This is a genomic window from Phreatobacter sp., assembly GCF_051860605.1.
Lineage (GTDB): Bacteria > Pseudomonadota > Alphaproteobacteria > Rhizobiales > Phreatobacteraceae > Phreatobacter.
In genome coordinates this window covers 112596-165927 of record NZ_JBHYDR010000011.1, presented here as the reverse complement: position 1 = coordinate 165927, position 53332 = coordinate 112596, and the positions used below count along the sequence as shown (strand labels likewise).

The window sequence follows — 53332 nt, the reverse complement described above, 5'->3', positions numbered from 1 at the left end:
GACAAGTTCCTGCGCTCCGGCAGCCACCGGCGCGCGCTGGTCATCGGCGCGGAAACCTTCTCGCGCATCCTCGACTGGACCGATCGCACCACCTGCGTGCTGTTCGGCGACGGGGCGGGCGCCATGGTGCTGGAGGCCGTTGAACAGGCCGACGACGCGGTGCCGCGCGGCGTGCTGACCACGCATCTGCGCTCCGACGGGCGCCACACGCCCAAGCTCTATGTCGATGGAGGCCCTTCGCTGACCGGCACGGTCGGGCATCTGCGCATGGAGGGGCGCGAGGTGTTCAAGCACGCGGTCGGCATGATCACCGACGTGATCACTGATGCCTATGCCGCCACCGGAACGACGTCTGCCGACCTCGACTGGTTCGTCCCGCACCAGGCCAACAGGCGGATCATCGACGCCTCCGCCGACAAGCTGAAAATCCCCGCCGACAAGGTGGTCATCACGGTCGATCGGCACGGCAACACCTCGGCGGCCTCCATTCCGCTCGCGCTCGACGTGGCGGTGAGGGACGGCCGCATCCGGCCCGGACATCTGGTCATGCTGGAGGCCATGGGCGGCGGGTTCACCTGGGGCTCGGCGCTGGTGCGCTGGTGACAAATCCCGGTCGCCGGATGGGTTGACCGATCCCTTCGCAGGCCATAGTGATAATGAAATCAGAGTGATAAGAAGCGGCCGCGGTGCTCGGAGCGCCGGCAGAAACGTCGCTGGCGGGGCCAATTTGGGGGTCGACATGGCGGGCAGGACGGTCACGCGCGCGGATCTGTGCGAGGCGGTGTACCAGAAGGTCGGGCTGTCCCGGTCTGAATCGGCCCAGTTGGTCGAGCAGGTGCTGAAGGAAATTACCGATTGCCTGGCGGACGGGGAGACGGTGAAGCTCTCCTCCTTCGGCTCCTTCGTGGTCAGGTCCAAGGGCGAGCGCATCGGCCGCAATCCCAAGACCGGGCAGGAAGTGCCCATCGCGCCCCGGCGCGTGATGGTGTTCAAGCCCTCGAACATCCTGAAGGCCCGGATCAACGGGCGCGACGCCAGCGGCCTGAAGGACTGAACGATCAGGCAGATGCCTCTCATTTGACGTTGAGGAAGGCGTGCGAATCCGTCACGGTTTCGCCTTCCGGCGCGGCTAGAGCGTCAAACCTCCTCAATTGCGGGACTGGTTAGTGGACAAGGCCCCCGACGCCTATCGGACGATCAGCGAAGTCGCGGATGAACTGGACCTGCCGCAGCATGTTTTGCGGTTCTGGGAGACGCGCTTTGCCCAGATCCGCCCGCTGAAGCGGGGCGGAGGCCGCCGCTACTACCGCCCCGACGACATCGACCTTTTGCGCGGCATCCGGCACCTGCTCTACGGGCAGGGCTACACGATCCGCGGCGTGCAGCGCATCATCAAGGAAAGCGGCGTCAAGGCCATCCAGGCGCTCGGGCGCGGGGAGGGCCTTGCCGCTCCCGCCAAGCCCGGTGGCCCGGATGTCGTCACCATCGAGGAAGAGGCACGCGCCCGCCACCATGAGTCGCCGCGCGCCGGGCTCACGGCGGGACTGCGCGGCCTGTTCGCCGGCCCGTCCCCGATGCCGGCCCGTGCGGAACCGCCCCTTTCCGAACAGATGCGCTCCGAGCCGGTCCATTCGGATCCGGTCCGTTCGGAACCGGTTCTTGGCTGGCCGCAGGACGAGGCCGCCGAAGCGCCGCTGGCGGCAGAGCCCGCCGCCGCCGGCTTTGACGACCGCTTCGAGCCGGAGGAAGACACCCGCCAGACGTTCGGGGCGGGGGCTGAAGAGGAGCCTCAACGCGCGGCCCCGACCGTCGTTGCCAGGCCAGCGGCTCCAGCCGCTGTAGCGAGCGCCGCCCCCGACCGCGGCCTGCCATATGGCGGTGCCGGGCGGCCGGGCAATGGCAATGGCAATGGCAGTGCCGCCGCGCCGGCTTTCCCGGCGGAGCCCGCGTCAGCAGGTCCGGACACGGGGGGACTGGCCCGCGGCCAGACTTTGAGGTTTGCCCCGGCCGTCCTTGCACCCGAGGACGTTCGGCGGCTGCAGGCCGCGCTCTATGAACTCACCGAATGCCGCCGCCGCCTCGACGCGGTGCTCGACGGCGCCTGACGCCGCCTCACCGGAATCGCGACGTTGGAGGTTCCGGCGGCGACTCGATCCGCCGCTTCATGTGCTCGGCCAGTTCGCGCACGGACGAGAACCCGGCATCGAGTGCCGCCGCCTGGTCGTTGGCGGTCTCCAACGCATAGAGCATGCGCTCCAGCTTGGACTGAATCTCGATATCGGCCCGCGTTTCCAGTTCGCAGCCGAACAGGATGAGCAGCGGGCCGATGGGCAGTGCGAGCGCGAGCGCGATGGTGAGCTGCCAGTAGAGCGTGCGCTCCTCCGGGCTCGTGGCGTTGAAGCCGAGGATATAGCTCGCCCCCAGCGCTGCCGGCAGGATCATCAGCAGCGCGATGCCGACCAGCCCGGGGAGCCGCGGGCGTACACGCGTTCGGAAGGTCATGGATGCCCCTTGACGCTGCGGGATGCCGTCGGGCCAGTGTTGGGGGAGGCGGCGCGCTTGTGCAAGGGGGCGGGTCCATTCAGAAGCCCGGCACGGTTCCCTCCGGCAGGGCGGCGACATGGGCTGCGATGGCGCCGGCGCTGGTGATCCAGACCGCCTCGCGACGGGCCGCGATATGGGCGAGCGCCCGCCTCAACTGCCTCAGCCTGAAGGGTTGGCCGACGATATAGGGGTGCAGGGCGATCCCCATGACCAGCGGCATGGCCGCGGACTGTTCCAGCATCTCGTCGAACTGGTCGATGATCATGTCGGCGAACTGGCTGGCCGAATCCTTGCGCGCGACAATGGCCGGTATGTCGTTCAACTCCTGCGGGTAGGGCACGGAGAGGATGCGTCCGCCGCCGCGCGTGGCAAACCAGACCGGCTGGTCGTCCTGGCACCAGTCGAGCAGATAGGTGTAGCCGGCCTCGGCCAGCAGGTCCGGCGTCACCCGGCTCTGCGAAATCCAGGGGCCGAGCCAGCCCCGCGGCGTCCGGCCCTCGGCGGCATTGATGACGGCGCTGGTGTCTGCAATGAGCCGGGCTTCCGCCGCCTCGTCCAGCACGCCCTGCCGTTCGGAATTGGTGCGACCGTGGCCGAGCACCTCGTCTCCGCGCGCGCGGAACGCATCCATCACTTCGGGGCAGTAGCCGTAGATCGCGGAATTGACCAGCACCGAGGCGGGCAGGGCCAATTGGTCGAACATCTCGATCATCCGCCAGACGCCGACGCGGTTGCCGTAGTCGCGCCAGGCGAAATTGAGCACGTCCGGCTGCGGCCCGCCGGGGGCAAGCTCGGCGCCGAGCCCCTCGCCGAAGGCGAAATGTTCGAGGTTGAGGCCGAGATAGACGGCGAGGCGCCGGCCACCGGGCCAGTCATAGACCGGCCGGTGCGTGATGGCGCTGTAGCCGTAGCGGCCATGCGTGGGGAGGGACGGGGGAGAGGGCAGGTCGGGCATCGCGCAGGTCCTGAAGGGCCGGCGGACCGGCATCCCGCCCATGCTGCGCGAGGGCATACCCCTCTGTCACCTCTGCTGCGCTGCAACAGGGCGATGCGGGACCGGTCGGAGCGGCTTTCATCGGCAGGGTATGCCGGTCATGTCCCCCGACCCTGGACGGGTCGGGAAGGGTCGCGGGGGGACGCAAGACATCGCATCCCGCAGAGAGAACGGGCCGGCCTCAGCCGCCCGTGTGCTTGCGGGTCCGGGCCGGCGCGACCTTGGCCGGCGCGGCGCGTGCGGCATGACGGGCGCGGGTATCCCGCTCCATGCGCAACTGCCTCAGCTTGTGCATGTTGTCGTCGCGTGCGTCTGCGGCCACCTGGATGTCGGTCAGGATGCGGTCACGCGTCAGGTTCTTGGACTGGATGTTCAGGAAGGCGGCGTTGGCCACCATGCGGGCCTTGGTTTCATTGGTCATACGATCGTCCTTGCTGGCACGAGAGTGTGCTGGTGTGAAAAAAGGCCGAGCATGCGCCCGGCCTTCCTTCGACGTCTGCTTCGATCCATGGTCCCAGTACATCCGTGGAAACCGGTTCTCAGCAGCGGCAATCACGCCGCCTGGAGCTGTTCGGCCGCAACCTTGCCGGACCGGTTGTCCCGCATGGCTTCGTAGCCGAGCTTCTGGCCCTCATGAATGTTGCTCATGCCGGCCCGCTCGACGGCGGAGATGTGCACGAAGACGTCAGCGCCGCCGTCATCCGGCTGAATGAAGCCGAAACCCTTGGTGGCGTTGAACCATTTTACTGTGCCGGTGGTCATGATGATCCTCCCTTTTGGCAATAAATGTCCGCCCGCGCGGATGCGCGGCGGTGTAGAACGATTTTCGAAGGGGAGGTTTCGTCAGGAGCACGCCGAAGCGGCAAAAAACAAAGGGCCGACCGAGCAAATATCGATGAGTTCTTATAGGCGTGATCATCCGGAAAGGCAAGACATTTCTTGATGGAACGATTTTCAAAGAACAATCGGCCCGTCACCAGAAGCCGGAATGAAATGCTTCCGACAGCCGGAAAGCCTCTTTGCAAATCTGTCTGGCTTAGCTGGAAAACCCGGCAGCGGGGTGGCACGCCGGCCCCACAGGTCAATCAGGGTTGGCGCATCACGGCGGGAGCAGGGAGCGCGGCAGCGCATGAACCCTGTCGGGATTGATCGCCGGCCAGGCAGCATCCACGGCGTCTGCCGTCGCCTGCAATCATCCCAAAATGTCAGGGGAAGTTTGGTCGGAGTGCCGAGATTCGAACTCGGGACCCCTTGCACCCCATGCAAGTGCGCTACCGGGCTGCGCTACACTCCGACCGTTCGCGGGATGTAAGCCGTTTCGCTTCTGACCGCAACCCGGTTGGCGAGCGCAAGACCCCAGATCAGCCCGCCCAGCACCCAGAAGTGGCGCCAGTGGTCGGTGTCGATGATCTGGCCCTCGAAGGCGAGGCCCGCAAAGGTCGCGAACACCGCGATGGTCACGGGCTGCCAGGGCGTGCGCGTGAAGCTTGCGGCAAGGCCGAGGAACAGCGTCACGCCGACGAGGACAAGATAGAGGATGCCGGCCAGCCAGCCGCCCGCCATGAACGAGTTGAGATAGACATTGTGCGGATCCTCCGGGAAGAACCGGTGGAACTGCAGCGGGCCGATGCCGAGCGGGCGATCGAGCGCCATCTGCCAGCCATAGGCGTGGCGGCCGAACCGGCCCATGGGTCCCGAATCATAGCTCTGGTTGAAGCTGGCGCGCTCGCGCATCAGGTCCGCGATCGCGTCGACGGACAGCGCAAGGCCGATGAGCACGGTCAGCACGGCAAGGCCGGCCATCACGACCAGAACGATGCGGGCCCGCGCGGCCGCCGACCGCGCGGTGAGGAACAGCAGGCCGGTCATGATCGCCGCCGACATGCCGAAATGGATCCAGGCCCCGCGCGAGAAGGAGAGCAGGAGCCCGAGCATCAGCACGGCCAGCACGGCGGCCGCGGGAATCGCCTGCCTCAGCGTGCCGCGATAGAAGGCCTGCACGGCCATCAGCATGGGCAGGACAAGGAAGGGGCCGAAGACGTTCGGGTCGTTGAACGTGCCCTTGGCGCGGCCATAGAGGGTGAACAGGTCGAAGGCGCCGGGCAGCAGCCGGAAATAGCCGGCAAGCCCGGCAGCCGTGGCGATCAGCGCGGCGAGGGTCCAGCCGCGGACGATGACGGCCATGCGCTGCTCGGTGTTCTCCGCCGCGATCATGGCGAAGAACAGCATGGTGACGGCGAGATACCAGGACACCGCCACCCATGGCACCACCTTGGTCGCCCCGAACACCGGGATGGCCGAGATGGTCAGCCCCAGACAGTAGAGGATCAGGATGAAGACCAGCGGCAGATGCGCCGGCCGGAGCGTCAGGGCGCCGGTGGCCGCAAAGCCCGCCACCGCCAGCAGCGCACCGACCTCGTAGGGCGAGGGCTCGGCGAAGACGAACGCACCGCCCACCATCATCAGGAAGAGCAGGGCGAGGCGCAGCCGCTCTTTGCCGATGCGAAGGCCGGTTGTCGGCGCGGGCGCCCCGGCGGCCAGCGTCAAAACGCGTTCTCGCGATGGCTGGCGAGCGACAGCGGTGTCTTCGCGAGGATGTAGAGATCGAACAGGATCGACCAGTTCTCGATGTAGTAGAGGTCGTGCTCGACGCGCCGCTGGATCTTCTCCGGCGTGTCGGTCTCGCCGCGCCAGCCGTTTATCTGCGCCCAGCCGGTGATGCCGGGCTTGACCTTGTGACGGGCGAAATAGCCGTCCACCACCTCGTCATAGAGCCGGTCGGCGGCCTTGGCCTGCGCGGCATGCGGGCGCGGGCCGACCAGCGACAGGTTGCCGCTGAACACCACGTTGAAGAGCTGCGGCAGCTCGTCCAGCGAGGTCTTGCGGATGAAGCGGCCGACGCGGGTGACCCGCGGATCGCCCCTGGTCACCAGCTTGGCCGCCGAGGCATCGCTCATGTCGGTGTACATGGAGCGGAACTTGAACACCTCGATCATCTCGTTGTTGAAGCCGTAGCGCTTCTGGCGGAACAGGACCGGGCCCTTCGAATCGAGCTTCACCGCGATCGCCGTGGCGAGCATGAGGGGCGACAGCGCGATCAGGGCGGCGGTGCCGACCACCTTGTCGAACACCCATTTCAGCACGACGTCCCAGTCCTGGATCGGCTTGTCGAACACGTCGAGCACCGGCACGTTGCCGATATAGGAATAGGCGCGCGGCCGGAACCGCAGCTTGGCGGTGTGGGCGGCGAGCCGGATGTCCACCGGCAGTACCCACAGTTTCTGCAGCATGGTGAGCACACGCGTCTCGGCGGTCATCGGCAGGGTGACGACGACGAGGTCGACGCGGGTCCGGCGGGCAAACTCGACCAGGTCATCGACGTTGCCAAGCTTCGGCACATGGGCCGCATGGGCCGGCGAGCGCTCGTCGGTGCGGTCGTCGAACGTGCCGCAGACGGTGACGTCGCTGTCGGTCTGCGCCTGGATGGCGGCGATCAGCTCCTCCGCCGGCTTGCCGCCGCCGACGATCACAGCGCGGCGCTGCAGGCGGCCCGCCCGGGACCAGGAGCGCACGAACTGCGCCAGCACCGAGCGCAGCACGACCATGGCGGCAAGGCCGGTCAGGTACCAGGAACCGAGCCAGAAGCGCGACAGCTCCTCGCCGGACTTCAGGAAGAAGGCGGCTGCAAGGGCGACGAGAAACACGAGGGTCCAGCCAACCAGCAGCCGGCCGAACTGGGCGACCTGCGTGCGGAAGACCTGAATGTCGTAGAGGCCGGCACCCTGGAACACCAGAATGGACAGGAAGGCGACGCCGAACAGGCCAAGTGTCGACACCCACTGGATGCCGTCTGACGGATAGACCCAGCCGAGATAGAGCGTGGCGCCGACGAACAGGATGACGACGAACTCGACCAGGCGAACCACGCCGCCGATCACCACCGGCGAATAGGCTGGCGCGACCGCCTCGCCGGCGATCCGCGCGGCAAGATCGGGCAGTTCGCGCGGCGGCATGGCCGGCGCTCGCTCGGTGCCGGCGGCCGCTTTGACGATGTCCCGCCCTGTGAATCCCAGCATGTCCGTCCTCTGGCCAACGCCTGTCAGGTCCGGCCATCCGGCCGGGCGCTTCCCCTGCGCGAAGGCTAGGCGACAAAGGTTGCTTTTCGCTTGATCCTGCGGCGTCAGGTGGCGAGGCGGCGTGACATCGCCTCGGCATAGCCGGCCAGCACCCCGTCGGTCATTGCCGAGACCGAAAAGGCCGAGGCGATGCGCTGCTTCAGCCGCCCGGCCTGCTCGGCGGTCTGCGAGTGTCCGTCCAGCCTCGAGGCGATGGCTGCGGCAAGGGCCCCGGCATCGTCCGGCGGGATCAGGAGGTCCGCGTCGTCCCCGAGGATCTCGGCCATGCCACCCACTCTGGTGGCGATCAGCGGCAGGCCCGCAGCCCCGGCCTCCAGCACGATATAGGGCAGGGATTCGGCGCGCGAGGGCACGGCCATCAACCGGCCAAGCGTGAAGGCGTGACGGGCCGGCATCGCGCCGGGAAAGCGCGTCGCCTCGCCGAGGCCAAGCTCCCCGGCCATGGCGTGGAACTGTGCCGCATCCGGTCCTGCGCCGACCAGCGTGGCGGTCAGCGGTCGCCCTCCGGCCCTCAGCTGGGCGAGGGATCGCAGCAGCACGTCCACGCCCTTGAGCAGACGCAATTCGCCGACAAAGAGCAGATCGGTCGCGTCGGTCGCCGGTTCCACGGGTTCGAACTCGGCGGGTGCGACGCCGTTGTGGACGATGCGCACCAGGCCGGCCGGTCGGCCGACCTTGGCAGCGAAGGTCGTCTCGCCATAGCCGCTTTCGAACAGGAACAGGTCGGTGCGCCGCGCGAGAATCTGCTCCAGCGTCAGATAGGCGAAGCCGACCGGCGAGGAGCGGGCATAGTGTAGCGAGCCGCCATGCGGCGTGTAGACCCGCACGCGTCCGGCGCCGGCAAGTCGCGCATAGGCGCCGCCCTTTGCGCCGTGACCGTGAACGACATCGACGGCCAGGTCCGCGATCAGCCGGCGCGCCGCACGGAACGCCGTCCAGTCCGACAGGCCGAGGTCGCGGCTCATCGGCACGCGGGTGACCCCCAGCGCAAGCTCACGGGCAAGGTCGGCAAGCACGGCATCGGCCCGGTCTCCGCCTGTGGCGGCATCGGCCAGAATGCCGACGCGGTGCCCGCGCGCCGTCTGCTCGCGGGCAAGGTCGCAGACATGGCGGAACAGGCCGCCCACCGGCGCGCGCATCACGTGCAGGACGGAAAGGCTGCTGGCTGTCACGGGCTCAGAACCAGCGCTCGCGGATCACCACCGTGTCGCCGGGCACCAGCGGATGGGTCATCGGCACATCGGCCCGGTAGAGCTGGCCATTGATGCGCCGGGTGACCTCGACATTGCCGCGATTGGCGCGCGGCGTGAAACCGCCGGCTATGGCGACCGCGTGCTGAACGGTCATGCCGCTGACATAGGGAAACTGGCCGCCAGCGGTCACCTCGCCCATGATGAAGAAGGGCCGGTAGGTCTCGACCTCGACCGAGACCGATGGGTCGCGGATGAAGCCGCCGCGCAGCTTGCCGGCAATCTCGCGGCTCAGCATGTCGGTGGAGCGCCCGGCGGCGGGCACAGTGCCGATCAGCGGCATGGCGATGTTGCCTGCCGGATCGACCGCATAGGCATTGGTCAGGCTCTCCTGGCCGAACACCACGACGCGCAGCCGGTCGCCGGTATCCAGCAGATAGGGGCCGCGCGGCAGGATGGCCTCCTGCGAGACGGCGGTGCCGGGGCCGTCCACGGGACCGGCCGTGCCGCGGGTGGTGTCCACCAGCGTTCCAGGTCCTGGCCCCGGACGGCCGGCACAGCCAGCCAACATCAGGGCACAGAGGGTCAGGGCAAGCATTCGACGCATCACGGTCCGTCCGGGACGAGCAATCAGGACTTGCGCGTGATCATGGTCGGACGTGGTTAAGAAAGCCTTTGACTGCCGTGCGGGGTGCACGCGCCATTAACGCGATGGCAACCGTGATGGGTTTCAGTTGGACCCATGAACCGGACCGCATCCAGCAACGAACTCGACGCGCGTGGCGCCCAGGGTGGAGAACTCGACCTCGGGGCGCTCGGCCGCGCCATCTGGGACCGTCGCCACTGGATCGTGCTGCCAACCCTGCTCGCGCTCGGCCTGTCGGCGATCGCCGTCAATCTCGTCCAGCCGACCTATCGCTCGGAGGCGCGCATCCTCGTGGAGAGCGGCGAGACCTCCTACACAAGGCCCGAATCGGAGCGGGGTGCGGCCCCCGACCGGTCGGCCATCGACCAGGAAGCCGTGCTCAGCCAGGTGCAGGTCGTCCTCTCGCGCGATGTGGCGAAGGCGGTGGTCGAGCAGCTGGATCTCGCCCGCAATCCCGAATTTGATCCGGCCCTGCGCCGGTTCAATCCGGTCCGGCAGGCGCTGGTCATGCTCGGCCTTGCCGACGATCCCCTGCGCATGACCGCCGAGGAGCGCGTGCTGCGCAGCTACCAGTCGCGCCTGACCGCCTATCAGGTGGACCGCTCGCGCGTCATCGCCATCCAGTTCGAATCGGGCAATCCGGAGCTGGCCGCCCGCGCCGCCAACGCCATCGCCGACCGGCTGATCGAGGCACAGCGCACCAACAAGCGCGACCAGACCCGCTCGGCCGGCCAGTGGCTCGGCACAGAGGTCGAGCAGCTGCGCCGCAAGGTCGTCGAAGCCGAAGGCCGCGTGGAGAGCTTTCGCGCCCGCGCGGACCTGTTCACCGGCGCCAACAATATCAGCCTGACCGCCCAGCAGCTTGCCGACGTCAACGGCCAGATCGCGGCGGCTCGCGCCCAGCAGACCGATGCCCAGACCCGCTCGCGCCTTCTGCGCGACTTCCTGCGCACCCGCCGGCCGATCGAGGCGGGCGACGTGGTCAATTCGGAGATCATCCGCCGCCTGAACGAGCAGCGGGCCGCGGTCACCGCCCAGCTTGCCGAGCAGTCCTCGACGCTTGGCCCGCGCCATCCGCGCATCGCCGAACTGCGCGCCCAGCTTGCCAATCTGGAGACGCAGGTCCGCCTGGAGGCCGAGAAGCTGGTGCGCGTTCTGGAGAACGACGCCCGCATCGCCGGGGCGCGGGTGGAATCGCTGCAGCAGGACCTCGACCAGGTGAAGCAGCAGGCAAGCCGGGCCAACGAGCAGGAGATCCAGCTGCGCGTGCTGGAGCGCGAGGCCAAGTCGCTGCGCGACCAGCTCGAGGCGCTGCTGTCGCGTTACCGCGACGCCTCGGCCCGCGAATCGGCCGGCGCCATTCCCGCTGATGCCCGGGTGGTCTCGCAGGCTGTCGTCTCCAATCTGCCGGCCTTCCCGCGCAAGATTCCAACCATTCTGATCGCAACGCTCGGTACGCTGCTCCTGACGCTCGGCTGCGTGACCACACTGGCGCTCCTGTCGGGCCCGCCGGCCGCCGCCGCCCCCCGGATGCAGGCCGCCGAGCCGGCCCGGTTCGCTGACGTCCCCGAAGCGACAGGCCCGGAGCCTGCCGCTCCCGAATATCCCGACAGCATTGCCGCCCTTGCCGGCATGCTGGTCGCCGACGGCCGTGAGGCCCGGCGCACTCTGGTCGTGCCGACCGCCGCCGGACTGGTCGCGACCGGTGTCGCGATCGCGCTCGGACGCGAACTGAGCCGCACCGGGCGGGCCGTGGTCATGGTCGATCTCGACCCATCGACCGCCGCGCTCTCGGCGCTGGCCGGTCCGCGCGCGGACGGCCTTGCCGACTATGCCGCCGGCGCCATTCCGCTGGCAGCAGCCATTCACGCCGATCCCCAGTCGCGCGCCCATATCGTGCCGCTCGGCCGAAGCGGCGAGGCCCGCGCGCCCGAGCCGGACATCGTCGCCTTTGCCATCGACGCCCTGTCCTCGACCTATGATTCGGTCATCGTTCTCTCTGGCGAGTTATCCGGGGAGGCGGCGGACCTTGCCGCGCTGGCCGACGAGGCCGTGGTGGTCGCCGAGACGGAGGCCCATGATCCGGCCGTCATCGCCGCCTTCGAGCGTCTGACGGACGCAGGCCTTGAGCCGGTAGTGGTCATGCTGGCGGCTGCCGAGCCCGCAACTGTCGCAGCCGCTGCCTGATTGCTCGGTCGTCGCGTCAGAGCGGCACGGTCGGTCCGAACCGGGCCTCGAATCGCGCCCGCAGAACCGCATCCACCTCCGGCAGGGTCACCGGCAGGCCGAGATCGACGAGGCTGGTGACGCCATAGCGCGGGTCGGCGATGCCGCAGGGCACGATGCCGGCAAAATGCGACAGATCCGGCTCCACATTGAGCGAGATGCCGTGAAGCGTGATCCAGCGCCGCACGCGGATGCCGATGGCGGCGATCTTGTCCTCGTGGCCTGGCCCCTTGTCGGGCCTGCGGACCCAGACGCCGACCCGGTCCTCGCGCCGCTCGCCGCGGATGTTGAAGGCATCGAGCGTTGCGATGATCCAGTCTTCCAGCGCCGCAACGAAGGCCCTGAGGTCGCGCCGGCGCCGGTTCAGGTCGAGCATCGTATAGGCCACGCGCTGGCCCGGCCCGTGATAGGTCATCTGGCCGCCGCGTCCCGCCTCGAAGACCGGAAAGCGGGCATCGAGCACGCCGCCGGGCTCCGCAGACGTGCCGGATGTGTAGAGCGGCGGGTGTTCCAGAAGCCAGACGAGTTCGCGTGCCAGGCCATCCGCCATGGCCGCAACCCGCTGCTCCATTGCCGAGAGTGCTTCGGGATAGGCAATCTCGCCCTCGCTTACCGCCCATTGCACCGGCGGGGCGCTCTCCTGCGCCATCAGCGAGAGACCCAGATCGGCACGCGCGTTTACCACTCGTTCACCATGATCGATCAGGCTGTGCCCGTCCTTCGCAAGTGCATCCTCATCAAGGGCCGACATGGCGCAACTGCAAACCGTTCCTCTCGACGTATCGGTCGTCCTCGGGACGACCAAGATGCCGATTCATCAGATGCTGCGTATGGCCCGCGGCGCCATTATCGAACTCGATGCCACGGAGGACGACGAGGTGCAAATCCTCGCCAACGGCATGCCGATCGCCCGTGGACAAGTGGTCATCAATGGCAACCGGATCGGCGTGCAGATCACCGAGATGCTGCCGCGGCCGCTCGATCTTCGCTGAATGGTTGACTCCGTCAACTGATCGGTCCAGCCTTTCCCAAGGGGGAGGCGGTCATGGCCGATATCGAGGTGGATGCGGAACAGGTCGCCAGCGTCAGGGCCTTCAACCGCTTCTACACGCGGGCTGCGGGCCTGCTCGGCCGCTATCTCGGCAGTCCCTGGTCGCTCACCGAGGCGCGCGTCCTCTACGAGCTTTTCGCCCGCGACGGGCTGTCCGCCAGCCAGCTCTGCGAGGAACTCGGGCTCGATCCCGGTTATCTCTCCCGGCTGCTGCGGCGCTTCGAGGCGGCCGGGCAGATCGAACGCCGGCCCGATCCCGACGACCGCCGGCGCAGCCTCATCGCACTGACCGGGGCGGGCAGGGCCGGCTTTGCCCCCTATGATGCAGCCTCCCGCCAGGAGGTCGGCGCGCTGCTGGCAAGGCTCAGGCCGGGCGGCCGTACCCGGCTGGTACGGGCGATGGCGGAAGTCGAGGATCTGCTCTCGGGCCGCACTGGGGAGGTCGAAATCCGGCGCCACCGGCCGGGTGACATCAGCTTGATCGTTGCCGCGCAGGCGCGCATCTACCACCAGGAATATGGCTGGAACCACGAATACGAGCCGCTCGCGGCCCGCATTGCCGCCGATTTCATCGAGGCACACGACCCCTTGCGCGAACGCGCCTTCGTCGCCGAGAGGGGCGGGGAGGTGGTGGGCGCCGTGTTCTGCGTCGATGCCGGCAAGGGCGTCGCCAAACTGCGGCTGCTGCATGTCGAGGCCTCCGAACGCGGCTCCGGCCTCGGCCGCAGGCTGGTGCGCGACTGCATCGCCTTCGCGCGCGAGGCCAGCTACCGGCGCATGACCCTGTGGACAAACGACGTGCTCTCAGCGGCCCGCGCGATCTACCAGGCCGAGGGTTTCGTGATGACCGCCAGCCAGCCGCACCATTCCTTCGGTGCGGATCTCGTGGGCGAGACGTGGGAACTCGACCTTACCGCTCGCTGAACTCGCCATAGCCGAGCCGGTCGAGCGCGCCCTGCAGGATGTAGGCCGCGGCCATCTTGTCGACCAGTTCGGCACGCCGCGCCCGCGAGGCGTCAGCCTCCAGAAGCGTGCGCGTCACGGCAGCGGTCGACAGCCGCTCGTCCCAGAAGGCAATCGGCAGATCCGTCTTCGGGACCAGATTGCGCACGAAGGCGCGGGTGGACTGGGCGCGCGGTCCCTCGGTTCCGTCGAGGTTCTTCGGCAGGCCGATGACGAGCGCGCCGACGCCGTGCCGTTCGGCAAGTGCCATGAGGGCCGCGACGTCCGGCGTGAACTTGACCCTCCGGATGGTCTCGAGCGGCGTGGCAATTGTCCAGTTCACGTCGGACAGCGCCGTGCCGATGGTCTTGGTGCCGAGATCGAGGCCCATGATGCGCTGTCCCGCCGCCACAAGGGCCCGCATCGCGGCAAGCTCGGTCAGCGCCATGACGGGCAATCCATGACGGGCGATCCTTCGGGGCCGTTGAGACGACGGGAAGCCGACCTATACTCCGCTCTCGCGCAAAGTCCCATGCGAGGAGACGCATCCCATGAAGATCACCTGGTTCGGCCATTCTGCCTTCCGCCTCGACTTCGGCTCCTCGGTGGTGCTTGTCGATCCGTTCCTGACCGGCAACCCGTCCTTCACCGGCGACCGCGCGGAGGCAATCGCGGGGGCGACCCATGTGCTGCTGACCCATGGCCATGGCGACCATGTCGGCGACGCCGTGGCGATCTCGCAGGAGACCGGCGCGAAGGTCGTCACCAATTACGACCTGTGCATGTATCTGGCGGCCAAGGGGCTCAAGAACTTCGACCCGATGAACACCGGCGGCAGCACCGACCAGGGCGGCTTCACCGTCACCCTGACCAATGCGCTGCATTCATCCGCCGACTTCCACGACGGCGTGAGCCACGCGCTCGGCAACCCGAACGGCATCATCATCAAGCCAGCCGGCGGCCCGGTCATCTATGCCATGGGCGACACGGACATGATGCCGGACATGGGCCTGATCGCGGAGTATCACAAGCCGACCGTCGGCCTCGTGCCCGTCGGAGACCGCTTCACCATGGGCGGCGATGCGGCGGCCTTCGCCTGCCGCAAGTTCTTCACCTTCGACACCGCCATTCCCTGCCATTACGGCACGTTCCCGATCATCGACGCGACGGCCGACCGGTTCGTATCCGGCATGGCGGGAACAAGCACGAAGGTGGCCGTTCCGAAGCCGGGGGAGACCGTGTCGGTCTGACCGTCAAATGGGCTGATCGGAGAAACGGTTCATGGTCTCGTCCGTCTGACCCTTCCTCATGTTCGAGGGCGCCGCCGAAGCGGCCATGACCTTCTACGTGTCGGTGTTTCCGGACGCCGCACTCGTCGCTGTCGACCGCTACGGGCCCGCCGAGGCGGGCCCCGAAGGCTCCGTGAAGACTGCGCGCTTCACCATCGCCGGGCGCGAGATCATGTGCATCGACAGCCCGGCGAAACATGCCTTCGGCTTCACGCCGTCGATGTCGCTCTTCGTCGATTGCGAGGCGCAGGACGAGATCGAACGCCTTGCCGCCGCCCTTGGCGAAGGCGGCTCTGTCATGATGCCGCTCGGAAACTACGGATTCAGCCGGCAGTTTGCCTGGGTTCAGGATCGGTTCGGCGTGTCATGGCAGCTCAACCTGCCATGAGGCCACAGGACGATTAGCGGAAGCCGCGGATCATGGTCATGAACCGGGCCTGTTCGGCGGGATCGTCGCGGTACAGGCCGGTGAAGCCCGTGGTCACCGTCGAGACACCCTGCTTCTGCACGCCGCGCATCGACATGCACATGTGCTCGGCCTCGACCAGCAGGGCGGCGCCGCGCGGCTGCAGGTGCTCCTCGATCGAGCCGATGATCTCGGCCGTCATGTTCTCCTGCGTCTGCAGGCGGCGGGCGAAGATGTCCACGACCTTGGCGAGCTTGGACAGGCCCACCACGCCCTCGCGCGGATAATAGGCGATATGGGCGCGGCCGGAGATCGGCACGATATGGTGTTCGCAATGGGAGAAGAACGGGATGTCGCGAACGAGCACCATATCGCCGTAGCCGCCAACCTCCTCGAAGACCGTTCCCAGTTCCTTGCCCGGTGACAGGTGGTAGCCGCGGAACAGATCTTCCCAGGCCTTGACCATGCGGCGCGGCGTGTCGAGCAGCCCCTCCCGGCGCGGGTCATCGCCGATCCATTCGATCAGGGTCCTGACGGCCGCTTCCGCCTCGTCGCGCGACGGCCTCCGCCGCATATGCGGTTCGGCGGCCTTCGCCAGGGGAAGGGTCGTTACGACGGCATCCATGGCACGCTACTCCGCTCTGGCACTCATACGACTACGCTTGAGGGTGGGTTTTGGTTGCAGCGGGCGCGCGAAAAAAGACCCTGTCGGCCCGCCTGCCCGTCGCCTCTCCCTCGCGCCCCGATCTTCTGCCGGGGTTACATTGCCTCTTGGTCAGGCATATATCTGTTTTGCATCTGAACGCTCCATGAACAGATGTTCATCTCCTGTGACACGGATGTGAAAGTGATCGACGACGTCTACAACAAGCGAATCCTGGCACTGGCGGCGGATATCCCGCGGCTCGGCCGGCTGGAGCATCCGCAGGCGAGCGCGACCGCCCATTCCAGGCTGTGCGGCTCGACCGTCACGGTGGACCTGGTGCTGGACGGCGACACGGTGGCGGATTTCGCCCAGGACGTGAAGGCCTGTGCCCTGGGCCAGGCCTCGTCCTCGATCATGGGGCGCACCATCGTCGGCTCGACGACCGCAGAGCTTCGCGACGTGCGCGAGATCATGCGCCGCATGCTGAAGGAGGGTGGGCCGGCTCCGTCCGGTCGCTGGGCGGACCTGGCCGTGCTCGAGCCGGTGCGTGACTACAAGGCCCGCCATGCCTCGACACTCCTGACCTTCGACGCCGTGGTCGATGCCATCGGCCGGATCGAGGCGGGGCGCCCGGCCGCCGCGGCGGAATGAGCGCGTGTCCGACCTTCATGAGCTGTTCGCCGACCGGCGCCCGTCGCGCTGGCCGCGCCTCGGAGCCCATGTCCTGATCCGCGGCTACCAGCTGTCGATTTCCATGCTCGTCGGCCGCTGGTGCCGGCACATGCCCACCTGCTCGGCCTATATGGACGAGGCGGTGCTGCGCCATGGCCTGTGGGCCGGCGGCTGGATGGGGCTGGCGCGTCTGTGCCGCTGCCACGGCTGGGGCACGTCGGGCATTGACAATCCGCCGCTGCACCGGCCCCCGGCCGCCCGCTGGTATCGGCCCTGGCGCTACGGGTCCTGGCGCTGGCGCGGCGGCGGACCGGTCTGCGAGGCGGTCGGGCCGAACCCGAAAGGCTGATCGCGGGTGATCAGACCGGTCAACTCCAGAAGACCCCGGTCCGGGTAGAAGGGCTCGTAGCGGTCGCCGTCGAGATAGTCGGCCAGCTGTGTGTCGATCCCCATTTCTGACAGGTAGGCGCGCACCCGCATCAGGCCCGCCGCGATCAGGCGCGAGCGCATCGCAGGAGGGAAGGGTGCGTCGGCGGGGCCGGGAAAGTCGAGCGGCGTGATCGTCACGATGGCGCCGGGCGCCACCGCCCGTTCGGTACCGGCCGCCAGCAGGTAGAGGCACGCGCCATGACACTCCCCGTCGAGGGCGGGAGCGGGCAGGGCTCCTGACCTCTCGGTGCGCGCCACGATGACCACCAGGCCGGCCCGGCGCACCAGCCGGCCCATGGCCATGGCGGCTTCCACCGTGCCGCCGGGCGACTGCACGAGCACGGGCGGGCGGGTCTCGCCGAGCCGCGCCAGAAGGGCCGCGAAATCCGTCGGGGTTGCGGCCAGAACGCTGCCCTCGGCCGCGATCCATTCCGAGCAGCCCGTGCCGCAGGCATCGGGTGCGCCGCGCTCCAGGGTGAAGGCCATGGCCGCCATCGGCCTTGTCGGCTCGGCGGTGGCGGCCGCAAGGGTTGCGCATAGCGCCAGCGCCAGGGCCAGCGCGGGACACGTTCGGGACCAATGCAGCGGCAGGACCATGCGGAGCGCCATCGTCCCGCACCCTAGCCCAGCCGGTTGCATGACCCAAGCCGCAGCCGGCGAGCCGCCCTGTGACGGCGCCGCCACGGTGCAACCCAATCGCCGTCCCTTCTCTGTTTGGAGAGTTCCTTTCGATCCCGGCCCACCCGATCCTCGTCCGGTGGATTGGAGCGAGTCGCCTGCGGCGGGGCAGGCAGCGGCGTGCTCCGGACAGCGACGAGGCCCGGCGCGATGGGACCGCGCCCGACGGAGGGAGATGCGACGTGAGGAAAGTGCTTCTGGCTGGCGCGTTGCTGGCGCTCATGACACCGTCGGCGAAGGCAGCCGATCCGGCCTACGAGACAGTGGGTCCGGCATCGTTCTCGTGGCAGGGCCTTTATGCCGGCGTCCATGTCGCTTTCGGGACCGGACAGCAGACGTTCCCGGGAGACCCCGATTCGACCCATCGCTTTAACGGCCTGCTCGGCGGCGTGCAGTTCGGCTTCAATCATCAGCTGTCCAACCGGGTCGTGATCGGCCTTGAGGCGACGCTTGGCTTCGGCGGCCTTGCCGGCTCGACCATTGCCGACGTCGCGCCGCCGCCCTTCGGCATCCAGCGGATCGGATCGCGCGTCGACTTCCTGACCACGATCGGTCCGCGTATCGGCTATGCCTTCGACCGGTCGCTGATCTACGCCAAGGGCGGCTTCGCGGCGGCCAGTTTCATCGGCTGGTTCGCCGATGATGCCGGCCCCCCGACGCAGGCGCGCAACTGGCGCGGCGGCTGGTTCCTCGGCGCCGGCATCGAGCATGCGTTTGCCCCGAACTGGACGGCCAAGATCGAGTACAACTATGTCAATCTGGGCAATGGCCGGTTCTTCTTCGCGCAGGGGCTGAGCAATCCCACCAGAATGGACATCCACACCGTCACGATCGGCGTGAACTACCGCTTCATCACCGGCGGGGGAGCGGTCGTCGCCCGCTACTGATCCGCGACAGCCGGCAAGGTTGCAGCGCCGTCCTCCGGGGCGGCGTTTTGCATTTCGGCCGTGGCTTCGCTATCTCCACGCTCGTCCTGCGACCGGATGCCGCTTCGTGCCGGCAAGTCCGGTTTCGGGCCAATTGTCCACGCCAACCCCTTACCTGCTTCGTCGGCAGGAGTGAGAGGAACCCGACATGCCGAACCTGACCTTCCCCGATGGCGCCGAGCGCTCCTACGACGCCGGCATGACCGGCCTCGATGTTGCCAAGGCCATCGCCCCCTCGCTCGCCAAACGCTCCATCGCCGTCAAGCTCGACGGGGTCCTGACGGACCTGTCGGAGACGATCGCGCGCGACGCCCGCATCGAATTCGTCACCCGCGACAGTCCCGAGGCCCTCGAACTGATCCGCCACGACGCGGCCCATGTCATGGCCGAAGCCGTGCAGAAGCTGTGGCCGGGCACGCAGGTGACCATCGGCCCGGTCATCGAGAACGGCTTCTACTACGATTTCTTCCGCAACGAGCCCTTCACGCCTGAGGACTTCGCGGCCATCGAGGCCGAGATGCGCAAGATCGTCGCCGCGAACAGGCCCTTCACCAGGCGGGTCGTCTCGCGCGACGAGGCCATGCAGATCTTCCGCGACAAGGGCGAGGCCTTCAAGGTCGAGCTGGTGGAGGCCATCCCCGCCGACCAGCAGATCAGGCTCTACGACCAGGGCGGCTGGTTCGACCTCTGCCGCGGCCCGCACATGGCCGCAACCGGCCAGATCGGCACGTCCTTCAAGCTGATGAAGGTGGCCGGCGCCTATTGGCGCGGCGATTCGAACAATCCGATGCTGACCCGCATCTATGGCACCGCCTGGCGCACCGACGAGGAGCTGAAGGCCTATCTCCACATGTTGGAAGAGGCCGAGAAGCGCGACCATCGCCGCCTCGGCCGCGAGATGGACCTGTTCCATTTCCAGGAGGAGGGGCCGGGCGTCGTCTTCTGGCATCCCAAGGGCTGGTCGATGTTCCAGACCCTCGTCGCCTATATGCGCCGGCGGCTGGCCGAACATGGCTATGACGAGGTCAACGCACCCCAGCTTCTCGACAAGTCGCTGTGGGAGACGTCCGGCCACTGGGGCTGGTATCGGGAGAACATGTTTGCGGCCCAGTCGGCCGGCGACGAGGCCGAGGACAAGCGCTGGTTCGCCATCAAGCCGATGAACTGCCCCGGCCACGTGCAGATCTTCAAGCATGGTCTCAAGAGCTACCGCGACCTGCCGATGAAGCTCGCCGAGTTCGGCGTGGTCCACCGCTACGAACCGTCCGGCGCGCTGCACGGGCTGATGCGCGTGCGCGGCTTCACCCAGGACGATGCGCATGTCTTCTGCACCGACGAGCAGCTGGAAGCCGAGTGCATCCGCATCAACGACCTGATCCTGACGACCTATGCCGATTTCGGCTTCGACGAGATCGTGGTGAAGCTCTCGACCCGGCCGGAGAAGCGGGTCGGCGCGGATGCGCTGTGGGATCGCGCGGAAGACGTGATGGGCCGGGTGCTGGAGACGATCGCCGCGCAGTCCGGCGGCAGGATCAAGACCGCCATCAATCCGGGCGAGGGGGCCTTTTATGGTCCGAAGTTCGAATATGTGCTGCGCGACGCGATCGGCCGCGACTGGCAATGCGGCACCACGCAGGTCGATTTCAACCTCCCCGAACGGTTCGGCGCCTTCTACATCGGCTCGGATGGCGAGAAAACCACGCCCGTCATGGTTCACCGGGCCATCTGCGGCTCGATGGAGCGGTTCATCGGCATCCTGATCGAGAACTTCGCCGGAAACTTCCCGTTCTGGTTCGCGCCGAAGCAGGTGGTGGTCTGTCCGATCACCTCCGAGGCCGACGATTATGCGACGGAGGTGCTGGCGGCCTGCCGCAGGGCCGGCCTCAAGGCCGATGCCGACCTGCGCAACGAGAAGATCTCCTACAAGGTGCGCGAGCATTCGCTCCAGAAGATCCCGGTCATCCTGGCCGTCGGCAAGAAGGAGGCGGCCGAACGCACCGTCTCGGTCCGCCGCTTCGGTAGCCAGGCGCAGGAAACGATGACGCTCGACGCGGTGGTCGCGAAGCTGGTGGAGGAGGCGGTCCCGCCGGATGTGAGGCGGGCACAGGCGGCGGGGTAGGGGCTCCAGCCCGGGCCCCGTCCCGCCCGGGCGTGCTACTGGGCCACCACCTCGATCGCGACGTCCTTGCCGGCCTCGACCTGGAACCGCTTGTTGAACACGCGTCCCTCGTGGCGGGCGATGGCGAGATACTCGCCCTCCTGCAGCACCATGTCGGGGAAGGCGCCGATCGATTCCTTGATGACGTCGCCGCCGGGGGTCAGCACCGTCCAGGCGGCCGTGTCGATCCGCTCGCCGCCCTCCTGGCCGCGCACCAGACGCAGGCGGATATTGGCCGCCCGGTGGTGGATGGTCGCATCGGTGACCTGGCCTGCGCGGATGCGGATGTCGGCGCGGATGGTGGCATTGGCGTCCCCATAGGTGGAGACGACATGGTAGGTGCCTTCCTGCAGCGCGATCAGATCGCCGGCCGGAACCTGGCGCATGACGAGGCGCGGCTCGCCACCGTCGAAAAGGCCGCCGGCATAGATGTCAAACGAGAGGCTCTGCAGGCGGATGGTCCGCTCGCCGACCTTGCCGGCGAGGCGCACCGCGCCGGCATTCAGCACCATCGTCTCGCGATGGGGAACATTGGAGATCTGGATGCGCTTGACCCGGTAGAACGTGCCGAAGGCGACGTGGAGGATGTAGCCGCCGGGCCTGAGGGCGAAGACCCCCTGCGCGTCGCGCGATTCCTCGACAAGGGCAAAGGCGCCGCTCGCCTCCGGCTGGTCGCTGAAGATGCGCCAGTGCAGGCCCTGCCGGACATATTGGCCTCCCGGCCTGAACTGCGCGTCGATCACGACGGGGGTGCGGTCGGCGAATTGCGGCGGCAGGTTCGGCTGCGGTGCGATGCCCGGCAGCAGGGACGGGCCCGTGCCCGTCTGCGGCACGAAGGGCATGGCGCCGTCGGGGAGGGTGAAGAAGGGCGCTGCGGCCCCGCCGGGGCTGAGCCGGCGCCGCCTTTGAAGGTCGGTGCCGAGCGGCGAGGCGGGTGGCGCGGGGATGACCAGCGACGGCTGGTCGGGACGGGTCGGCAGCCCCTGCGCCACGGCCTCGGTCCCCGGCTGCGGCGCTAGGGCGAGGAGGGACAGGGCCAAGAGGGCGGTCGGAAGCAGCCGTCGGATCATGGGTCCATGCTGTCGGTTCGGAATATGGCCCTTTTTGGTGCGGATCAGCCGTGCGCGCAACCCGGCAGGCTGCCCCTTGGCGGATGGCGGCCGTTCCCCTAGTTGAGCGTCAGGGCTCGGACCGGGGCCGCCACGAGGCAGCGATGACGCATTCCCCCCTGATCGACCATCTGACCACCCGCCGGTCCGTGCCCTTCGCGCTGATGGGCGGACCGGGGCCGGATGCCGCAATCCTTGAGGCCATGCTCGCCATTGCCGCCCGCGTGCCGGATCACGGCAAGTTGGCGCCCTGGCGCTTCATCGTCATCGGGCCCGAGGCCGGCGCAAGCCTTGGCCGGTTCCTGGAAGGTCTCGTCGCGGCGGATGACCCGGCCGTCGAGGACCGGCGGCGGGAGATCGAGCGCGCTCGCTTCACGCGCGCGCCCGTGTGCGTGGCGGTGGTGTCGCGCGCCGCCCCCCATCCAAAAATTCCGGAATGGGAGCAGGTCCTCTCGTGCGGAGCCGTCTGCCTCAACCTGCTTCACGCGGCCACGGCATATGGTTTCGGCGGAACCTGGATCACCGAATGGCCGGCCTTCGACCGGCGCGTGCTCGACCGGCTCGGTCTTGAAGCCCATGAGACGATTGCTGGCTTCGTTCATCTCGGCACGCCGACCGCGAAGGCCGACGACCGTATCCGGCCTGACATGACAACCATCATCAGCCACCTGGAGCCCTGACCCGTGCACTATAGCGTCGCCGCCGCCGACCATGGCCTTCCGCATGATCCGTTCAAGTCCCTGGTCGCTCCGCGCCCGATCGGCTGGATCACGGCGCTCGATCGCGAAGGGCGGGTCAACTGCTCGCCCTATTCGTTCTTCAATGCCATATCGGACCGGCCGCACATGGTGGCCTTCTCCTCCGACGGGCTGAAGGACGCGCGTGCCTTCATCGAGGAGACCGGCGAGTTCACCTGCTCCTTTTCCAACTGGGACCTGCGCGACGCCATGAACGCCACCTCCGCGCCGCTGCCGCGCGGCGAGAGCGAACTGGCCTTTGCCGGCCTTGAGCCGGCACCGTCGCGGTTCGTGAAGCCGCCGCGGGTCAAGGCGGCCCCCGCGGCCCTCGAATGCAAGTGGCTTCAGACGGTGCCGCTCACCTCGCTCGAAGGCAAGACGCGCTACTTCCTCGTCATCGGCGAGGTGGTCGGCGTCTATATCGACGACACCTTCGTCAAGGACGGCTTCGTCGACACCGCCGCCATGCGGCCGATCATGCGCGGCGGCTACGACCAGTATTTTGCGGTCGGTCCGGAGCAGATGTTCCGCATGACCCGGCCGGCCGGCGGCGGCAATTTCAACGAGCGCAAAGGCTGAAGCCTGGCCTCAGCCCGCGGCGAACGCGGCCGCGCGGGCGAGCAGGCGCTCGGCCCGTTTCAGATGCGGCCGGTCGAACATCTCGCCCCCGATGTTGACGACGCCGGCAGCGGGCTGCGCTGCAAAGGCTGCCACCACCCGCCGGGCCTCCTCGATGGAGGCCGCGTCCGGCGAGAACACGGCGTTGATTACCGGAACCTGCGCCGGGTGGATGGCCATCTTGCCGGTATAGCCGTCGCGGCGGGCCTCCTCGCATTCGAGCCTGAGGCCCGCCTCGTCGCGGAACGCCGGGAAAACGGTGTCGATCGGCTGGACGCCGGCAGCCACCGCGCCGAACAGGCAGAGTGACCGGACCAGCCGGAATGGCTCCGTGTGGCGCCCGTCAGGGGCCCGGTTGGTTTCCGCGGAAATGTCTGCGGACAGGTCCTCCGCGCCCCAGGTGAGGCCGGCAAGGCGCGCGCTGGCTCCGGCATAGGTGCCGAGCTGGAAGACGGCCGCCGCCGTCTCGGTGGCGACCGGCAGGATGCCGGTCACGCCGTCCTCGATGCCGTTGAGGGCCTCATGGACCGCGATCCGCCCATCCAGGAGGGCGACGTCAGCGCCGCCGCCGGCCTTCGGCAGCATGATGAGGTCGGGCCGGCCGGGCATGACGGCCGCGAGATCATCATCGGTCAGTCCGGTGTCGAGCGCGTTGACGCGCACCATCAGGCGTGGGCGCCCGGCAAGAGCCCGGTGAGCCACCAGGAAGGCGCAGGTGGCTTCGCGCGCCGCCGGCTTCATCTCCGCGGCGACCGAGTCCTCCAGGTCGATGATCAGCGCATCAGCCCCCGAGGCCATGGCCCTGGACAGCTTCTTCTCCGAGTCGCCGGGCACGAACAGAAGCGAGCGCATGGCTCAGGCTCCCCGCTTGAGCACGAGCGACTGGCGCACGCATTCGGCCACCAGCTTGTCATGCTGGTTGTAGGCCCGGTGATGAAACTCGACGACGCCCATGGTCGGTCGCGATTTCGACTCCCGCTTGGCCACGACCGTCGTCTCGCAATGGACCGTGTCGTTCTCGAACAGCGGATGTGGGAACTTCACGTCGGTCATGCCGAGATTGGCGAACAGCGTGCCATTGGTGGTGTCGCCGACCGAAATGCCGATCAGCAGGCCGAGCGTGAACAGCGAGTTCATCAACGGCTGGCCCCACTCGCTCGATTCGGCGAAGTGCCGGTCGATGTGCAGCGGCTGCGGGTTGAGCGTCAGCGTGGAGAACAGCATGTTGTCCATCTGGGTGACCGATCGGGTCAGCCGGTGACGAATGACCTGTCCGGGCTCGAAATCGTCGAAATAGATGCCGCCACGGGGATGACGGCGGTCTTCGGTGATGCCGGTCGTGGTCATGTCATGCCTCTTCGGGATGCGATGTTACCGTTTCGTTTACCATAATGGACCACGATCACCTGCGGTGGGTCAGCCTTCCGGGGGTCACAGCCATGTTTCTCTTCCGTTCCTCGGCCGAAACGCCGACGCGCCCGACATCGGCCGCCGAAGCGGGGGCCAACCGGGTGATGTCGGCGATCCGGTCGGCCGCCGACCGGACGGGGGCAGGGTTCGACTATCTGCTGCGCACCGCACGGCGCGAATCGAGCCTCCAGCCTGAAGCGCAGGCACCCACATCGAGCGCGCGCGGCCTGTTCCAGTTCATCGATTCCACCTGGCTCACGATGGTGCGCGACGAAGGCCGCAATCTCGGTCTGCAACGCTACGCCGAACAGATCGGATCGAGCGATGCCGGGCGGCCTGTCGTCAGTGATCCGGCCATGCGCCGGCAGATCCTTGCTCTGCGCGACGACCCGGCCGTCTCGGCGCTGGTTGCCGGCGCCTTCACCAATCGCAACGCGACGGAGCTCCGCTCGGCGATCGGCCGCAATCCGACCGAGGGCGAACTCTACATGGCCCATTTTCTCGGTTCGGGCGGGGCCGGCCGGCTGATCGGCCTCAACCAGTCCAGTCCCCAGATCAGTGCTGCCACGCAGTTTCCCGACGCGGCCGGCGCCAACCGCCGGATCTTCTTCGATCGGGGTCGGCCACGCACCGTCGCCGAGGTCTATGGCCTGCTCGCCGGCAGCCAGTCCAGGACTGTCGCGGCAACGACGGCAACGACCGCGGGGACAGCGCCGGCGACACGGGCAGGGGCTCCCGCCGCCGGCACGGCCGAGGCGGAGGACCCGGGCCGCGGCTCCTGGTCGTCGGTCGCCCAGGTGCGCGCCGATCCGAACCGTCCATTCCATTCCATGTTTTCGACGAACGGCGCGGGCCCCATCAACGCTTTCGTGGCGGCCACCTGGGCAGCCCTCGGCCGGCCAGTTGCGGAAACATCGCCGACCGTCACGACGCCGGCCTCCATCACCCCGGCTTCCATCACCCCGGCTTCCATGGCGTCATCGCCAAATTCCGATCCGCGCGCGATCACCGCAGATGTCGGCGGGCCGTTCTACCCGGTCCAGATCGAGCGGATGCGCCGCGGCCAGCCGCTCGATCTCGGCCAGTTCCTGGTGGCTCCGGCGCGGCGCTGATGTCCATGCCGCCTCGGCGCCCGTCCCATCATGGTGAAGCCTTTGTTAACGGTCGGGCGCTAGCCTCAAAGCCGTCCCGCCCGGGCATCCGGGCCAGCGAATCGTGGCGTCCGGACTAGACTGATGATCGTGCGGCAGTTTCTCAGGTGGATTCAGACCGCCCCGGCCGGCGACAGGGCTGACGCGACCGCGGCGCTTGCCCGCGCCTATCTCCATTCGGACCTTTCGGTCGACGACCTTGCAGCCGCGGAGGCCGCCATGGTCATGCTGCTGGACGATCCCTCGCCGCTGGTCCGCCGCGCCCTCGCCGACGCTCTCGCAACCTCCGAGGCGGCCCCCCACACGGTCATTGCCGGCCTGCTGCAGGACCAGGCCGAGATCGCCGCCGTGGTCGCCGGCCACTCGCCCCTGCTGCTTGATGCCGAGCTTGTGGACCTCGTGGGCAGCGGCGAGCCGCTCGTCCAGTATGCCATCGCCTGCCGTGAGGACGTCCCGGCACCGGTCGCGGCGGCCCTCGCCGAGGTCGGGTGCCTGGAAGCCTGCCTCGCGGTCGTCACCCTCGATGGCGTGTCGCTGCCAGCCTTTTCCATCGACCGGATCATCGAGCGCTTCGGCGACGTGCCGGACGTTCGCGAAGCGCTCTTCGCCCGTGCCGACCTGTCGCCGGGCGCGCGGCAGGCTCTTGTCGTTCGTCTCTCCCAGGCGCTTTCACGCTTCGTCACCGAGCGGGCCTGGCTCGCCGAGGACCGAGCCGAGCGGATCGTCCGCGACGCTGCCGAGAAGGCGACTGTGGTCATCGCCGCAGACACCGAGACGACGCGGCTCGGCCCGCTGGTGCGCCATTTGCGGGCCTCCGGCCAACTGACCACCGGTCTCGTCCTCAGGGCGCTGCTGTCCGGACATATCCACCTGTTCGAACAGGCGCTTTCGGAGCTGTCCGGCTTCGATGGCCGGCGTGTCGCGGGCATGGTCCATGATCGCCGCGGTGCCGGGTTCCGGGCACTCTACGAACGTGCCGGGCTGCCGCTGGCGGCGTTCCCCGCTTTTCGCGCGGCCCTCGCCGTGTGGGCGGAGGAGGGGGGCTGGACGCAGCGCAAGGGCGGCGATGCGGGATTGCGCCGCCGCATGGTCGAGCGCGTCCTGACCGCCTACGTGCCGTTGGCCGATGGCGAACTCGATCAGCTTCTGGCACTGCTGCGTCGCTTCGCGGCGGAAGCGGCCCGCGAGGAAGCCCGCGCCTTCGCCCGCGACCTGATCGCCGGCAACGATGCGCTGGACGATTCCGAACTGGAATTTCCGCTGGTTGCGGCCTGAACGGCGGCTGCAGGCCGCTCTGTGCCGAGCCTTCTAGGGCTCTGTCAGGGGGCGATAGAGGGTGAGCCCTCGATCTGCACGAGGAGGTCGTTGACGACCGAGGCGAGGCGCTCGCTGAGGGTCAGCGCGGTGCGGTTGTCAGCCCCGGTTGCCTGCTCGCGCACGATGGCGCCAATGGCATCCACATGCTGGGACACCAGGCCGACCGGCACCCTGCGATCATCGGCGATGCCGTCAAGGAGGCGGCAGAGACTGTCGGCCACGCTGGCAGCCAGCGGATAGCCGAACGTCGCGGCCTGGCCGCGAATGTCATGGGCCGCGCGGTAGAGAACAGGGCGCGTCTCAGGGCCGAGGCCGCCGCGCTTCACCACGTCGCGGGCATCGCCGAGGCGCACCACTTCCTTGCGCATCCAGTCGTCGAACTCGGTGGAGAGTTCGGCCAGCGCCGCTTCCGCCCGCTCGAGTGCGTCGAGGTCGAAGCCGTGCTCGTCGTATCGGGCCTTCACCTTGCGGGAGAAGCCCTTGAGATTGTGCTTGGGCGTGATGATGTCGTGGTCGGCAAAGCCTGCGATCGAGGCCTCATCCAGTTTGGCTTTGCTCTGGGCAGACATGGGCTGTCCCGTCAGATCGGATTCTTCGTCTTGTCCAGCAGGGGCTGGACCTTGATGATTTCAGACTTCTCGCCCTTGCGCCGCTCGGGCCCCACATAGCTGCTGGCGTGGTTGCGGCGGCGGTCTGGGCCGAAGAAGGTCTTGGTCTTGATAAACGGGCGGGGGTTAACGACCACATTCAGAATGCGCTGGTAGAGCGCCTTGGCTGAAATGGGCTTGGCAAGAAACTCGGTGACGCCGGCATCACGCGATTCCAGGACGCGCTTCTTCTCGGAATGGCCGGTGAGCATGATGATCGCCACATAGGGATTGGCGTTGGCACCCGGCTGGCGGATCATGCTGGTCAGTTCCAGCCCGTCGAAGATGGGCATGGCCCAGTCGGTGATCACGATGTCGGGCATGTAGTGAGTGAAGGCCTCAAGGCCCGCGGCCCCGTCCTCCGCCTCATAGACCTCGCGGGCGCCGAACCCGTGCAGCAGCGTCCGGACGATCCGGCGCATGTGCGCGTTGTCGTCGATAACCAGGAATCGCAGCCGGTTGAAGTCGATGCGGATCATCGTCATCAGATTACCGGACCCGCCATTAGCGGACCGTTAAGGCTGCTGGTCACAATCCGGTCAGGGGCCGAACTGCTCGCGCAAAATTCGCTCATCGAGCGAATGGCCCGGATCGTGGAGGAGGATCATCGACCGGTTCCGGTCCGTTGCGATGTCGACGGTTGCCACCTCGCGGACCTCGAGATGGTCGGCCGTCGCGCTGACAGGCCGCTTGGCGGCCTCCAGCACCTCGATGCGGATCCGGACGTGGTCGGGCAGCAGGGCGCCGCGCCACCGCCGGGGCCGGAATGGCGAGATGGGGGTGAGGGCCAGCAGCGGTGTGTTCAGCGGCAGGATCGGCCCATTCACCGAGAGGTTGTAGGCGGTGGACCCTGCCGGCGTCGCCACCAGCACGCCGTCGGAAACGAGCTCGCCCATGCGCTCGTTGCCATCGACCAGGATTCTCAGCTTTGCGACCTGCGAGGTCTGGCGCAGCAGCGAGACCTCGTTGATGGCCACCGCATCGCGCCGCTCGCCATGGACGTCGATGGCGGTCATGGCCAGCGGATGGATGACCGAACGCTCGGCCGTCCAGATGCGCTCGACCAGCCCGTCCTCGGCATATTCGTTCATCAGGAAGCCGACCGAGCCGCGGTTCATGCCATAGATCGGCTTGCCGCTGTCGATGAAGCGATGGAGCGTCTGCAGCATCACGCCGTCGCCGCCGAGAGCGATGATGACCTCGGCCTCGTCGGCCGGCACGTTGCCGTAGCGCGCCACCAGCCGGGCGAGCGCCTCCTGCGCATCCGGCGCCGGGGAGGCGACGAAGGAAATGCTCTTCGGATCAGGCCTGAAGTCCGGCATGGGCAGCGTCCTCGGGCGGACGGGCAGGGGATCGACGTGGCGCGAGACGACCAGCCGGATGGGGTCGTTCTGGTCTATACGACCGCCGCAAACCTTGTCGAGGCCGGGACCCGATGACCGCGCGGCTTGCCCGCCGCGCGGTGCAGTCTCTTGGCGCAGTGGCCGGTGTTCCGGCCTTGCCGCGAGATATCAGCCGCGGCCGACGAAGGGCATGTCGTTGGCCATGATGGTCATGGTCAGCATGTTCACGTCGAGCGGCAGGTTGGCGACATGGACCACCGCGTCCGCGACGTGCCGGACATCCATGCGCGGCTCCACCTTCACCGTGAAATCGGCCTGCAGCACGCCGGCGGTCATCCGCTCGGTCATCTCGGTGGCGGCATTGCCGATGTCGATCTGGGAGCAGACGATGCGGTCCGACCGTCCGTCGAGCGAGATCGACTTGGTCAGGCCGAGCACGGCGTGCTTGGTCGATGTGTAGGGCGCCGAATAGGGCCGCGGCGCATAGGCCGAGATCGAGCCGTTGTTGATGATGCGGCCGCCCTTGGGGTCCTGCGCACGCATCATCCTCATGGCTTCCCGCGCGCAGAGGAACGAGCCGGTGAGATTGACATCCACCACCTGGCGCCACTTCTCGATCGGCAGTTCGTCGAGCGGCACGGCGGGTGCGCCCATGCCGGCATTGTTGAACAGAACGTCGAGCCGGCCGAAGCGGTCCTTGACCAGTTTGAACAGGGCCGACACCGAGGCCTCGTCGGTGACATCGGTCGGGCAGGCGACGACGGTGCCGCCGCCGGCCATCGTAACGGTCTTCTCCAGTTCGTCGGCGCGGCGCCCCGCGACAACGACCGCATAGCCGGCCTTGGCAAGGCCGAGCGCGGAGGCCCGCCCGATTCCCGATCCCGCGCCGGTCACGACGGCAATGCGCTGTCCCATGATGTCCTCCCGATGGCGACGGGTCCGTCCCGTTCGTCCTTTGGCGGCGGAGACTGGCCGAAACGGCTGGTGCTGTCGACCCGTGGGCCGCAGGGGTGCGTTGCGAACCGATTAGATATCCCGCGCTAACGCGTCGCCGCAAAAGCAAGAGGCCCGGCCGGAGCCGGGCCTCGCAGCCTCGATCGTCGCCGGGGCCGGGCGCCTCAGACGGCCGGCGACCACTGGGCCGGCACGAACTGGAACCCGTTCCCGTCCTTCGCCACATAGCCGTTCGAGGGGAACGGTGCGTGATAGAAGTGCAGGCGGGTCTTCTCGCTGGCAGCCATGTCGAGCATGCGCCGGCGCGTCGCACGGGCCATGTCGGCATCCATGTCGAACACCGCCGACCAGTCGGGATTGCGAACGAAGAAGGCCGGATGGTTCGACGTGTCGGCCATGTAGAGCAGCTTGGCATTTCCCGAGGACACCACGAAGGCCGTATGGCCTGGGGAGTGCCCGTAGGCCGCCACCGACGTGATGCCGGAGCCGACCTCGGCGCCTGGTTCGAAGCGCTTCACCTGCGCGGCCAGCGGGCTGAACACGCGCCGGCAGTTCTGGAACGCGCCGCGGGCGGCCTCAGGCGCCTGCGCCATGCGCTCGTCCGACATCCAGAAAGCCCATTCAGGGGCCGGGACCTGGATCTCGGCATTGGGGAACACCGCCGTGCCGTCGCGCAGGCGGATGCCGCTGATATGGTCGCCGTGGAAATGGCTGATCACGATGCTGTCCACCCGCGCCGGGTCAAAGCCTGCCGCGCGGAAATTGGCCAGCCAGTTGCCGGTGGTGGGAGCGCCGACATTGCCGATGCCGGTGTCCAGCAGCACGAGTTTTCCGCCGGTCTCGACAACCAGCGTCGTGATCGGAATCGGCACGGCGGTGGTCGGCAGGAACGCCGCGCTCGCCGCAGCCTGCACGGCCGGCAGTTCGGCATTGCGAATGAACCCTTCGAGCGGCCGGTTGAAGAAGCCGTCATGGATGGCCGTGACAGTGATGTCGCCGACCTTGTAGCGGTAGAAACCGGGCGCCTGGCCGGGGCCGGCAGCCGGTGCCGGCGCGGCAGTCTGGGCTTGGACGGCCGTGGCGGTTGCGATCGCGGGGGCGGCAATGGCGGCTGCGCCTGCAGCCAGGGCGTGACGGCGGTTGATCGTCGGCATCATTCTTCTCCTGTGGCTGGACGGGCGGCGAACCGCCGCGCGCGCAGACTGCGACGAACTTCGGGCGCTGTCGCCTGACGTCGAGTCCGGTCACGGGCTTGTGACCTGGATAAGACAAGCGCGATGCCGTGTTGCGGTCCGCAGAGACGCTTGCGCCGGAGGGGCAGGCTTTGCTACCGCGTGTCGGTGGCGCCGGCATAGCTCAGTTGGTAGAGCAACCGCCTTGTAAGCGGTAGGTCGCGGGTTCGATTCCTGCTGCCGGCACCAGTCCTGCCTCAGCGCCGCGCGCAGGCGCCGCGAAGCATGGCCGCCAGCGAGGGGCCGGCTCCCGCCACATCGTCGATGCGCCAGCCTGCCGGGGTCATCTCCATGCGGAAGCGGACGGTGGACGGCGCGCCGAAATTGCGGAAGCGCACCGTGATTTCCTGCCGACCATCACGAACGGGTCCCTCCTGGAACTGCACGTTGCGGATCTCGTGGTCCTGGCCCTGAACCCACGGATCGGCATCGACGGCCGGATTGCCGGACCGCTGCTCGCAGCGTTCCGCCGCGCGCCAGAGATTGACCACGCGCGGCGTGTAGAAGCGCTGGCGAATGCTGGCTTCGCGGCTCATGGGTGTCGGTTGCGGCTCCTGATCGCGGGCAAGCGACTGATAGACCGGGCGGATGAGGTCGATGGCCGCTGGGCCGGATTGCGCCGCGGCCCCCGAAAGGCCGGTCGCCAGGATGGCGGCAGTAAGGATGAACCGGTGCATGGCGAACTCCGAAACCGATGAAGGTCGTCGAGCATCGCCGCAGGACCGGCCTGCGGGCAAGGGGCCGGTTTTGATGGGCAGTTGCGCAAAGGAAAAGGCCGGGGCTGAGCCCCGGCCTTTCTGCCTATCGTCGATGGAAGGCACCTGTTCAGTAGGGCAGCGTACCAACCGAGGAGGGAATGGCGTTGCGGTCGGTCCGGGTCTGATCCGGGCGCTCGGCGCGGAAGGCGGCACGATCCAGCAGGACATTGCGCTGGGTGAACTCGCGCGGGGCCTCGGTGGCCGCGGGGGCCGGCGACGGCACGTAGGGGTTCTGGATCTCCTGGGCGAGAACCGGCGTGATCGCCATCGGGGCGAGGAGGGCGGCGGCAAGAATGAGCTTCTTCATGGTCTTTCTCCATCATGTCCGGGTCGGGAGGGACACACATGACCCGGGTCTTTGACTTCGCTGTCGGCGGGTGGTGTCCGCCGTCGACAAGGCTGAGATGGAGGTCCCGGCGATCACATGCCAATCACGAGAATGAGAAAATGCATAAACAGATGGAATGAAATCATTTCGTTTTTGCATTCTCGCAATCGTGAGAATGAATCGCGGGACTGTGAGCCGGCTCGTCTTGCGCCTTGGGGCGAGAGAGCAGGGTGGCGATTCACGACGGTTCGGGAAAGTCGCCGCCCGGCGAAGGAGACGCCTTCCTGTGGCGTGCCCGGGCCGCTAGTCTGATCCTGATGCGGCCTGAAACAGGGAGAACCGACCATGCGTGTCGGAACCACGACCTTTTGCGCGGCCGCCATCATGCTCCTCGCCAATGCCGGTCCCGCTTACGCCCAGCAGCGTGTGGTGATGATCGGCGATCAGGTGGTCGACGGACGCATCGTCGTCCGCCACGTCTATCGCTGCGATGGCTGCGGGCCGCGCCGTCAGGAGCGCGCCGGCCACTGGCGCCGCCGTGCCACCGTTGATTATGGCCAGGCCCTGCCGGTCTATCAGCCGCCGCTGTTCACCCATCCCGGCCATGTCGTTCCGGCGGTTCCCGTCCGGCCGCGCTCGGGTTCATACGCGGTGACCGGCGGGCCGGTGCCACGCGACGCCCAGCGGCGCGAGGGCTACGGGGCCACCGGTTCGATGCCGCGGATCATCACGATCCCGCCTCGCGCGTCCCGGCGGAACTGATCAGCGTCGCAGCCCGAGGCGCGTCGTCACCGCATAGAGCGCCAGGGCGGTTGCGTTAGAGACGTTCAGGCTGCGGATGGCGCCGGGCATGTCGATGCGCGCCAGCACGTCGCAATTCTCGCGCGTCAACTGGCGCAATCCCTTGCCCTCGGCCCCCAGCACCAGCGCAACCGGCTCGGTGACGGCCACCTGGTCGAGATCGGCCTCGCCCTCGCTGTCCAGGCCGACGATCAGGAAGGCGCGCGCCTTCAGGTCGGCCATGGCGCGGGCAAGGTTCTGCACCGTCACGAAGGGCACATGCTCCAGGCCGCCCGAAGCGCTCTTTGCGAGCACGCCGGTTGCTTCCGGCGAGTGACGGTTGGTGGTGACGATGGCCTTGACGCCGAAGGCGGCGGCCGAGCGGACGATGGCGCCGACATTGTGCGGGTCGGTGATCTGGTCGAGCAGCAGCACGACGCCCTTGGCCGGAAGCCGGTCGAGGGATGGTGCGTCCAGCGCGTCGGCCTCGGCGAACAGGCCCTGATGGACCGCGTCGGGCGTCGCGGCGAGGCGCCTGTCGATATCCCGCACCGGCACGATCTCGGCGGAATGGGCGATGCCCTCCTCGTCGAGCCGCTTGGCCGCATTCTCGGTGGCCAGCAGCGTCCGGATGCGGCGTTTCGGATTGTTCAGCGCCTCCGCCACCGTATGCCAGCCGTAGAGCAGCACCGTTCCGGTCTCATAGTCGGGCGCGGCCTCGCGTAGCACGCGCCCGCCACGGCCCTTGAACGGCCGGCCCGGCTTGGAGAAAGGTCGGAACGGCTTGCGCGGGCCTGAAGGGGGCCTGCCGGGCGGAGGGCTGGTCATGTCGGAAGCCTCGTCATGGCGTCCTCATGTCACGCCGGCCGGCCGGGCGCAATTCGCCATGGCCCACGACAGCCGGGAGCCGCGTTGGTTCGCGGCGCGCGCAGGCGTCATCCTTTGCCGGTTGACAGGCAGGGGGGGCGTCCCTATCAAGCGCGCCACGCCCGCCGCATCTTTGTCGGGCGCGGGACGGGGGAATGTCCCGAGCGGCAAAGGGGGCGGACTGTAAATCCGCTGGCTACGCCTTCGTAGGTTCGAGTCCTACTTCCCCCACCACCCACCCTTGTCATGACATCGCGGAGTGGCGGTGAGCCTGAAGCCGTTTCGACGGGCCGGCTGGCCGTGTCGAGGAGACCTGCGCCAGGTCACTTTCCGCGAGCAGCGGACAGGGGCATTCTCCCGATCACGACGGGGCCGCCTGCTGGCGCGGACCGTCGGCGACAGGGAGGCGAGCCTTGGGTGATCAGTCAACCGGCTGGCTCGGTGAGTCTCCGGCCGTGCTGCGCCGCGAGGCGCATTTCGGCGACCGCATCGTCGATTGCTTCGCCGAACGGCCTCAAAGCCTCCATGCCCTCCTCGAGCAGGCTGTTCTCCGTCGGCCGGAGGGCGAGGCGCTGGTGTGCGGCGACGAGCGGCTGACCTTCAGGGATCTTGAGGGCGAGTCGATCCGCCTCGCCGGAGCACTTGTCGCGCAGGGCATCGGTGCAGGCGACCGGATCGGGCTGCTGGTTGGCAACCGCATCGCGTTCGTGACGCTGCTGTTTGCTGCCGCTAGCATCGGCGCCATTGCCGTTCCGATGGGTCTGCGCCTCCAGGGGCCGGAGATCCTGCATATCCTCGTCGATTGCGGGGCCAGCCTGCTGGTCCACGAGGCCGAGCTTGCCGACCGCCTGCCGGACCCGGCGGAGGTTCCTGCGCTGCGCACCCGCATCGCCATTGGCGGAGAGGCCGCGGGGAGCCTTGCCTTCGAGGCGTTTGCTGCGTCCGGGAGGGAGCGCCAACCCCCGGAGATTGCTGCCGTCGCCGAGGAGGACGTCGCCGCGATCCTTTACACCTCGGGGACGACAGGCCGGCCCAAGGGCGCCATGCTGACCCATCTCGGCATCGTGCATTCCTCGATGGTCTATCAGCATTGCCTGAGGCTGACCGAGGCCGACCGCTCGATCGCCGCCGTGCCGCTGAGCCATGTCACCGGTCTGATCGCCAACATCACGGCGATGGTGCGCGCTGCCGGCTGCCTGATCATCATGCCGGCCTTCAAGGCCTCCGACTTTCTGCCGCTGGCCGCACGCGAGCGCATGACCTTCTCGGTGCTGGTTCCGGCCATGTACAACCTGTTTCTGATGCAGCCCGACTTCGATGCACACGACCTGTCGGCCTGGCGCATCGGCGGCTATGGCGGCGCGCCCATGCCGGTGCCGACCATCGAGCGGCTGGCTGACCGCTGCCCCGGTCTCAATCTCGTCAATGCCTATGGCTCAACCGAGACGACCTCGCCCTCGACCATCCTGCCGCCGCGCTTCACGGCGAGCCACGGCCATTCGGTCGGGCTCGCCGCGCCGGGGGTGGACATTGTGGTGATGGACGATGCCGGCCGGGAGGTGGAGCCCGGCGAGACCGGCGAGATCTGGATCGGCGGTCCGCATGTGGTCAAGGGCTACTGGAACAATCCGCAGGCCAGCGCCGAGGGCTTCACGGCCGGCTACTGGCATTCCGGCGACATCGGCTCGATGGATGCCGAAGGCTACGTGCAGGTGCTCGACCGCAAGAAGGACATGATCAACCGCGGCGGCTACAAGGTGTTCACGGCCGAAGTGGAAACGGTTCTTGCCGGCCTGTCCGGCGTCGTCGAATGCGCCGTGGTGGCCGTGCCCTGTCCGGTGCTTGGCGAAAGGGTCCATGCCTTTGTCGTCACCGGGGAGGCGGACGGCCCCGACGCGGTGGCGATCCGCGCCTGGTGCGCGGCCAGGCTCTCCGACTACAAGGTGCCGGAGACCCTGACCCTCGGCACGGATCCGCTGCCGCGCAATGCCAATGGCAAGGTGCTGAAGCGCGTACTGCGCGAAGGGCTGAGGGCCTGACGGGGGACCCGACGGACTGGCGTCGGTTGCCTGCTGCCGGTCCATCCGTCCCGGCCATCTCAACTTGCGCTGCGAGGTGCCGGATTGCTTAAGGAACAGCGCGGCCCTGGAACCTTTCACGGCCGTCGAGGCGGAACCGGACAAGCTTGTGAGGCCTGATTGCACGCTGGCTTGCATGCGATAAGGTCCAAAGTCAGGTCGTTTGCGCGGCCATCCGCTGATCTATGGGGGAATCGATGCTGCTTCGTTCTGTTTCCGTGGCATTGGTCCTCGCCGCGGCCCTAAGCACCCAGCCGGCTCTTGCCCAGTCCCTGTCGCCCGACCGGACATTGCGCATGGTCCCGAATGCGGATCTCCAGACGCTCGATCCGATCAACACTACGGCCGGTGTGGTCCAGTCCCACGCGCACATGATCTACGACCAGTTGTTCGGCCGTGACGAACAGCAGCGCCCGCAGCCTCAGATGGTCGAGTCATGGACCGTGTCCGATGACGCGCTGACGTGGTCCTTCACCCTTCGCGACCGGCTGGTCTTTCATGACGGACAGCCGGTGACTGCCAACGACGTGATCGCGTCGCTCCGCCGCTGGGGCGCGCGCGATCCCCATGGTCGGCAGATCATGGCGATCACTGAGGCGATGGAGCCGCGTGCGGACGGCCGGTCCTTCACCTGGCGCCTGCGCCGCCCCTACGGTCTGATGCTGGTCGCGCTGTCAAAGCCGGCCGGGAACATGCCCGCCATCATGCCGGCGCGCGTCGCGGCAACCGACCCGTTCACCGCCATCACCGAGACTGTCGGTTCGGGTCCGTTCATCTTCGTTCGCGAGGAATGGGTCCCCGGCTCCCGCGTCGTGTATCGCCGCAATCCCGAGTACGTCCCTCGTGGCGAGCCCGCCTCGGGAACCGCGGGGGGCAAGGTCGCGCATGTCGATCGGGTTGAATGGCTGAACATTGCCAATGCCCAGACGGCGGTGCTGGCGTTGATTCAGGGCGAACTCGACTACATCGAGAGCCCCGGCGTGGATTTCCTGCCCATGTTGCAGCGCCGGGGCATGCAGATCGTCCGCACCAACACGCTTGGTGCGCCCGGCATGATCCGCATGAACCACATTCACCCGCCCTTCAATGACCCACGGGCGCGCGAGGCGCTGATGCTGCTGGTCGACCAGCAGGACATCCTGCAAGCAATGTTCCCTGATCCCTCGCTCTATCAGGTCTGTCATGCCTTCTTTGTCTGTGGCTCGCCGCAGGAGACAAATGCGGGCGTGCCAGCCGGGCTTGGATCGGAAGCGGCCCGCGAGCGTGCGCGGAACCTTCTGCGCGAAAGCGGCTACGATGGCAGCCCCATTGTCATCATGGATCCTGCCGACAACCCCTTCGTCCACACGGCGACCCTGGTGCTGGCCAAGCAGATGGAGGCGGTTGGTTTCAGGACGGACGTTCAGGCCATGGACTTCGCGTCCATGGCCGGCCGGCGTGCGAATCGCCGCCCGCCAGCGGAGGGCGGCTGGCATATCGGGCTGACCTTCTGGAACGGTCTCGGAGCAAGCGACCCTGTCGGGAATGTGCCGATGCAGGCCAGTTGCGAGCGGGCCTGGCCTGGCTGGCCATGCGATGCGGCCCATCAGGCGCTGATCGACAGCTATCCCTATGCCGCTGGCGAGGCGGATCGCAAACGGATCCTCGACCAGCTGCACGAGAGCGCGTACCGGCTTGTGCCATATGTTCCCTATGGCCAGTGGTATCTGCCGTCGGCAGTCAACCCGCGCGTGTCGGGCGTCCTCGCTATGCCAGGGATCATCATCGCCTGGAACGTGAGGAAGGCCGTGCGTTAGCCCGAACCGGCGGCGCACGGACGTTTTACCGCCGCGCACGCTGTTGTCGTTGAGCGCCTGTCATTTCCATGCCCGCATCCGCTCAACCGACAGGTGGCGCGGGTGGGCGATCTATCATAGGAGATAGGAAATCCACTATCGGCAACGGCACCGCCTTGCCTCCAGACCGGTGCCCCATGGACGCCTGGACCGTTTCGGCCGCGCTGCTCAGCGCCGTTCTTCACGCCGGCTGGAACGCCGCGGTCAAGGCGAGCCCGGACCCGCGCGGCGTGATGACGGCACAGATGATGGCCAGTGCCGCCATCGTGCTGCCGGGCCTTGCCTGGACCGGATTGCCGGCGGCCGCGTCCTGGCCGTGGATCCTGGCCTCCACCACCATCAATCTGGTGACCGTTCTGAGTTTGCTCAGGGCCTATGAGGCGGTCGGCTTCGCCATGGCCTATCCGGTCGCCCGTGCGCTCTCGGTCATGCTGGTCGTGCCCCTTGCGGCGCTGGTGGCCGGCGAGGTGCCGGGCGGCTGGAGCCTTGCCGGCATTGGCCTGATCGCGCTGGCGCTCGCCACGCTGGCCATCGATCATGTGCGCAGGGCCGCCGGCGCGGGCAGGGGGCTCGGCTGGGTGGCGCTGGCTGGGCTCGGCATCGCCGGCTATGTCCTCTGCGACGCGCAGGGCGTGCGTGCGGCCGGGTCGCCCTGGTCCTATGGCTATGCGGTCAGCATCACCAACGCGGTTGCGATGAGCTGGGCGACGTCGCGGCTCGGTGCAACGTCCGGACAGGTTTCCGCGCCGCTCGACATCCTCAGGCGCCACGGCGCACGCGCCTTTCCCATCGCGGTCGCCTCGGTCGTGTCCTTCCAGCTCATTCTCTGGGTCTGGAGCTTCAGCGCCATCGCGCCCGCCGCGGCTCTGCGCGACACCAGCGCCATCTTCGCTGTCATCATCGCGGTCGTGGTGCTGAAGGAGCGCCTCACGCCGCTCAGGGCCGTCGCCATCGTTCTGGCGGCGGCTGCCATTCCATTGATCCGGCTCGGCTGAACGGACCGGCTTCAGAATACGGTGTAGCCGCCGTCGACCACCAGCGTCTGGCCGGTGTGATAGGCCGAGGCGCGGCTCATCAGATAGACCGTGATGCCGCCGAAATCGGCCGGCGTGCCGAAGCGGCGCGCCGGGATGCGTGGCATGACCGCGCCGACGAACTTCTCGTTGGCGAAGGTGCCGGCCGTCATGTCGGTCTCGATCCAGCCGGGCAGGATCGTGTTGGCGGTGACGCCATAGCGGGCAAGTTCGACCGCGAGCGCCCGGACCATCGCGTTCACGGCGCCCTTGGACGCGCCATAGTGCTCGTTGAACGCAGCGCCCTCGACGGAGGCGACCGAGGATGTGGCGATCAGCCGGCCATAGGCGTCGCCCGCCTTCGCCCGGTCCATCATATGCAGCGCCGCCACCTGAAAGCAGTGCATGACGCCCTCGACATTTGCGGTCATCACCCGGCGATAATCCTCCACGGTCCGGTTGATGAACGGCCCCTTGCTGGCGCCCGTGATGCCGGCATTGGCAATCATGCCGTCGACCCGGCCGAGGGCTGTCAGCGTCGCCGCGAAGGTCGCCTCGATCGAGGCACGGTCGGTGATATCGCAGATCCGCGCTTCGACCTTTCCGCCAAGACCCGCGAGCCGGCTGGCCGCCTCCTCGTTCTTGGCGGCGTTCCGGCCCCAGACCGACACCGCACAGCCGGCGGCGGCCAGCGCCTCGGCCATGCCGAGGCCGATGCCGCCATTGCCGCCGGTGACGACGGCGACGCGGCCGGACAGATCGAAAAGGGCGGTCATGGCATGTCCTCAAAGGGGGCAATCGGGGAAGGGACAGGGGGCCTGCCGTCGGCACCGGGTGTCAAATCGTCCGTGCGGGAGAGGCGGATCGTCGGCATTGACAGCTGGCGTTCATCGGGCGGCCATTGTCGCGACATGATGGCCGCTATGATCGCGCGACTTCGTAGGGAGGTCGCCATGACCCGTACCGCGCTGCTGTCCGTTCCGCTCGCTCTTGGCCTGGCCGCAATGGTCCTGCCGGCCTCGTCATTGCAGGCCCAGCCGGCCGGGGCAGCTGCCGCGCCATCCGAGCGGGACGCCGCCACCGGCCGCTTCATTCTGCGCGACAGTCCGGAGGGTCTGCTGCGCATGGACACGCGCAGCGGCCAGATGTCGATCTGCGCCCGCCAGAGTGGCAACTTCGCCTGCCGCCTGGTGCCGGATGACCGGACTGCGCTCACCGAGGAAGTCGAGCGGCTGAAGGCCGAGAACGAGACGCTGCGGCGCGGCGGCGGGTCGGCGCTTGTGCGCCCGGCTCCCGAGCAGCGACAGCAACTTCCCTCCGATGCCGAGGTCGACCGCGCCCTTTCCATCGCCGAGCGCGTCTGGCGGCGGCTTCTCGGGCTGATCCGCGAGACGGAGCCGGAACAGGGCCGCCGACTTTAGGCAGCTCCGCTGGCGCCGGCACCGGCACGGCCCTCAATGAAGGCGCGCCGCTTGGTCACTTCCGTGCCGACGTGATCCATGAACACGCGCACCCGCGCCGTGTTGCGCAGGTCCGGGTGGGTGAGCAGCCAGAGCGCGCCCTCGAACTCCTCCGAGGGATCGGCGAGCCGGACGAGGTTCGGGAACGTGTGGGCGATGAAGCAGGGCAGAAGGCCGATGCCGGCGCCCTCCGCCACGGCTTCGGCAAGCCCCAGCACGGTGTTGATCTTCCAGCCGATCCGATCCTCTCCCACATTCTGGGTCAGCCACCGGCCCGGCTTCAGGCCTGCCAGATTGTCGCCCAGCCCGATCCAGCTGTGGCTGCGGTAGTCGACCGGATCCAGGCGTTCGAGCCCGAGGCTTTCGGCCGCATAGACCGACCATGGAATGGTCGCGAGCCGGCGGCCGACCAGCGTCTCGGGCGGACTGCCGGTAGCGCGTATCGCGACATCCGCATCGCGTTTCGACAGGTTCAGCGACTGGTTTCCGATGACCACGTCGAGCGCGATCTCCGGGTAGCGCTTTCGGAACGAGGCGAAGATCGGGGTGAGCAGGTGGACGACCAGTGTATCGTTGGTCGTGACCCGGAGCTCGCCCTGCGGCCGCAGATCCTGCCCGGTCAGGCGCCGCTCGAAATCGACGATGTCCTCGGACATCCGCTCGGCGAGCCCCACCATCTCCTCGCCGGCGGCCGTCAGGGCATAGCCCGTGCGGCTGCGCTCGAACAGGCGGGCACCGAGCCGGTCCTCCATCGCGCCGAGGCGGCGGAACACCGTTGACTGGTTGACGCCGAGCAGGTCGGCCGCACCGGCCAGCGACCGGGCCTTCGAGACGGCGAGCACCGTCCGGTAATCATCCCAGGAGACCAGGGTCTGGCTCATCGTCGCTCCGTTCCGCCGATCGGTCGCTTGCGACGATGCAAGCAAATCTTTGCGGCGACGTCAATTTACTTGCGTGGGGAGGGGCGCCAAATGTGTCTCCGTCACCGGTAGCCGACGGTCTTTTCAAAAAGCCGATCTCTCCGGTCACCCTCGCCCTTGACCCGAAGGATCGTTCCCATGACCGCCTCTGCCTCCGTCGATTCCCGCACCGCTCCCTATGGTCTCTTTGCCCTGCGTGCCGCCCTCGGCACCATGTGGATCGCGCACGGCCTGCTGAAGGTCTTTGTCTTCGGAATTGCAGGCTTTGCCGGCTTTCTCGGCTCGCTCGGCTACCCCGCGGCTCTGGCCGGTCCGATCATCGCGGCCGAGGTGATCGGCGGCGTTCTGATCCTGCTCGGCATCTACGGCCGGCAGGTGTCCGTTCTGCTTCTGCCGGTCATGGCCGCCGCCATGCTGGTCCATGTGCCGAATGGCTGGCTCTTCTCGGCGCCGAATGGCGGCTGGGAATATCCCGCCTTCCTGATCGTCGCCTCGATCGCCCATGCGCTGGCCGGCGAGGGCGCCTTTGCCCTGCGGGCGCGCCCGCTGATGTTCTGGCAGGCCGGTCCGGCGCCGACGGTCCGCGCCGCCTGAGGGCTGCACCCACGGCTTTCACTATCGCATCCGAAAGGCCCGTCCCGATCCTCGGGGCGGGCTTCTCCCTGTTCGGGCGGTGCGGTCACTCGACCGGGATATTGTCGATCAGGCGCGTTGCAGCGAGCGTCGCCGCCACCAGCATCCTGCGTGGCGAGCCCGGCTGCGGAGGGCCGAGGTCGTTGGCCCCCCGGACCTCGAGATAGTCGAGCGCGAACCCGGCTTCGGTGATCGCCTGTCGGGACGGGGACAGCGCATCCTCCACCCCGGCGCCGGCCCGGATGGCGGCCGCCGTCTCCTGCATGATGCGGTGCAGGGCAGGAGCCCTGGCCCGCTCGGCCTGGCTCAGGTAGACATTGCGCGACGACATGGCGAGCCCGTCGGCTTCGCGCACGGTCGGCGCGCCGACGATCTCCACCGGCAGGTCGAGATCGGCCGCCATCCGCCGGATGACCGCGAGCTGCTGGAAGTCCTTCTCGCCGAACAGGGCGACATCGGCCTGGCTCTGGGTGAACAGCTTGGCGACGATGGTCGCCACCCCATCGAAATGGAAAGGGCGGGTGACGTCCTCGAGACCCGCGGTCGCAGGCCCTTTCAGACTGACCGTCGTCGCCGACCCCGCTGGATACATGGTCTCGACATCCGGGGCGTAGACAGCCTCGACGCCAACTTCCGACAATTTGCGAATATCACCCTCGAACGTTCTGGGATATTTAGAGAAATCCTCTGTCGGCGCAAACTGGGTGGGATTGACGAAGATGGATACGACCGTCGCGCTGGCGTGGCGGCGCGCGACCTCGACCAGCGAGACGTGGCCGGCATGGAGCGCACCCATGGTCGGCACGAGGGCGACCCGCTCGCCCCTGACGCGGCGCCCGGAAACGAAGGCGCGCAGCGCGGCGATGGTCGACAGGACGATGGGCATGGCGGCCTTCCTGCTGAAGCGTCGGACCGGTCTCAGTCCGTCTCGTCGTCCCTGTCGGGCCTTGCCATCCACCAGACGACCAGCATGGCAACCGGGATCCAGCCAATTCCCGCAAAGGCGTAGAACAGCGGCTCGCCGACCGGCCCGAAGCGGCGCGCGGCATTGTGCATGATCGCGGTGACCAGCAGAGCGTAGAACGAGACCCAGACGAGCAGCAGCACGGTTCCGATCAGCTTGCGGGTGCGCGAATGCATGGCAGGTCCGAGTTTCGGCAGGTCCGGGGCTTCGTGCCGGTTGTCCGGCATCCGGGGGGTCTATATCTGTCGTATGCCGCTTATACCAGCCAGAAGGACTGCCGGATGACGGCCGCGAATGCCTTTGCCCCCGACCCCCGCCAGAACCGGATCATCCGGTTCTGGCTGCTTGGCGTGGCGGTTCTGGTCTTTGCCATGGTGGTGGTGGGTGGCGCGACGCGGCTGACCGATTCCGGCCTCTCGATCACCGAATGGAAGCCGGTGACCGGGGCCTTGCCGCCGCTGACGGAGGCGCAGTGGGCGGACGAGTTCGCGCGCTATCGGGCGAGCCCGCAATACGAGGCGGTCAACCGGGGCATGAGCCTCGCCGACTTCCAGTTCATCTACTGGTGGGAATGGGGACACCGTTTCCTCGGCCGCCTGACCGGCGCGGCCATGCTCCTGCCCTGGCTGGTCTTCGTCGCGCGCGGCTGGATGTCGGCGCGGCTCGCCGCGGGCACCTTCGCCATCGGCCTGCTGATGGCGCTTCAGGGCTTTGTCGGCTGGATCATGGTCGCGTCCGGGCTCAGGCCCGGCATGGTGGCGGTGGCGCCTCTCAAACTCATGTTCCACCTGACGCTTGCCTGCCTGATCTTCGCGCTGCTGGTCTGGACGGCGCTCCGGCTGGCTCCCGAGCGACCGCGAGAGCCTGCGAGCGACAAGGTCCGCTATGGCGCCATCGCGGTTCTCGGCGTCCTCTCGGCGCAGATCGCCCTCGGCGCGCTGGTCGCGGGCAACCGGGCCGGCATGCGGTTCAACGACTGGCCGTTGATGGACGGCGCCCTGGTGCCGCCGCTCAACGTCCTGTTCGACCGGCCGACCGTGCTGGAATCCTTCATTGATTCCCTGGCGCTGGTGCAGTTCAACCACCGTCTGGTTGCCTATGGGCTGGTGGCACTGGCGCTCTGGCACCTGCTCGCGGCACGCGGCACGGCCTATGCCAAAGGCGCAGCGGTGCTGTTCGGGCTGATTGCCGCGCAGGCCGTCATCGGCATCGTCACCCTCGTGCTGGTCGTGCCGCTCTGGGCCGGACTGCTGCATCAGGGCTTTGCCGTGATCGTGCTGGGCCATGCGCTGGCCCATGTCCATGCGCTGGTTCGCGCCCCGCGGGCGGGACGCGAACCGCTGGGCCGGCCCGTGCCGGCCGAATGAGCCTTACACGGCCGCCAGTGCCGTCTCCAGATCCGCGATGATGTCCGCGGCGTCCTCGATGCCGACCGATACGCGCACCACCTCCGGTCCGGCGCCGGCCTGCGTCTTCTGCTCGTCCGAGAGCTGGCGGTGGGTCGTCGAGGCCGGGTGGATGATCAGCGAGCGCGTGTCGCCGACATTGGCCAGGTGCGAGAACAGTTGCACCCCCGACACCAGCTTGACGCCGGCCTGGTAGCCGCCCTTCAGACCGAATGTGAAGACCGCGCCGGCCCCCTTCGGGGCATATTTCTTGGCCAGCGCATGACCCTTGTCGGAGGCAAGGCCCGGATAGCTGACCCAGGCGATCTTCGGATGCGTGGACAGGAATTCGGCCACCTTCAGCGCATTCGCGCAATGCCTCTCCATCCGCAGCGGCAAGGTCTCGATGCCGGTCAGCACCATGAAGGCGTTGAAGGGCGCGAGGGCGGGGCCGAGATCGCGCAGGCCGAGAACGCGGCAGGCGATGGCGAAGGCGAAATTGCCGAAGGTCTCGCCGAGGACGATGCCGCCATATTCCGGGCGCGGCGTGGACAGCATCGGATAGCGGCCGCCCTTCATCCAGTCGAACGAGCCGCCATCGACGATCAGCCCGGCAATCGAATTGCCGTGGCCGCCGAGGAACTTGGTGGCCGAATGGATGATGATGTCGGCACCGTGCTCGAAAGGTCTGATCAGGTAGGGCGTCGCCAGTGTGTTGTCGACGACCAGCGGCACGCCATGCTTCTTCGCCACCGCCGAGATTGCCGCGATGTCGGTGATCTCGCCGGCCGGATTGGCGATGCTCTCGATGAAGATCGCCTTGGTTTTCGGCGAGATCGCCTTTTCGAAGGACGACACGTCGTCCTGGTCGGCCCAGACGACCGTCCAGTCGAAGTTCTTGTAGGAATGGTTGAACTGGTTGATCGAGCCGCCATAGAGCTTGCGCGAGGCGATGAACTCGTCGCCCGGCTGCATCAGGGCGTGCATGATCAAGAATTCGGCGGCATGTCCGGATGCAACCCCGAGCGCGGCCGTGCCGCCTTCGAGAGCCGCAACACGCTCCTCCAGCACCGCATTGGTCGGGTTGCCGATGCGGGTGTAGATGTTGCCGAAGGCTTGAAGGCCGAACAGCGATGCCGCGTGATCGACATCGTCGAAGACGAAGGATGTGGTCTGGTAGATAGGCGTCGCCCGCGCGCCCGTCGTCGGGTCGGGCTGGGCGCCGGCATGGACTGCAAGGGTCGAAAATCCGGGAACGCGGTCGGCCATGGTGTCTCCTCCTGTGGGGGCCGCGCGGCGGCCTTCGCGGTCTTCGGGGGATAAGTTTCTACGAACCGGGCCGCTGCATGGTCAAGCGAACAGGATTTTCTATTCGTCCGCTTTCCCGGAACCGAAGGTCTGTCTGAGCCCCAGCTTCTGGAACTTGCCTTCCTTCAACTGCGGCGCGCGCCGGGCGGAAATGGTGCGCGAGTTGACGCCCATCCAGGCAATCTCCGAGGACAGGCGGCCCAACTCGATCTTCGGGCAGCGGTTCATCACCACCTGCAGACCCTCCGCTCCGGCGCGGGCGGCGGCCGCATCGTTGCGGACGGACAATTGCATCCAGATGACCTTCGGCTTCGGCACCAGGGCAAGCGCCTCGTCGACAACGGCGCCGGCGGCCTCCGAGTTGCGGAAGATGTCGATCATGTCGATCGGCTCGGGCACGTCCTTGAGCGTGCCGTAGACGGTCTGGCCCAGGATCTCCTTGCCGGCCAGCCCAGGATTGATCGGGTGAACGCGGTAGCCGCGGTCGAGAAGGTATTTCAGGACGAAATAGCTCGGCCGCACCTCGTTCGCCGATGCACCGACCATGGCCACCGTGTTCACCGAGGACAGGATGGAGCGGATATGATCGTTGGAATAGGCGTCGTGATTCACCGGTCTTCCCATTGCGGCTGGCGCTTCTGAAGGGTCGCGCCGATACCTTCCTCGGCGTCGCGCGCGAGCATGTTTTCAACCATCACCTCGCTCGCATGGGCATAGGCACGGCCGAGATCCATGCCGGCCTGAGCGTAGAAGGCGCGCTTGCCGGTCTTCACGGTCACGGTGGATTTGGCTGCGATGGCGGCCGCGAGCGCCTGGGCCGCGGCCAGTTCCGCGCCTGCCGGCACGACCCGGTTGAGCAGTCCGATCCGGAAGGCCTCGTCGGCCGGGATCTGTTCGCCGAGCAGCAGCATCTCCATGGCGTACTTCGGCGCGACGTTCCGCGACAGGGCCACCATCGGCGTTGAACAGAACAGGCCGATATGGACGCCCGGCGTGCAGAAGCGCGCTTCGGCCGAGGCGACGGCCAGGTCGCAGGTCGCGACCAGCTGGCATCCCGCGGCCGTGGCGAGCCCCTGCACGGCGGCGATCACCGGCTGGGGCAGGGCGACGATCTGCTGCATCATGGCCGAGCAGCGACCCATCACATCGGCGAAATAGGCGCGGCCACGGTCGGCATCGGCGCGCCGGGCCGTCATTTCCTTCAGGTTGTGCCCGGACGAGAAACAGGGCCCGCGCGCCGCCAGCACGACCGACCGCACGGAGCGGTCTGCGGCGATTGCCGACCATGTCTCCGACAGCGCCGCCAGCATTCCCTCCGAGAGAGAATTGCGGCTGGCCGGATCGTCCATGGTGAGGGTCGCCACGCCGCTGGAATCCTCGCGAAGGAGGATGGCCTGCCGGGCCTGGGGTCTCAGGGAGGGTGCGTTCATCACCATCCGCCTTTCGCAAGAGGGACGGGCGCGACCTTGGCTCGCTAACCTCTGCGCCGCAAGGCCGCCGATCGGCGGCCGCAGGACGATCCTTCATGGCCGATGCATCGACCCCGCCACCGAAAATGACCGTGGCCGAACTGGAGGCCTTCCTTGAGCAGGAATTCCCGCAGGTGTTCGGCGCCGGCAAGCTGTATCACGTCGAGGACGTTGCGCACCGCTTTGCCCGCATGCGCTGCCGGTACGATCCGGGCCAGCTGCGGCCAGGGGGCACCATCTCCGGCCCCACCATGATGACGTTGGCCGATACGGGCCTCTATGTTGCGATCCTCGCATCCATCGGGCCGGTCGGACTGGCGGTCACCACAAATCTCAACGTCAACTTCCTGAAGAAGCCGGCGCCCCGTGACCTGATCGCCGAATGCAGGCTGGTGAAGCTCGGCAAGCGGCTGGCCGTCGGCGAGGTGGCCATCTGGTCGGACGGGGAGGGCGAGGAACTGGTGGCCCATGCCACCGGCACCTATTCCATTCCGCCGGAGCGGTGACGCTCAGCCCGCCGGCATGGCTTCCAGCATTTTCCTGAGCTCGGCCTTGGCGATCTTTTCCAGCGTCGAGCGGGGCATGTCGTCGACCAGATGCACGGCGCGCGGCACCTTGAAGTCGGCGAGCGCGGCCCGGCAGGTGGCAAGAATAACCTCGGAGAGGTCTGCCGGCGCGTCGGCAAGGCCCGCCTGGGGAATGACGAACACGACCGGTACCTCGTCGAGCATCGGGTGCTTGCGCGCCACGACAGCGACTTCCCGCACGCCGGCAACCGTCATGATGACCTGCTCGATCTCGGAGGCGGCAACATTCTCGCCGCCCACCTTGAGCATGTCCTTGTCGCGGTCGGCAAAGCGGAAATAGCCGTTTTCGAGCAGCTTCACCCGGTCGCCGGTGATGAAATAGCCGTGCGCGTCGAAGCTGTCCTGCATGGCCTTCTCGTTGAACAGATATTCCTTGAACAGCGACAGCCCCGGCACGCCCCGGATCAGCAGGTGGCCGGTGCCGCCGACCTCGGTTGCACTGCCGTCGTCATTGACCACGCGGATCTCGTATTCGGGTGCGGCCCGGCCGATGGACATCGGAATATTCGGCTGGTGCATCTCGCCGATGATCCCGTGGGTGATGGTCTCGGTCATGCCCCACCAGCCGATTGTCTTCACACCGAAGACCGCATCGGTGGGGGGCGACGAGATCGCATTGCCCCAGAGCCGGAAGTGATGCTGCCCGGGGATCTCGCGCTCCATCAGCGCGCGGGTGCAGAACGGCACCACAGACGTCCAGGTGCAGCGGTGGGCGAGCGCGGTCGGCCAGAACCGGCTGGCCGAGAAGCGCGGCATGACGACGGCCGTCGCCCCCACCCAGAGGCTCGCCAGGATCGAATAGGCCAGCGCATTGGTGTGGAACAGCGGCAGGTGGACGAGGTGGACGTCTTCAGGTCGCAGATCCTCGTGGTCGGCATTGACCTTGGCGCCCCACAGGGCATTGGCGTGGGTCCAGAGCACCGCCTTCGGCCGGGCCGTTGTGCCGGACGTGTACTGGACCGAGCAGGGCCAGTGCGGGTCGTGCGGCCGGGACGGCCGGTCCGCGGGGTCCGCGAACAGCGCTTCGAAACGCTCGGCGCGTTCCGGAATGCGATGGGACGGAGGCGGGTCGCCGCTGTCATTGTCGGTGACCGCGAGCCAGCGGATCGCCGGGCAGTTGGATGCGACGAGGTCGGCATAGGCCGGCTGGGTGATGGCGGCGACAGCCCCGCAATGGCCTGCGAAATAGGCCACTTCCGGCCCGGCCGAGCGGGTGTTGGTGGTCACCGCCACCGCGCCCAGTTCCACGCAGGCATACCAGGCAAGGATCGCCTCGAGGCAGTTGTCGAGATGGATCAGAACGAACTCGCCGGGCTTCACGCCCCGGCGGGCCAGACCCGCGGCGAGCGACCCGACGCGGTCCCGGAAGGCGCGATAGGTGAGGGTGGTCGCAGGTCGTTCGAAAGGCGCCCAGACGATGAACGGGTGGTCCGCGCGCGTCTCGGCCCGCAGCTTCAGGAGCCAGGGCACGTCGAGACCGGCGAACGGCCCGACATGTCCCGGCGGCGTGGCGACCATCGGCATGGCGTGTCCTCATGTCTGGCTGCGGCGACTTCGGCCGTCGTGGTTGGGCGCGAGCCTAGCAGCGGTTGACCGTGGCTCAACATGTCCGAACCGGGGAGGCGGCCTGACGCACCGTGGCAGCAGCCCCCTGACGTGAACGCCGGATACGGCCGGCCGCCTTGCCTGCCGCGCACAACCTGCCCATCTGATCGCAACGGCCGGTCCGCCATGGCCGGCAGGGAGCCTTCATGACCGACCTTTCCAGCTTTCCGATCACCCGCCGCTGGCCGGCCACCCATCCGGACCGCATCCAGCTCTATTCGCTGCCAACGCCGAACGGGGTGAAAGTGTCGATCATGCTGGAGGAAACCGGGCTGCCCTATGAACCCCACGCCATCGATATCGGCAGGAACGAGACCTGGACCGGGGAGTTCCTGTCGCTCAACCCGAACGGCAAGATTCCAGCCATCATCGATCCGGATGGTCCCGGCGGACAGCCGATCGGCCTGTTCGAATCCGGAGCTATCCTGCTCTACCTGGCCGAGAAGACCGGGCGCTTCCTCCCTGCGGATCCGGCGCGACGGATCGAGACCGTGCAGTGGGTCTTTTTCCAGATGGCGGCGGTCGGGCCGATGTTCGGCCAGCTCGGATTCTTCCACAAGTTTGCCGGACGCGACTACGAGGACAAGCGGCCTCTCGAACGCTATCGGGCGGAGTCGCACAGGCTGATCCGCGTGCTGGAGACCCGGCTGGCCGGTCGCCACTGGATCATGGGAGACGACTACACGATCGCGGACATGTCCCTGCTGGGCTGGGTGCGCAATCTCGTTGGCTTCTATGGCGCCGCCGAACTTGTCGACTATGCCGCCCTTAAAGAGGTTCCGGCCTGGCTGGAGCGCGGCCTTTCACGTCCTGCGGTCCAGCGCGGTCTGACGATCCCGGAGCGTCCCTGATCGGCGGGCAGGGCGCAAGTCCCTGCAAAATCAGGCGCAAATCAAGGGTATTGAAATACCATTTTTGTAAGCCTTTGAAATAGCGATGATAATCGAAGCATGCGTCCATTGACGCAGAAGCAGGCCTCGCCTATAGCCCATGCCGACGCGGGGACCGTCTTCGGCCTCCGCTGCAGATTTCCTCTTTTCCGGAAGACACGATCATGAAGACCTATGTGGCGAAACCCGCCGAGGTCGACAAGAAGTGGGTTCTGATCGACGCGAAAGGCCTTGTTGTCGGCCGTCTCGCCTCGATCGTGGCGATGCGCCTGCGCGGCAAGCACAAGGCCACCTACACCCCCCATGTCGATTGCGGCGACAATGTCATCATCATCAATGCGGACAAGGTGATCTTCACCGGCCGCAAGTGGGACCAGAAGGCCTACTACCACCACACCGGCTTTCCGGGCGGCATCAAGGAGCGGGTCGCCAAGACCATCCGCGATGGCCGTTTTCCCGAGCGGATCGTCGAGAAGGCGGTCGAGCGCATGATCCCGCGCGGTCCGCTGGGCCGCCAGCAGATGTCGAACCTGCGTGTCTATGGCGGTGAAAAGCACCCGCACGAGGCCCAGACGCCGGTTTCCCTCGACGTCCGCGCCCTGAACTCCAAGAACGCGAGGGCCTGACCATGGCCGAGACCGTTTCCTCCCTCGAGGCCCTTGCCGCCCTCAAGCCGGCCGCCGTCGAGGCGCCGCGCCACGTCCAGAAGCTCGACAAGCAGGGCCGCGCCTATGCCACCGGCAAGCGCAAGGACGCGGTTGCCCGCGTCTGGGTGAAGCCGGGTTCTGGCCGCATCACCGTCAACGAGCGCGAACTGGACGTGTATTTCGCCCGTCCGGTGCTGCGCATGATCCTGAAGCAGCCGCTGATCATGGCCAACCGCGATGGCCAGTACGACGTCATCGTCACCGTCGCTGGTGGCGGTCTGTCGGGCCAGGCCGGCGCGGTGCGCCACGGTCTGTCCAAGGCGCTGACCTATTACGAGCCGGACCTGCGTGGCCTGCTCAAGAAGGAAGGCTTCCTGACCCGCGACAGCCGCGTGGTCGAGCGCAAGAAGTATGGCCGGGCCAAGGCCCGCCGGTCCTTCCAGTTCTCCAAGCGCTGATCCGCGCAGGCTGTATCAGTCGATCGGAAAAGCCGGGCCTCGTGCCCGGCTTTTTTGCGTCCGGCTCAGGGGCGGACCGGTGTGGCGATCCACCAGGTATTGCCGGAAGCGTCGCGAAAGCCGGCGCGCCGGTCGCCGTCGCCCTTTTCCGATGGAGCCTGGACCTCCGTCGCGCCCGCGTCGATGGCAAGCCTGAAGGTTGCATCGACATCGGCGACATAGACGTGGAGCCAGGCGGGGAAGGCCGGGAAGTCGCCGGTGCCGTCGGCCAGCATCACGGTGGAATCGCCGATGCAGATAGAGGCATGCATCACGCTGCCGTCTTCGCGGTCGAGCCGCAGAACCGTTCTCGCGTCGAAGACCTGCGACAGAAAGGCGATGAGAGGCTCGGCACCTGTCGTCATCACATAGGCGGAAACTGTGGAGTGATCGGCGGGCTGGCTCGGTGGGCGGGTCATCGGGCACATCCTTGGCTGGTGGTCCGGCGGGGCACTGTGGCTCCCCGGGCCGCGTTCATGGCACTGTCTCACCTTGCCACAAGGAAATCCCGTTCATGGCCATAGACGTCTCTTCCGTACCGCAGGCCTTTCGCGACGCCGCCTACAACAATGGCGCGGCGGTGCCGTCATGGGTGGAGACTTTCGCGGCCTGGACAGCCGAGTCGGCTCTGATCCGTGCCCGTCATTCGACGACCATGGACCTGCCCTATGGGCCGAAGGAGCGCACCCGAACCGACATCTTCCCCGCTGCCGATCCCGGCGCTCCCTGCCTCGTCTATTTTCACGGCGGCTACTGGATGCGCAATTCACGCGAGATGTTCGCCGTGCTGGGCGAGGGCGTCGCTGCCCATGGCTGGTCGGTGGCCATTCCCGGATACACGCTGGCGCCCGAAGCCTCGCTCCGTCAGATCGTCGCCGAATGTTCAACGGCCCTCGACTGGCTCGCCGCGCATGGGCCGGCCCATGGTGTCTCAGGTCCACTGATCGCCTGCGGCTGGTCGGCGGGCGGGCACCTCACCGCCATGGCGCTGTCCCATCCAGCGGTCGCTGCGGGGCTCGCCATCTCCGGCCTGTTCGAGCTCGGGCCCATGGTCGACACCTATCTCGACGAGAAGCTGGCGCTCTCATCCGATGAGATTGCCGACCTGTCGCCGCTCCGCCGTCCGCCGGTCATGAAACGGCTCGATCTCACCTATGGCGGCAACGAACTGCCGATGCTGGTCGCCAATTCGCATGCCTTCCACGCTGCCCGGCAGCGCGCCGGGGCGCCGGGCAGGCTCCTGCCGGTTGCGGGCGCCGACCATTTTTCAATCCTCGACGGCATGCGCAGTGCGGACGGCGCGCTGACCGCCATGCTTCTCGATCTGGCCGACACCCGCGGCTAGCTGCCGATCCGCCCGCCGCCGGCTTTGGTCACGACCACGATGGCCGGCCGGGGCGGCATGTCGGGCCGGAAATCGGGCCAGCGGGTTGATGGCGCTTCGTAGACCGAGACCTGGCCGCTTGGCAGGCCGGCGCTGCCCTCGGCAGGGTGCTGGACGGCAAGGAACAGCGTCTCGCCATCGGGTGTGAACTCCGGCGCGCACAGTTCCGCGCCGTAGGGGCACTTGAAGAACAGCCGCGACGTGGCGCGCGCCGGTCCCTCCGTATCGACGGCCCAGAGCCCGTCATTGCGTCCGGTTCGGGAGGGATTGTTGCCATCGGTCGAGATCCAAAGCCGGCCGTCGGCGTCGATGGCGCAGTTGTCGGGCGCGCCGAACCAGCCGTCCCGGCTGGTCTCCGCGCTGAAGGTAGCACCGACCGCCGCCACCGCCGGGTCGCCGCATTTCAGGAGGATGTCCCAGGTGAAGCGCTCTGCGGTATGGTCGCGACCCTCGGGCAGCATCTCGATGACATG

60 protein-coding genes, 3 tRNA genes and 1 pseudogene (2 of these 64 only partly in view) are annotated in these 53332 nt (G+C 67.6%); 30 read left to right on the top strand and 34 right to left on the bottom strand.

Annotation, left to right across the window (positions count from 1 at the left end):
* The 3 genes and pseudogenes from ACTIFS_RS18410 to ACTIFS_RS18400 all read left to right on the top strand — a co-directional run.
* On the top strand, positions 1–603 hold the 3' portion of the coding sequence (locus tag ACTIFS_RS18410; RefSeq protein WP_439575598.1) for a beta-ketoacyl-ACP synthase III. 375 nt of this gene lie to the left of the window's left edge; the window shows 603 of its 978 coding nt (coding positions 376–978); the start codon falls outside the window, past its left edge; its stop codon occupies positions 601–603.
* A 136-nt stretch (positions 604–739) separates the two neighbouring features.
* Positions 740–1054: an integration host factor subunit alpha gene (locus ACTIFS_RS18405; RefSeq protein WP_439575578.1), complete on the top strand. Its 315-nt coding sequence runs from the start codon at positions 740–742 to the stop codon at positions 1052–1054.
* A gap of 112 nt (positions 1055–1166) precedes the next feature.
* A pseudogene (locus ACTIFS_RS18400) lies at positions 1167–1422 on the top strand (MerR family transcriptional regulator); the annotation flags it as partial.
* A gap of 690 nt (positions 1423–2112) precedes the next feature.
* Here ACTIFS_RS18400 and ACTIFS_RS18395 read toward each other — a convergent pair.
* The 9 genes from ACTIFS_RS18395 to ACTIFS_RS18355 all read right to left on the bottom strand — a co-directional run bounded on the left by ACTIFS_RS18395 (position 2113) and on the right by ACTIFS_RS18355 (position 9471).
* Positions 2113–2502: a hypothetical protein gene (locus ACTIFS_RS18395; protein ID WP_439575577.1), complete on the bottom strand. Its 390-nt coding sequence runs from the start codon at positions 2500–2502 to the stop codon at positions 2113–2115.
* A gap of 79 nt (positions 2503–2581) precedes the next feature.
* On the bottom strand, positions 2582–3499 hold the full coding sequence (locus ACTIFS_RS18390) for a polysaccharide deacetylase family protein (RefSeq protein ID WP_439575576.1): 918 nt from the start codon (positions 3497–3499) through the stop codon (positions 2582–2584).
* A 220-nt stretch (positions 3500–3719) separates the two neighbouring features.
* A complete protein-coding gene (locus ACTIFS_RS18385; protein ID WP_439575575.1) occupies positions 3720–3959 on the bottom strand; it encodes a hypothetical protein in 240 nt (79 codons plus the stop codon).
* Positions 3960–4090: 131 nt separating this feature from the next.
* On the bottom strand, positions 4091–4300 hold the full coding sequence (locus ACTIFS_RS18380; RefSeq protein ID WP_439575574.1) for a cold-shock protein: 210 nt from the start codon (positions 4298–4300) through the stop codon (positions 4091–4093).
* A gap of 455 nt (positions 4301–4755) precedes the next feature.
* Positions 4756–4832 (bottom strand) — tRNA-Pro (locus tag ACTIFS_RS18375).
* Positions 4823–6085, bottom strand: coding sequence for an O-antigen ligase family protein (locus tag ACTIFS_RS18370; protein ID WP_439575573.1), 1263 nt, complete (start codon positions 6083–6085; stop codon positions 4823–4825). Before ACTIFS_RS18370 ends, ACTIFS_RS18375 begins: the two co-directional genes overlap by 10 nt.
* Positions 6082–7614: an undecaprenyl-phosphate glucose phosphotransferase gene (locus tag ACTIFS_RS18365; RefSeq protein ID WP_439575572.1), complete on the bottom strand. Its 1533-nt coding sequence runs from the start codon at positions 7612–7614 to the stop codon at positions 6082–6084. Before ACTIFS_RS18365 ends, ACTIFS_RS18370 begins: the two co-directional genes overlap by 4 nt.
* Positions 7615–7718: 104 nt before the next feature.
* Positions 7719–8846, bottom strand: coding sequence for a glycosyltransferase (locus ACTIFS_RS18360; RefSeq protein WP_439575571.1), 1128 nt, complete (start codon positions 8844–8846; stop codon positions 7719–7721).
* A 4-nt stretch (positions 8847–8850) separates the two neighbouring features.
* A complete protein-coding gene (locus ACTIFS_RS18355; RefSeq protein WP_439575570.1) occupies positions 8851–9471 on the bottom strand; it encodes a polysaccharide biosynthesis/export family protein in 621 nt (206 codons plus the stop codon).
* 135 nt (positions 9472–9606) lie between these two features.
* Between ACTIFS_RS18355 and ACTIFS_RS18350 the strand changes: the two genes are divergently transcribed.
* On the top strand, positions 9607–11697 hold the full coding sequence (locus tag ACTIFS_RS18350) for a GumC family protein (protein ID WP_439575569.1): 2091 nt from the start codon (positions 9607–9609) through the stop codon (positions 11695–11697).
* Between the two features lie 16 nt (positions 11698–11713).
* Here the strand turns inward: ACTIFS_RS18350 and lipB are convergent, their stop codons facing one another.
* Positions 11714–12385, bottom strand: coding sequence for a lipoyl(octanoyl) transferase LipB (gene lipB / locus ACTIFS_RS18345; RefSeq protein ID WP_439575597.1), 672 nt, complete (start codon positions 12383–12385; stop codon positions 11714–11716).
* Positions 12386–12485: 100 nt separating this feature from the next.
* Between lipB and ACTIFS_RS18340 the strand changes: the two genes are divergently transcribed.
* Positions 12486–12728, top strand: a complete 243-nt coding sequence (locus ACTIFS_RS18340) for a FliM/FliN family flagellar motor switch protein (RefSeq protein WP_439575568.1) — start codon at positions 12486–12488, stop codon at positions 12726–12728.
* 53 nt (positions 12729–12781) lie between these two features.
* On the top strand, positions 12782–13711 hold the full coding sequence (locus tag ACTIFS_RS18335) for a GNAT family N-acetyltransferase (RefSeq protein WP_439575567.1): 930 nt from the start codon (positions 12782–12784) through the stop codon (positions 13709–13711).
* Here the strand turns inward: ACTIFS_RS18335 and ruvX are convergent.
* Positions 13698–14177, bottom strand: a complete 480-nt coding sequence (ruvX, locus tag ACTIFS_RS18330) for a Holliday junction resolvase RuvX (protein ID WP_439575566.1) — start codon at positions 14175–14177, stop codon at positions 13698–13700. The genes ACTIFS_RS18335 and ruvX overlap by 14 nt on opposite strands.
* A gap of 103 nt (positions 14178–14280) precedes the next feature.
* On the opposite strand from ruvX, the gene ACTIFS_RS18325 reads away from it, so the two are divergent.
* Both ACTIFS_RS18325 and ACTIFS_RS18320 read left to right on the top strand, forming a co-directional pair.
* On the top strand, positions 14281–14979 hold the full coding sequence (locus tag ACTIFS_RS18325) for a metal-dependent hydrolase (RefSeq protein ID WP_439575565.1): 699 nt from the start codon (positions 14281–14283) through the stop codon (positions 14977–14979).
* Positions 14980–15037: 58 nt separating this feature from the next.
* Positions 15038–15406, top strand: coding sequence for a VOC family protein (locus tag ACTIFS_RS18320; RefSeq protein WP_439575564.1), 369 nt, complete (start codon positions 15038–15040; stop codon positions 15404–15406).
* 13 nt (positions 15407–15419) lie between these two features.
* Here ACTIFS_RS18320 and folE read toward each other — a convergent pair whose 3' ends face one another.
* Positions 15420–16049: a GTP cyclohydrolase I FolE gene (gene folE, locus ACTIFS_RS18315; protein WP_439575563.1), complete on the bottom strand. Its 630-nt coding sequence runs from the start codon at positions 16047–16049 to the stop codon at positions 15420–15422.
* Between the two features lie 222 nt (positions 16050–16271).
* On the opposite strand from folE, the gene ACTIFS_RS18310 reads away from it, so the two are divergent.
* Both ACTIFS_RS18310 and yidD read left to right on the top strand, forming a co-directional pair.
* The gene (locus tag ACTIFS_RS18310) at positions 16272–16721 is read left to right on the top strand and encodes an iron-sulfur cluster assembly scaffold protein (RefSeq protein WP_439575562.1); all 450 of its coding nucleotides are present in this window, start codon (positions 16272–16274) and stop codon (positions 16719–16721) included.
* A gap of 4 nt (positions 16722–16725) precedes the next feature.
* Positions 16726–17091 (top strand): membrane protein insertion efficiency factor YidD, encoded by a 366-nt coding sequence (yidD, locus tag ACTIFS_RS18305; protein ID WP_439575561.1) that lies wholly within the window; start codon positions 16726–16728, stop codon positions 17089–17091.
* On the opposite strand, the gene ACTIFS_RS18300 is transcribed toward yidD, so the two are convergent.
* Positions 17022–17780 (bottom strand): hypothetical protein, encoded by a 759-nt coding sequence (locus tag ACTIFS_RS18300; RefSeq protein ID WP_439575560.1) that lies wholly within the window; start codon positions 17778–17780, stop codon positions 17022–17024. The two genes, yidD and ACTIFS_RS18300, sit on opposite strands and share 70 nt — an antisense overlap.
* Positions 17781–18031: 251 nt before the next feature.
* Here ACTIFS_RS18300 and ACTIFS_RS18295 point away from each other — a divergent pair, with 251 nt between their 5' ends.
* Both ACTIFS_RS18295 and thrS read left to right on the top strand, forming a co-directional pair.
* Positions 18032–18736, top strand: coding sequence for an outer membrane protein (locus tag ACTIFS_RS18295; RefSeq protein ID WP_439575559.1), 705 nt, complete (start codon positions 18032–18034; stop codon positions 18734–18736).
* A 187-nt stretch (positions 18737–18923) separates the two neighbouring features.
* Complete coding sequence (gene thrS, locus ACTIFS_RS18290) at positions 18924–20894, top strand: threonine--tRNA ligase (RefSeq protein WP_439575558.1); 1971 nt, start codon at positions 18924–18926, stop codon at positions 20892–20894.
* Between the two features lie 35 nt (positions 20895–20929).
* Here thrS and ACTIFS_RS18285 read toward each other — a convergent pair whose 3' ends face one another.
* Complete coding sequence (locus ACTIFS_RS18285; RefSeq protein ID WP_439575557.1) at positions 20930–22003, bottom strand: hypothetical protein; 1074 nt, start codon at positions 22001–22003, stop codon at positions 20930–20932.
* A 143-nt stretch (positions 22004–22146) separates the two neighbouring features.
* On the opposite strand from ACTIFS_RS18285, the gene ACTIFS_RS18280 reads away from it, so the two are divergent.
* Positions 22147–22722, top strand: a complete 576-nt coding sequence (locus ACTIFS_RS18280; protein WP_439575556.1) for a nitroreductase family protein — start codon at positions 22147–22149, stop codon at positions 22720–22722.
* A 3-nt stretch (positions 22723–22725) separates the two neighbouring features.
* A complete protein-coding gene (locus ACTIFS_RS18275) occupies positions 22726–23358 on the top strand; it encodes a flavin reductase family protein (RefSeq protein WP_439575555.1) in 633 nt (210 codons plus the stop codon).
* A 9-nt stretch (positions 23359–23367) separates the two neighbouring features.
* Here the strand turns inward: ACTIFS_RS18275 and ACTIFS_RS18270 are convergent, their stop codons facing one another.
* Both ACTIFS_RS18270 and ACTIFS_RS18265 read right to left on the bottom strand, forming a co-directional pair.
* The gene (locus tag ACTIFS_RS18270; RefSeq protein ID WP_439575554.1) at positions 23368–24249 is read right to left on the bottom strand and encodes an HpcH/HpaI aldolase/citrate lyase family protein; all 882 of its coding nucleotides are present in this window, start codon (positions 24247–24249) and stop codon (positions 23368–23370) included.
* 3 nt (positions 24250–24252) lie between these two features.
* On the bottom strand, positions 24253–24744 hold the full coding sequence (locus ACTIFS_RS18265) for a MaoC family dehydratase (RefSeq protein WP_439575553.1): 492 nt from the start codon (positions 24742–24744) through the stop codon (positions 24253–24255).
* 92 nt (positions 24745–24836) lie between these two features.
* On the opposite strand from ACTIFS_RS18265, the gene ACTIFS_RS18260 reads away from it, so the two are divergent.
* Together ACTIFS_RS18260 and ACTIFS_RS18255 are read left to right on the top strand one after the other, a co-directional pair.
* Positions 24837–25919 carry a lytic transglycosylase domain-containing protein gene (locus ACTIFS_RS18260; RefSeq protein WP_439575552.1) on the top strand — a complete coding sequence of 361 codons (1083 nt, stop codon included), beginning with the start codon at positions 24837–24839 and terminating at the stop codon, positions 25917–25919.
* Positions 25920–26042: 123 nt separating this feature from the next.
* Entirely contained in the window at positions 26043–27233 is a 1191-nt protein-coding gene (locus ACTIFS_RS18255; protein WP_439575551.1) for a DUF2336 domain-containing protein, read from the top strand.
* Between the two features lie 44 nt (positions 27234–27277).
* On the opposite strand, the gene ACTIFS_RS18250 is transcribed toward ACTIFS_RS18255, so the two are convergent.
* The 5 genes from ACTIFS_RS18250 to ACTIFS_RS18230 all read right to left on the bottom strand — a co-directional run bounded on the left by ACTIFS_RS18250 (position 27278) and on the right by ACTIFS_RS18230 (position 31373).
* Positions 27278–27844: an Hpt domain-containing protein gene (locus tag ACTIFS_RS18250; protein ID WP_439575550.1), complete on the bottom strand. Its 567-nt coding sequence runs from the start codon at positions 27842–27844 to the stop codon at positions 27278–27280.
* An 11-nt stretch (positions 27845–27855) separates the two neighbouring features.
* Positions 27856–28401 carry a response regulator gene (locus ACTIFS_RS18245; RefSeq protein ID WP_439575596.1) on the bottom strand — a complete coding sequence of 182 codons (546 nt, stop codon included), beginning with the start codon at positions 28399–28401 and terminating at the stop codon, positions 27856–27858.
* A 60-nt stretch (positions 28402–28461) separates the two neighbouring features.
* Positions 28462–29244, bottom strand: a complete 783-nt coding sequence (locus tag ACTIFS_RS18240) for an NAD kinase (RefSeq protein ID WP_439575549.1) — start codon at positions 29242–29244, stop codon at positions 28462–28464.
* A gap of 189 nt (positions 29245–29433) precedes the next feature.
* Positions 29434–30180, bottom strand: coding sequence for an SDR family oxidoreductase (locus tag ACTIFS_RS18235; protein ID WP_439575548.1), 747 nt, complete (start codon positions 30178–30180; stop codon positions 29434–29436).
* A gap of 203 nt (positions 30181–30383) precedes the next feature.
* Positions 30384–31373: an MBL fold metallo-hydrolase gene (locus ACTIFS_RS18230; protein WP_439575547.1), complete on the bottom strand. Its 990-nt coding sequence runs from the start codon at positions 31371–31373 to the stop codon at positions 30384–30386.
* A 191-nt stretch (positions 31374–31564) separates the two neighbouring features.
* Between ACTIFS_RS18230 and ACTIFS_RS18225 the strand changes: the two genes are divergently transcribed.
* Positions 31565–31640 (top strand) — tRNA-Thr (locus ACTIFS_RS18225).
* A gap of 8 nt (positions 31641–31648) precedes the next feature.
* On the opposite strand, the gene ACTIFS_RS18220 is transcribed toward ACTIFS_RS18225, so the two are convergent.
* Both ACTIFS_RS18220 and ACTIFS_RS18215 read right to left on the bottom strand, forming a co-directional pair.
* Positions 31649–32128, bottom strand: a complete 480-nt coding sequence (locus tag ACTIFS_RS18220; protein ID WP_439575546.1) for a hypothetical protein — start codon at positions 32126–32128, stop codon at positions 31649–31651.
* 148 nt (positions 32129–32276) lie between these two features.
* Positions 32277–32516, bottom strand: a complete 240-nt coding sequence (locus ACTIFS_RS18215) for a hypothetical protein (protein ID WP_439575545.1) — start codon at positions 32514–32516, stop codon at positions 32277–32279.
* 366 nt (positions 32517–32882) lie between these two features.
* Here ACTIFS_RS18215 and ACTIFS_RS18210 point away from each other — a divergent pair, with 366 nt between their 5' ends.
* A complete protein-coding gene (locus ACTIFS_RS18210; protein ID WP_439575544.1) occupies positions 32883–33299 on the top strand; it encodes a hypothetical protein in 417 nt (138 codons plus the stop codon).
* Here ACTIFS_RS18210 and rlmB read toward each other — a convergent pair whose 3' ends face one another.
* On the bottom strand, positions 33300–34145 hold the full coding sequence (rlmB, locus tag ACTIFS_RS18205; protein ID WP_439575543.1) for a 23S rRNA (guanosine(2251)-2'-O)-methyltransferase RlmB: 846 nt from the start codon (positions 34143–34145) through the stop codon (positions 33300–33302).
* A gap of 188 nt (positions 34146–34333) precedes the next feature.
* On the opposite strand from rlmB, the gene ACTIFS_RS18200 reads away from it, so the two are divergent.
* The 4 genes from ACTIFS_RS18200 to ACTIFS_RS18185 all read left to right on the top strand — a co-directional run bounded on the left by ACTIFS_RS18200 (position 34334) and on the right by ACTIFS_RS18185 (position 39092).
* Positions 34334–34418: transfer RNA gene (locus ACTIFS_RS18200), tRNA-Tyr, on the top strand.
* Between the two features lie 179 nt (positions 34419–34597).
* Positions 34598–36223 carry a class I adenylate-forming enzyme family protein gene (locus ACTIFS_RS18195; protein WP_439575542.1) on the top strand — a complete coding sequence of 542 codons (1626 nt, stop codon included), beginning with the start codon at positions 34598–34600 and terminating at the stop codon, positions 36221–36223.
* Positions 36224–36447: 224 nt separating this feature from the next.
* Complete coding sequence (locus ACTIFS_RS18190) at positions 36448–38058, top strand: ABC transporter substrate-binding protein (RefSeq protein WP_439575541.1); 1611 nt, start codon at positions 36448–36450, stop codon at positions 38056–38058.
* Positions 38059–38234: 176 nt separating this feature from the next.
* Positions 38235–39092, top strand: a complete 858-nt coding sequence (locus ACTIFS_RS18185; RefSeq protein ID WP_439575540.1) for a hypothetical protein — start codon at positions 38235–38237, stop codon at positions 39090–39092.
* Between the two features lie 11 nt (positions 39093–39103).
* Here the strand turns inward: ACTIFS_RS18185 and ACTIFS_RS18180 are convergent, their stop codons facing one another.
* A complete protein-coding gene (locus ACTIFS_RS18180; RefSeq protein ID WP_439575539.1) occupies positions 39104–39886 on the bottom strand; it encodes an SDR family NAD(P)-dependent oxidoreductase in 783 nt (260 codons plus the stop codon).
* Between the two features lie 177 nt (positions 39887–40063).
* Here ACTIFS_RS18180 and ACTIFS_RS18175 point away from each other — a divergent pair, with 177 nt between their 5' ends.
* Positions 40064–40531 (top strand): hypothetical protein, encoded by a 468-nt coding sequence (locus ACTIFS_RS18175; RefSeq protein ID WP_439575538.1) that lies wholly within the window; start codon positions 40064–40066, stop codon positions 40529–40531.
* Here ACTIFS_RS18175 and ACTIFS_RS18170 read toward each other — a convergent pair.
* Positions 40528–41451 carry a LysR family transcriptional regulator gene (locus ACTIFS_RS18170; RefSeq protein ID WP_439575537.1) on the bottom strand — a complete coding sequence of 308 codons (924 nt, stop codon included), beginning with the start codon at positions 41449–41451 and terminating at the stop codon, positions 40528–40530. The genes ACTIFS_RS18175 and ACTIFS_RS18170 overlap by 4 nt on opposite strands.
* Positions 41452–41628: 177 nt before the next feature.
* Between ACTIFS_RS18170 and ACTIFS_RS18165 the strand changes: the two genes are divergently transcribed.
* Complete coding sequence (locus ACTIFS_RS18165) at positions 41629–42084, top strand: DoxX family protein (RefSeq protein WP_439575536.1); 456 nt, start codon at positions 41629–41631, stop codon at positions 42082–42084.
* An 85-nt stretch (positions 42085–42169) separates the two neighbouring features.
* Here ACTIFS_RS18165 and panC read toward each other — a convergent pair whose 3' ends face one another.
* Both panC and ACTIFS_RS18155 read right to left on the bottom strand, forming a co-directional pair.
* On the bottom strand, positions 42170–43009 hold the full coding sequence (gene panC, locus ACTIFS_RS18160) for a pantoate--beta-alanine ligase (RefSeq protein WP_439575535.1): 840 nt from the start codon (positions 43007–43009) through the stop codon (positions 42170–42172).
* 32 nt (positions 43010–43041) lie between these two features.
* Positions 43042–43263 carry a DUF2842 domain-containing protein gene (locus tag ACTIFS_RS18155; RefSeq protein WP_439575534.1) on the bottom strand — a complete coding sequence of 74 codons (222 nt, stop codon included), beginning with the start codon at positions 43261–43263 and terminating at the stop codon, positions 43042–43044.
* 105 nt (positions 43264–43368) lie between these two features.
* Between ACTIFS_RS18155 and ACTIFS_RS18150 the strand changes: the two genes are divergently transcribed.
* Positions 43369–44454 (top strand): COX15/CtaA family protein, encoded by a 1086-nt coding sequence (locus ACTIFS_RS18150; RefSeq protein WP_439575533.1) that lies wholly within the window; start codon positions 43369–43371, stop codon positions 44452–44454.
* Positions 44455–44457: 3 nt separating this feature from the next.
* Here the strand turns inward: ACTIFS_RS18150 and ACTIFS_RS18145 are convergent, their stop codons facing one another.
* The 3 genes from ACTIFS_RS18145 to ACTIFS_RS18135 form a co-directional block, all read right to left on the bottom strand.
* The gene (locus ACTIFS_RS18145) at positions 44458–45741 is read right to left on the bottom strand and encodes an O-acetylhomoserine aminocarboxypropyltransferase (protein ID WP_439575532.1); all 1284 of its coding nucleotides are present in this window, start codon (positions 45739–45741) and stop codon (positions 44458–44460) included.
* 99 nt (positions 45742–45840) lie between these two features.
* Positions 45841–46392 carry a CoA-binding protein gene (locus ACTIFS_RS18140; protein WP_439575531.1) on the bottom strand — a complete coding sequence of 184 codons (552 nt, stop codon included), beginning with the start codon at positions 46390–46392 and terminating at the stop codon, positions 45841–45843.
* On the bottom strand, positions 46389–47210 hold the full coding sequence (locus ACTIFS_RS18135) for an enoyl-CoA hydratase (protein WP_439575530.1): 822 nt from the start codon (positions 47208–47210) through the stop codon (positions 46389–46391). The genes ACTIFS_RS18140 and ACTIFS_RS18135 overlap by 4 nt, the downstream gene beginning before the upstream one ends.
* A gap of 95 nt (positions 47211–47305) precedes the next feature.
* Here ACTIFS_RS18135 and ACTIFS_RS18130 point away from each other — a divergent pair, with 95 nt between their 5' ends.
* Positions 47306–47755, top strand: coding sequence for a PaaI family thioesterase (locus ACTIFS_RS18130; protein WP_439575529.1), 450 nt, complete (start codon positions 47306–47308; stop codon positions 47753–47755).
* Positions 47756–47758: 3 nt separating this feature from the next.
* Here ACTIFS_RS18130 and ACTIFS_RS18125 read toward each other — a convergent pair whose 3' ends face one another.
* Positions 47759–49360: an AMP-binding protein gene (locus ACTIFS_RS18125; protein ID WP_439575528.1), complete on the bottom strand. Its 1602-nt coding sequence runs from the start codon at positions 49358–49360 to the stop codon at positions 47759–47761.
* A 227-nt stretch (positions 49361–49587) separates the two neighbouring features.
* Between ACTIFS_RS18125 and ACTIFS_RS18120 the strand changes: the two genes are divergently transcribed.
* From ACTIFS_RS18120 to rpsI, 3 genes are all read left to right on the top strand, one after another.
* On the top strand, positions 49588–50292 hold the full coding sequence (locus ACTIFS_RS18120) for a glutathione S-transferase N-terminal domain-containing protein (RefSeq protein WP_439575527.1): 705 nt from the start codon (positions 49588–49590) through the stop codon (positions 50290–50292).
* Positions 50293–50495: 203 nt separating this feature from the next.
* Entirely contained in the window at positions 50496–50957 is a 462-nt protein-coding gene (gene rplM, locus ACTIFS_RS18115) for a 50S ribosomal protein L13 (protein ID WP_439575526.1), read from the top strand.
* A 2-nt stretch (positions 50958–50959) separates the two neighbouring features.
* On the top strand, positions 50960–51436 hold the full coding sequence (gene rpsI / locus ACTIFS_RS18110; RefSeq protein WP_439575525.1) for a 30S ribosomal protein S9: 477 nt from the start codon (positions 50960–50962) through the stop codon (positions 51434–51436).
* A 65-nt stretch (positions 51437–51501) separates the two neighbouring features.
* On the opposite strand, the gene ACTIFS_RS18105 is transcribed toward rpsI, so the two are convergent.
* Complete coding sequence (locus ACTIFS_RS18105) at positions 51502–51894, bottom strand: VOC family protein (RefSeq protein ID WP_439575524.1); 393 nt, start codon at positions 51892–51894, stop codon at positions 51502–51504.
* Positions 51895–51989: 95 nt separating this feature from the next.
* Here ACTIFS_RS18105 and ACTIFS_RS18100 point away from each other — a divergent pair, with 95 nt between their 5' ends.
* Positions 51990–52820, top strand: coding sequence for an alpha/beta hydrolase (locus ACTIFS_RS18100; protein ID WP_439575523.1), 831 nt, complete (start codon positions 51990–51992; stop codon positions 52818–52820).
* On the opposite strand, the gene ACTIFS_RS18095 is transcribed toward ACTIFS_RS18100, so the two are convergent.
* Positions 52817–53332 carry the end of a PhoX family protein gene (locus tag ACTIFS_RS18095; protein WP_439575522.1) on the bottom strand. It continues 1488 nt past the right edge of the window, so only the last 516 of its 2004 coding nucleotides appear in the window; its start codon lies off the right edge, out of view — the gene reads right to left on this strand; its stop codon occupies positions 52817–52819. The genes ACTIFS_RS18100 and ACTIFS_RS18095 overlap by 4 nt on opposite strands.

Coding starts and splice junctions, on each gene's coding strand:
- ACTIFS_RS18405 (WP_439575578.1), top strand. CDS start 740: ATGGCGGGCAGGACGGTCACGCGCGCGGATCTGTGCGAGGCGGTGTAC.
- ACTIFS_RS18395 (WP_439575577.1), bottom strand. CDS start 2,502: ATGACCTTCCGAACGCGTGTACGCCCGCGGCTCCCCGGGCTGGTCGGC.
- ACTIFS_RS18390 (WP_439575576.1), bottom strand. CDS start 3,499: ATGCCCGACCTGCCCTCTCCCCCGTCCCTCCCCACGCATGGCCGCTAC.
- ACTIFS_RS18385 (WP_439575575.1), bottom strand. CDS start 3,959: ATGACCAATGAAACCAAGGCCCGCATGGTGGCCAACGCCGCCTTCCTG.
- ACTIFS_RS18380 (WP_439575574.1), bottom strand. CDS start 4,300: ATGACCACCGGCACAGTAAAATGGTTCAACGCCACCAAGGGTTTCGGC.
- ACTIFS_RS18365 (WP_439575572.1), bottom strand. CDS start 7,614: ATGCTGGGATTCACAGGGCGGGACATCGTCAAAGCGGCCGCCGGCACC.
- ACTIFS_RS18355 (WP_439575570.1), bottom strand. CDS start 9,471: ATGCGTCGAATGCTTGCCCTGACCCTCTGTGCCCTGATGTTGGCTGGC.
- ACTIFS_RS18350 (WP_439575569.1), top strand. CDS start 9,607: ATGAACCGGACCGCATCCAGCAACGAACTCGACGCGCGTGGCGCCCAG.
- lipB (WP_439575597.1), bottom strand. CDS start 12,385: ATGGCGCAGGAGAGCGCCCCGCCGGTGCAATGGGCGGTAAGCGAGGGC.
- ACTIFS_RS18340 (WP_439575568.1), top strand. CDS start 12,486: ATGGCGCAACTGCAAACCGTTCCTCTCGACGTATCGGTCGTCCTCGGG.
- ACTIFS_RS18335 (WP_439575567.1), top strand. CDS start 12,782: ATGGCCGATATCGAGGTGGATGCGGAACAGGTCGCCAGCGTCAGGGCC.
- ruvX (WP_439575566.1), bottom strand. CDS start 14,177: ATGGCGCTGACCGAGCTTGCCGCGATGCGGGCCCTTGTGGCGGCGGGA.
- ACTIFS_RS18325 (WP_439575565.1), top strand. CDS start 14,281: ATGAAGATCACCTGGTTCGGCCATTCTGCCTTCCGCCTCGACTTCGGC.
- ACTIFS_RS18320 (WP_439575564.1), top strand. CDS start 15,038: ATGTTCGAGGGCGCCGCCGAAGCGGCCATGACCTTCTACGTGTCGGTG.
- folE (WP_439575563.1), bottom strand. CDS start 16,049: ATGGATGCCGTCGTAACGACCCTTCCCCTGGCGAAGGCCGCCGAACCG.
- ACTIFS_RS18300 (WP_439575560.1), bottom strand. CDS start 17,780: ATGGCGCTCCGCATGGTCCTGCCGCTGCATTGGTCCCGAACGTGTCCC.
- thrS (WP_439575558.1), top strand. CDS start 18,924: ATGCCGAACCTGACCTTCCCCGATGGCGCCGAGCGCTCCTACGACGCC.
- ACTIFS_RS18285 (WP_439575557.1), bottom strand. CDS start 22,003: ATGATCCGACGGCTGCTTCCGACCGCCCTCTTGGCCCTGTCCCTCCTC.
- ACTIFS_RS18280 (WP_439575556.1), top strand. CDS start 22,147: ATGACGCATTCCCCCCTGATCGACCATCTGACCACCCGCCGGTCCGTG.
- ACTIFS_RS18270 (WP_439575554.1), bottom strand. CDS start 24,249: ATGCGCTCGCTTCTGTTCGTGCCCGGCGACTCGGAGAAGAAGCTGTCC.
- ACTIFS_RS18265 (WP_439575553.1), bottom strand. CDS start 24,744: ATGACCACGACCGGCATCACCGAAGACCGCCGTCATCCCCGTGGCGGC.
- ACTIFS_RS18260 (WP_439575552.1), top strand. CDS start 24,837: ATGTTTCTCTTCCGTTCCTCGGCCGAAACGCCGACGCGCCCGACATCG.
- ACTIFS_RS18255 (WP_439575551.1), top strand. CDS start 26,043: ATGATCGTGCGGCAGTTTCTCAGGTGGATTCAGACCGCCCCGGCCGGC.
- ACTIFS_RS18250 (WP_439575550.1), bottom strand. CDS start 27,844: ATGTCTGCCCAGAGCAAAGCCAAACTGGATGAGGCCTCGATCGCAGGC.
- ACTIFS_RS18245 (WP_439575596.1), bottom strand. CDS start 28,401: ATGATCCGCATCGACTTCAACCGGCTGCGATTCCTGGTTATCGACGAC.
- ACTIFS_RS18240 (WP_439575549.1), bottom strand. CDS start 29,244: ATGCCGGACTTCAGGCCTGATCCGAAGAGCATTTCCTTCGTCGCCTCC.
- ACTIFS_RS18235 (WP_439575548.1), bottom strand. CDS start 30,180: ATGGGACAGCGCATTGCCGTCGTGACCGGCGCGGGATCGGGAATCGGG.
- ACTIFS_RS18230 (WP_439575547.1), bottom strand. CDS start 31,373: ATGCCGACGATCAACCGCCGTCACGCCCTGGCTGCAGGCGCAGCCGCC.
- ACTIFS_RS18220 (WP_439575546.1), bottom strand. CDS start 32,128: ATGCACCGGTTCATCCTTACTGCCGCCATCCTGGCGACCGGCCTTTCG.
- ACTIFS_RS18215 (WP_439575545.1), bottom strand. CDS start 32,516: ATGAAGAAGCTCATTCTTGCCGCCGCCCTCCTCGCCCCGATGGCGATC.
- ACTIFS_RS18210 (WP_439575544.1), top strand. CDS start 32,883: ATGCGTGTCGGAACCACGACCTTTTGCGCGGCCGCCATCATGCTCCTC.
- rlmB (WP_439575543.1), bottom strand. CDS start 34,145: ATGACCAGCCCTCCGCCCGGCAGGCCCCCTTCAGGCCCGCGCAAGCCG.
- ACTIFS_RS18190 (WP_439575541.1), top strand. CDS start 36,448: ATGGGGGAATCGATGCTGCTTCGTTCTGTTTCCGTGGCATTGGTCCTC.
- ACTIFS_RS18185 (WP_439575540.1), top strand. CDS start 38,235: ATGGACGCCTGGACCGTTTCGGCCGCGCTGCTCAGCGCCGTTCTTCAC.
- ACTIFS_RS18180 (WP_439575539.1), bottom strand. CDS start 39,886: ATGACCGCCCTTTTCGATCTGTCCGGCCGCGTCGCCGTCGTCACCGGC.
- ACTIFS_RS18175 (WP_439575538.1), top strand. CDS start 40,064: ATGACCCGTACCGCGCTGCTGTCCGTTCCGCTCGCTCTTGGCCTGGCC.
- ACTIFS_RS18170 (WP_439575537.1), bottom strand. CDS start 41,451: ATGAGCCAGACCCTGGTCTCCTGGGATGATTACCGGACGGTGCTCGCC.
- ACTIFS_RS18165 (WP_439575536.1), top strand. CDS start 41,629: ATGACCGCCTCTGCCTCCGTCGATTCCCGCACCGCTCCCTATGGTCTC.
- panC (WP_439575535.1), bottom strand. CDS start 43,009: ATGCCCATCGTCCTGTCGACCATCGCCGCGCTGCGCGCCTTCGTTTCC.
- ACTIFS_RS18155 (WP_439575534.1), bottom strand. CDS start 43,263: ATGCATTCGCGCACCCGCAAGCTGATCGGAACCGTGCTGCTGCTCGTC.
- ACTIFS_RS18150 (WP_439575533.1), top strand. CDS start 43,369: ATGACGGCCGCGAATGCCTTTGCCCCCGACCCCCGCCAGAACCGGATC.
- ACTIFS_RS18145 (WP_439575532.1), bottom strand. CDS start 45,741: ATGGCCGACCGCGTTCCCGGATTTTCGACCCTTGCAGTCCATGCCGGC.
- ACTIFS_RS18135 (WP_439575530.1), bottom strand. CDS start 47,210: ATGAACGCACCCTCCCTGAGACCCCAGGCCCGGCAGGCCATCCTCCTT.
- ACTIFS_RS18130 (WP_439575529.1), top strand. CDS start 47,306: ATGGCCGATGCATCGACCCCGCCACCGAAAATGACCGTGGCCGAACTG.
- ACTIFS_RS18125 (WP_439575528.1), bottom strand. CDS start 49,360: ATGCCGATGGTCGCCACGCCGCCGGGACATGTCGGGCCGTTCGCCGGT.
- ACTIFS_RS18120 (WP_439575527.1), top strand. CDS start 49,588: ATGACCGACCTTTCCAGCTTTCCGATCACCCGCCGCTGGCCGGCCACC.
- rplM (WP_439575526.1), top strand. CDS start 50,496: ATGAAGACCTATGTGGCGAAACCCGCCGAGGTCGACAAGAAGTGGGTT.
- rpsI (WP_439575525.1), top strand. CDS start 50,960: ATGGCCGAGACCGTTTCCTCCCTCGAGGCCCTTGCCGCCCTCAAGCCG.
- ACTIFS_RS18105 (WP_439575524.1), bottom strand. CDS start 51,894: ATGACCCGCCCACCGAGCCAGCCCGCCGATCACTCCACAGTTTCCGCC.
- ACTIFS_RS18100 (WP_439575523.1), top strand. CDS start 51,990: ATGGCCATAGACGTCTCTTCCGTACCGCAGGCCTTTCGCGACGCCGCC.